The organism is Pseudomonas sp. R28(2017), assembly GCF_002112505.1.
GTDB lineage: Bacteria > Pseudomonadota > Gammaproteobacteria > Pseudomonadales > Pseudomonadaceae > Aquipseudomonas.
Genome location: NZ_NEHW01000015.1, coordinates 1 through 55,961, shown reverse-complemented (window position 1 = coordinate 55,961; position 55,961 = coordinate 1). Strand labels below are relative to the sequence as shown.

54 protein-coding genes and 2 pseudogenes (1 of these 56 running past the window's edge) are annotated in these 55,961 nt (G+C 63.9%); 23 read left to right on the top strand and 33 right to left on the bottom strand.

All coding sequences use genetic code 11. The annotated features are described in order from the left end of the window. Positions 1-643, bottom strand: partial view of an ABC transporter permease gene (locus CAF78_RS23065; RefSeq protein ID WP_085677396.1) — the 5' portion only. The gene continues 458 nt to the left of window position 1, outside the view; only the first 643 of its 1,101 coding nucleotides appear in the window; its start codon is at positions 641-643; its stop codon lies beyond the left edge, outside the window. Positions 644-655: 12 nt separating this feature from the next. Further along, entirely contained in the window at positions 656-2,197 is a 1,542-nt protein-coding gene (locus CAF78_RS23060) for an ABC transporter ATP-binding protein (RefSeq protein ID WP_085677425.1), read from the bottom strand. A 251-nt stretch (positions 2,198-2,448) separates the two neighbouring features. On the opposite strand from CAF78_RS23060, the gene CAF78_RS23055 reads away from it, so the two are divergent. Beyond that, positions 2,449-2,709 carry a hypothetical protein gene (locus CAF78_RS23055; protein ID WP_085677395.1) on the top strand — a complete coding sequence of 87 codons (261 nt, stop codon included), beginning with the start codon at positions 2,449-2,451 and terminating at the stop codon, positions 2,707-2,709. Between the two features lie 44 nt (positions 2,710-2,753). Here CAF78_RS23055 and CAF78_RS23050 read toward each other — a convergent pair whose 3' ends face one another. Further along, complete coding sequence (locus CAF78_RS23050; protein ID WP_085677394.1) at positions 2,754-3,038, bottom strand: hypothetical protein; 285 nt, start codon at positions 3,036-3,038, stop codon at positions 2,754-2,756. A 267-nt stretch (positions 3,039-3,305) separates the two neighbouring features. Here CAF78_RS23050 and CAF78_RS23045 point away from each other — a divergent pair, with 267 nt between their 5' ends. After that, positions 3,306-3,719 carry an OsmC family protein gene (locus tag CAF78_RS23045; RefSeq protein ID WP_085677393.1) on the top strand — a complete coding sequence of 138 codons (414 nt, stop codon included), beginning with the start codon at positions 3,306-3,308 and terminating at the stop codon, positions 3,717-3,719. On the opposite strand, the gene CAF78_RS23040 is transcribed toward CAF78_RS23045, so the two are convergent. The 6 genes from CAF78_RS23040 to CAF78_RS23015 are packed head-to-tail and all read right to left on the bottom strand — an operon-like array spanning position 3,716 to position 10,583. Continuing rightward, positions 3,716-4,087 (bottom strand): RidA family protein, encoded by a 372-nt coding sequence (locus tag CAF78_RS23040; protein ID WP_085677392.1) that lies wholly within the window; start codon positions 4,085-4,087, stop codon positions 3,716-3,718. The genes CAF78_RS23045 and CAF78_RS23040 overlap by 4 nt on opposite strands. Before the next feature lie 28 nt (positions 4,088-4,115). Continuing rightward, positions 4,116-4,811 (bottom strand): DUF3726 domain-containing protein, encoded by a 696-nt coding sequence (locus CAF78_RS23035; RefSeq protein ID WP_085677391.1) that lies wholly within the window; start codon positions 4,809-4,811, stop codon positions 4,116-4,118. 2 nt (positions 4,812-4,813) lie between these two features. Continuing rightward, the gene (locus CAF78_RS23030) at positions 4,814-6,508 is read right to left on the bottom strand and encodes a hypothetical protein (protein WP_085677390.1); all 1,695 of its coding nucleotides are present in this window, start codon (positions 6,506-6,508) and stop codon (positions 4,814-4,816) included. Positions 6,509-6,534: 26 nt separating this feature from the next. Next, complete coding sequence (locus CAF78_RS23025; RefSeq protein WP_085677389.1) at positions 6,535-8,085, bottom strand: BCCT family transporter; 1,551 nt, start codon at positions 8,083-8,085, stop codon at positions 6,535-6,537. Between the two features lie 55 nt (positions 8,086-8,140). Then, positions 8,141-9,127, bottom strand: coding sequence for a dipeptidase (locus CAF78_RS23020; RefSeq protein ID WP_085677388.1), 987 nt, complete (start codon positions 9,125-9,127; stop codon positions 8,141-8,143). Between the two features lie 13 nt (positions 9,128-9,140). Continuing rightward, a complete protein-coding gene (locus CAF78_RS23015) occupies positions 9,141-10,583 on the bottom strand; it encodes an aldehyde dehydrogenase family protein (RefSeq protein ID WP_085677387.1) in 1,443 nt (480 codons plus the stop codon). Between the two features lie 95 nt (positions 10,584-10,678). Here CAF78_RS23015 and CAF78_RS23010 point away from each other — a divergent pair, with 95 nt between their 5' ends. The 6 genes from CAF78_RS23010 to xth all read left to right on the top strand — a co-directional run bounded on the left by CAF78_RS23010 (position 10,679) and on the right by xth (position 16,289). Next, positions 10,679-11,566 carry a LysR family transcriptional regulator gene (locus CAF78_RS23010; protein WP_085677386.1) on the top strand — a complete coding sequence of 296 codons (888 nt, stop codon included), beginning with the start codon at positions 10,679-10,681 and terminating at the stop codon, positions 11,564-11,566. A 156-nt stretch (positions 11,567-11,722) separates the two neighbouring features. Then, positions 11,723-12,652, top strand: a complete 930-nt coding sequence (locus tag CAF78_RS23005) for a LysR family transcriptional regulator (protein ID WP_085677385.1) — start codon at positions 11,723-11,725, stop codon at positions 12,650-12,652. Positions 12,653-12,760: 108 nt separating this feature from the next. Further along, positions 12,761-13,831 carry a C45 family peptidase gene (locus tag CAF78_RS23000; RefSeq protein WP_085677384.1) on the top strand — a complete coding sequence of 357 codons (1,071 nt, stop codon included), beginning with the start codon at positions 12,761-12,763 and terminating at the stop codon, positions 13,829-13,831. A 55-nt stretch (positions 13,832-13,886) separates the two neighbouring features. Continuing rightward, a complete protein-coding gene (locus CAF78_RS22995) occupies positions 13,887-15,290 on the top strand; it encodes an MFS transporter (RefSeq protein WP_085677383.1) in 1,404 nt (467 codons plus the stop codon). Next, a complete protein-coding gene (locus tag CAF78_RS22990) occupies positions 15,259-15,501 on the top strand; it encodes a hypothetical protein (protein ID WP_085677382.1) in 243 nt (80 codons plus the stop codon). Before CAF78_RS22995 ends, CAF78_RS22990 begins: the two co-directional genes overlap by 32 nt. After that, positions 15,498-16,289, top strand: coding sequence for an exodeoxyribonuclease III (gene xth / locus CAF78_RS22985; protein ID WP_085677381.1), 792 nt, complete (start codon positions 15,498-15,500; stop codon positions 16,287-16,289). Before CAF78_RS22990 ends, xth begins: the two co-directional genes overlap by 4 nt. Position 16,290: 1 nt before the next feature. Here xth and CAF78_RS22980 read toward each other — a convergent pair whose 3' ends face one another. From CAF78_RS22980 to CAF78_RS22965, 4 genes are read right to left on the bottom strand one after another with little or no spacing between them, the layout of a single operon-like run. Continuing rightward, on the bottom strand, positions 16,291-18,492 hold the full coding sequence (locus CAF78_RS22980; RefSeq protein ID WP_085677380.1) for a xanthine dehydrogenase family protein molybdopterin-binding subunit: 2,202 nt from the start codon (positions 18,490-18,492) through the stop codon (positions 16,291-16,293). Continuing rightward, the gene (locus CAF78_RS22975) at positions 18,489-19,490 is read right to left on the bottom strand and encodes a xanthine dehydrogenase family protein subunit M (RefSeq protein ID WP_085677379.1); all 1,002 of its coding nucleotides are present in this window, start codon (positions 19,488-19,490) and stop codon (positions 18,489-18,491) included. Before CAF78_RS22975 ends, CAF78_RS22980 begins: the two co-directional genes overlap by 4 nt. Beyond that, positions 19,487-19,993: a (2Fe-2S)-binding protein gene (locus CAF78_RS22970; RefSeq protein WP_085677424.1), complete on the bottom strand. Its 507-nt coding sequence runs from the start codon at positions 19,991-19,993 to the stop codon at positions 19,487-19,489. The genes CAF78_RS22975 and CAF78_RS22970 overlap by 4 nt, the downstream gene beginning before the upstream one ends. A gap of 20 nt (positions 19,994-20,013) precedes the next feature. After that, complete coding sequence (locus CAF78_RS22965) at positions 20,014-21,801, bottom strand: thiamine pyrophosphate-requiring protein (RefSeq protein WP_085677378.1); 1,788 nt, start codon at positions 21,799-21,801, stop codon at positions 20,014-20,016. 148 nt (positions 21,802-21,949) lie between these two features. On the opposite strand from CAF78_RS22965, the gene CAF78_RS22960 reads away from it, so the two are divergent. From CAF78_RS22960 to CAF78_RS22895, 14 genes are all read left to right on the top strand, one after another. After that, entirely contained in the window at positions 21,950-22,483 is a 534-nt protein-coding gene (locus CAF78_RS22960) for a cupin domain-containing protein (RefSeq protein ID WP_085677377.1), read from the top strand. Between the two features lie 116 nt (positions 22,484-22,599). Continuing rightward, positions 22,600-23,493, top strand: coding sequence for a dihydrodipicolinate synthase family protein (locus tag CAF78_RS22955; RefSeq protein WP_085677376.1), 894 nt, complete (start codon positions 22,600-22,602; stop codon positions 23,491-23,493). A gap of 17 nt (positions 23,494-23,510) precedes the next feature. Further along, positions 23,511-24,836 (top strand): FAD-binding oxidoreductase, encoded by a 1,326-nt coding sequence (locus tag CAF78_RS22950; protein ID WP_218189747.1) that lies wholly within the window; start codon positions 23,511-23,513, stop codon positions 24,834-24,836. Between the two features lie 230 nt (positions 24,837-25,066). Beyond that, the gene (locus CAF78_RS22945; protein WP_256573933.1) at positions 25,067-26,065 is read left to right on the top strand and encodes a GlxA family transcriptional regulator; all 999 of its coding nucleotides are present in this window, start codon (positions 25,067-25,069) and stop codon (positions 26,063-26,065) included. 154 nt (positions 26,066-26,219) lie between these two features. Next, a complete protein-coding gene (locus tag CAF78_RS22940) occupies positions 26,220-27,362 on the top strand; it encodes an SRPBCC family protein (protein WP_085677373.1) in 1,143 nt (380 codons plus the stop codon). Next, complete coding sequence (locus CAF78_RS22935; RefSeq protein WP_085677372.1) at positions 27,359-28,114, top strand: SDR family NAD(P)-dependent oxidoreductase; 756 nt, start codon at positions 27,359-27,361, stop codon at positions 28,112-28,114. Before CAF78_RS22940 ends, CAF78_RS22935 begins: the two co-directional genes overlap by 4 nt. An 8-nt stretch (positions 28,115-28,122) precedes the next feature. Further along, positions 28,123-29,052, top strand: a complete 930-nt coding sequence (locus CAF78_RS22930; RefSeq protein WP_085677423.1) for a 3-keto-5-aminohexanoate cleavage protein — start codon at positions 28,123-28,125, stop codon at positions 29,050-29,052. A 19-nt stretch (positions 29,053-29,071) separates the two neighbouring features. Beyond that, the gene (locus CAF78_RS22925; protein WP_085677371.1) at positions 29,072-30,493 is read left to right on the top strand and encodes an aminobutyraldehyde dehydrogenase; all 1,422 of its coding nucleotides are present in this window, start codon (positions 29,072-29,074) and stop codon (positions 30,491-30,493) included. A 5-nt stretch (positions 30,494-30,498) separates the two neighbouring features. Beyond that, complete coding sequence (locus CAF78_RS22920) at positions 30,499-31,248, top strand: SDR family NAD(P)-dependent oxidoreductase (protein WP_085677370.1); 750 nt, start codon at positions 30,499-30,501, stop codon at positions 31,246-31,248. Beyond that, positions 31,248-32,180 carry a 3-hydroxyacyl-CoA dehydrogenase NAD-binding domain-containing protein gene (locus tag CAF78_RS22915; RefSeq protein ID WP_085677369.1) on the top strand — a complete coding sequence of 311 codons (933 nt, stop codon included), beginning with the start codon at positions 31,248-31,250 and terminating at the stop codon, positions 32,178-32,180. The genes CAF78_RS22920 and CAF78_RS22915 overlap by 1 nt, the downstream gene beginning before the upstream one ends. Positions 32,181-32,237: 57 nt before the next feature. After that, complete coding sequence (locus tag CAF78_RS22910) at positions 32,238-33,188, top strand: PDR/VanB family oxidoreductase (protein ID WP_085677368.1); 951 nt, start codon at positions 32,238-32,240, stop codon at positions 33,186-33,188. A gap of 32 nt (positions 33,189-33,220) precedes the next feature. Then, positions 33,221-33,694, top strand: coding sequence for a thioesterase family protein (locus tag CAF78_RS22905; protein ID WP_085677367.1), 474 nt, complete (start codon positions 33,221-33,223; stop codon positions 33,692-33,694). A gap of 98 nt (positions 33,695-33,792) precedes the next feature. Continuing rightward, positions 33,793-34,740 (top strand): choline ABC transporter substrate-binding protein, encoded by a 948-nt coding sequence (gene choX / locus CAF78_RS22900; protein WP_085677366.1) that lies wholly within the window; start codon positions 33,793-33,795, stop codon positions 34,738-34,740. After that, complete coding sequence (locus CAF78_RS22895; protein WP_085677365.1) at positions 34,737-36,101, top strand: cytosine permease; 1,365 nt, start codon at positions 34,737-34,739, stop codon at positions 36,099-36,101. The genes choX and CAF78_RS22895 overlap by 4 nt, the downstream gene beginning before the upstream one ends. A 41-nt stretch (positions 36,102-36,142) precedes the next feature. Here CAF78_RS22895 and CAF78_RS22890 read toward each other — a convergent pair whose 3' ends face one another. The 9 genes from CAF78_RS22890 to CAF78_RS28500 form a co-directional block, all read right to left on the bottom strand. Continuing rightward, complete coding sequence (locus tag CAF78_RS22890) at positions 36,143-37,156, bottom strand: methionine ABC transporter ATP-binding protein (RefSeq protein ID WP_085677364.1); 1,014 nt, start codon at positions 37,154-37,156, stop codon at positions 36,143-36,145. A 3-nt stretch (positions 37,157-37,159) separates the two neighbouring features. After that, a complete protein-coding gene (locus CAF78_RS22885) occupies positions 37,160-37,930 on the bottom strand; it encodes a MetQ/NlpA family ABC transporter substrate-binding protein (RefSeq protein WP_085677363.1) in 771 nt (256 codons plus the stop codon). Between the two features lie 21 nt (positions 37,931-37,951). Further along, positions 37,952-38,617 (bottom strand): methionine ABC transporter permease, encoded by a 666-nt coding sequence (locus tag CAF78_RS22880; RefSeq protein WP_085677362.1) that lies wholly within the window; start codon positions 38,615-38,617, stop codon positions 37,952-37,954. After that, positions 38,614-39,984: an LLM class flavin-dependent oxidoreductase gene (locus CAF78_RS22875; RefSeq protein WP_085677361.1), complete on the bottom strand. Its 1,371-nt coding sequence runs from the start codon at positions 39,982-39,984 to the stop codon at positions 38,614-38,616. Before CAF78_RS22875 ends, CAF78_RS22880 begins: the two co-directional genes overlap by 4 nt. A 12-nt stretch (positions 39,985-39,996) precedes the next feature. Further along, positions 39,997-41,220: an SfnB family sulfur acquisition oxidoreductase gene (locus CAF78_RS22870; protein ID WP_085677360.1), complete on the bottom strand. Its 1,224-nt coding sequence runs from the start codon at positions 41,218-41,220 to the stop codon at positions 39,997-39,999. A 169-nt stretch (positions 41,221-41,389) separates the two neighbouring features. Beyond that, positions 41,390-41,764 carry a termination factor Rho gene (locus CAF78_RS22865; RefSeq protein WP_085677359.1) on the bottom strand — a complete coding sequence of 125 codons (375 nt, stop codon included), beginning with the start codon at positions 41,762-41,764 and terminating at the stop codon, positions 41,390-41,392. A gap of 82 nt (positions 41,765-41,846) precedes the next feature. Continuing rightward, a complete protein-coding gene (locus CAF78_RS22860; RefSeq protein WP_085677358.1) occupies positions 41,847-43,301 on the bottom strand; it encodes an MFS transporter in 1,455 nt (484 codons plus the stop codon). A 135-nt stretch (positions 43,302-43,436) separates the two neighbouring features. Then, entirely contained in the window at positions 43,437-43,784 is a 348-nt protein-coding gene (locus tag CAF78_RS22855) for a hypothetical protein (RefSeq protein WP_085677357.1), read from the bottom strand. A gap of 90 nt (positions 43,785-43,874) precedes the next feature. After that, entirely contained in the window at positions 43,875-44,024 is a 150-nt protein-coding gene (locus CAF78_RS28500) for a hypothetical protein (protein WP_158090053.1), read from the bottom strand. A gap of 170 nt (positions 44,025-44,194) precedes the next feature. On the opposite strand from CAF78_RS28500, the gene CAF78_RS22850 reads away from it, so the two are divergent. After that, a complete protein-coding gene (locus CAF78_RS22850) occupies positions 44,195-44,416 on the top strand; it encodes a hypothetical protein (RefSeq protein ID WP_085677356.1) in 222 nt (73 codons plus the stop codon). 31 nt (positions 44,417-44,447) lie between these two features. Here the strand turns inward: CAF78_RS22850 and CAF78_RS28305 are convergent, their stop codons facing one another. The 11 genes and pseudogenes from CAF78_RS28305 to tssI all read right to left on the bottom strand — a co-directional run. Next, positions 44,448-44,894 carry a YrhA family protein gene (locus CAF78_RS28305; RefSeq protein ID WP_143515093.1) on the bottom strand — a complete coding sequence of 149 codons (447 nt, stop codon included), beginning with the start codon at positions 44,892-44,894 and terminating at the stop codon, positions 44,448-44,450. Positions 44,895-45,241: 347 nt separating this feature from the next. Beyond that, positions 45,242-45,661 carry a hypothetical protein gene (locus CAF78_RS22845; RefSeq protein ID WP_085677355.1) on the bottom strand — a complete coding sequence of 140 codons (420 nt, stop codon included), beginning with the start codon at positions 45,659-45,661 and terminating at the stop codon, positions 45,242-45,244. Between the two features lie 21 nt (positions 45,662-45,682). Then, on the bottom strand, positions 45,683-46,150 hold the full coding sequence (locus tag CAF78_RS28300) for a YrhA family protein (RefSeq protein WP_143515092.1): 468 nt from the start codon (positions 46,148-46,150) through the stop codon (positions 45,683-45,685). A 135-nt stretch (positions 46,151-46,285) separates the two neighbouring features. Further along, positions 46,286-46,492: pseudogene (locus tag CAF78_RS29115) on the bottom strand (sugar-binding protein); the annotation flags it as partial. Between the two features lie 16 nt (positions 46,493-46,508). Further along, positions 46,509-46,826, bottom strand: a complete 318-nt coding sequence (locus CAF78_RS22840; protein ID WP_085677354.1) for a hypothetical protein — start codon at positions 46,824-46,826, stop codon at positions 46,509-46,511. An 11-nt stretch (positions 46,827-46,837) separates the two neighbouring features. Beyond that, positions 46,838-48,575: pseudogene (locus CAF78_RS22835) on the bottom strand (RHS repeat-associated core domain-containing protein); the annotation flags it as partial. 43 nt (positions 48,576-48,618) lie between these two features. Next, positions 48,619-49,419 carry a hypothetical protein gene (locus tag CAF78_RS22830; RefSeq protein WP_085677353.1) on the bottom strand — a complete coding sequence of 267 codons (801 nt, stop codon included), beginning with the start codon at positions 49,417-49,419 and terminating at the stop codon, positions 48,619-48,621. 10 nt (positions 49,420-49,429) lie between these two features. Next, positions 49,430-53,668, bottom strand: coding sequence for an RHS repeat-associated core domain-containing protein (locus tag CAF78_RS22825; RefSeq protein ID WP_085677352.1), 4,239 nt, complete (start codon positions 53,666-53,668; stop codon positions 49,430-49,432). A gap of 5 nt (positions 53,669-53,673) precedes the next feature. Then, positions 53,674-54,141, bottom strand: coding sequence for a DcrB-related protein (locus CAF78_RS22820; protein WP_085677351.1), 468 nt, complete (start codon positions 54,139-54,141; stop codon positions 53,674-53,676). 27 nt (positions 54,142-54,168) lie between these two features. Then, positions 54,169-54,756, bottom strand: a complete 588-nt coding sequence (locus tag CAF78_RS22815) for a hypothetical protein (protein WP_085677350.1) — start codon at positions 54,754-54,756, stop codon at positions 54,169-54,171. Next, positions 54,749-55,961: type VI secretion system tip protein TssI/VgrG (tssI, locus tag CAF78_RS22810; protein WP_143515091.1), on the bottom strand; the 1,213-nt coding region annotated here is incomplete at its 5' end. The genes tssI and CAF78_RS22815, both read right to left, overlap by 8 nt.

The following is a 55,961-nucleotide window of genomic DNA, read 5'->3' as shown; positions in this document are numbered from 1 at the left end:
GCACCCACACCGCCACCAGTGCCAGCAGCACGAAGTACAGGCCGACATGCAGGCGGCCATCCTCGAACAGGGCCGGCAGGCGGCTGGCATCGCCGAACATCGCCGATTGCGGGAAGCTGAAGCCCTCTGGGTCCTTGAGCGGGCCGTGCACGCAGTACAGCAGCAGGTTCAGGGCGATGTAGTTGAGCATGATGGTGGTGAGGATTTCGTTGGCATTGAAGTGCGTGCGCAGCCACGCCGCCAGCGCCCCCCACAAGGCGCCGGCAAGGCTGCCGGCCAGCAGCACCCAGAGCAGTGCCCAGCGGCTCTGCCAGTCGATGAGGTGGATGGCCAGGGCGCTGCCGGCCAGTGCACCGATCAGCAGCTGGCCTTCGGCGCCGATGTTCCAGATGCGCGCCTGGTAGGCCACTGCCAGGCCCAGGGCGCAAAGCAGGATCGGCAGCGCCTTGAGCAGCAGTTCGCTGACGCCGTAGAGGTCGCTGACCGGTTCGATCAGCAAGGTGTGCAAGGTCACAAACGGGTCATGCCCCAGGGCGCTGAACAGGATCGCGCCGCTGACCAGGGTCAGCAGGCCGGCAAGCAGTGGCGACAGCACCCGCATGGCGCGTGACTGCTGGGTACGGGGTTCGAGGGATAGCAACATGGCGGGCTCTCGTCAGATGGCGGCGTGCGCGGTGTCGAACTGGCCGGCCATCCAGCTGCCGACCTCCACGCTGTGGGTGTCGGCGGTGGCCTTGAGCGGTGACAGGCGCCCGCTGCACAGGGCGCCGATGCGGTCGCTGATCTGCAACAGCTCATCGAGGTCTTCGGAAATCACCAGGATCGCCGCGCCGGCATCGCGCAGGGCGATCAGTGCGCGGTGGATCGCCGCGCCAGCCCCGACATCGACGCCCCAGGTCGGGTGGGCGGCAATCAGCAGCTTGGGGTTCTGCAGGATTTCCCGGCCAAGGATGAACTTCTGCAGGTTGCCGCCCGACAGGCTGCGCGCCGTGGCCTGCGCGCCCGGGGCCTTGACCGCGAAGCGCTGGATGATCTGTTCGGCCAGCGCCAGCACCTTGCCCGAGCGGATCAGGCCGCGCTCGACCAGGCCTTGCTGGAAGGCGGTGAGCAGGGCGTTGTCGGCCAGGCTCAGGTCCGGCACGGCGCCATGGCCCAGGCGCTCTGCCGGGACGAACGCCAGGCCCAGGGCGCGACGGGCATCCGGATGCAGGTTGGCCATGGGCTGGTTGTCGAGGCTGATGCGCTCACGCTCGCTGGGGGGCAGGCGTGTCTCGCCACTGAGCAGCGCCAGCAACTCGTCCTGGCCGTTGCCGGCGACCCCGGCGATGCCGACGATTTCGCCGCTGCGCACTTCCAGGCGCAGGTGCTCGAAGGAGGTGCCGAACGGGTCCTGGTTGCGCCAGCTCAAGTCGTCCACGCGCAGCCGCGGCAAGCCGCCTGCGCGCTTCGGGTAGCGGGCCTCGAGCCCCTCGGCATCGCCAACCATCAGCCGCGCCAGCTGCAGGTCGCTGCATTCGGCCGGCACGCAGGCGCCGGCAACCCGGCCGGCGCGCAGCACGGTGGCGCTGTGGCAGAGGGCGCGCACCTCATTGAGCTTGTGGCTGATGAACAGGATGCTGCAGCCCTCATCCGCCAACGTGCGCAGGGTGACGAACAGTTGCTCGACTTCCTGGGGCGTCAGCACCGAGGTGGGTTCATCAAGGATCAGCAGTTTGATGTCCTGCATCAGGCAGCGCACGATCTCCACCCGCTGGCGCTCGCCAATTGACAGGCTGTGTACCAGGCGTTCCGGCTCCAGCGCCATGCCATAGCGCTGCGACACGTCGCGAATGCGCGGCGCCAGCTGCTGGGGTGAGCCCGCCTCGCGGCCCAGCGCCAGGGCGATGTTCTGCGCCACGGTCAGGGTCTCGAACAGGGAAAAGTGCTGGAACACCATGCCGATCCCCAAGCCGCGGGCCTGGGCCGGATCCGCCACCTGCACCGGGCGGCCTTGCCACAGCAGCTGGCCGGCATCCGGCCGGGTGACGCCGTAGATGATCTTCATCAGGGTGCTCTTGCCCGCGCCGTTCTCGCCAAGCAGCGCATGGATCTCACCGGGGGCGATGCGCAGGTCGACGCGGTCGTTGGCCAGTGTGCCCGGGTAGCGCTTGGTGATGGCGCGCAGCTCGAGGCGCAGGGGCGTAGGGGATTCGGACATGGGCTGCTCGAAGTGGATGATCGTGAGCAGCTTGCAAAGCAAAAACATGGCCAAGTGGTCAGATTCCCGTTCGGCGGCCGTTGCAGACGGGGTTGTGGCCGATCAGGGCAGCGCGTGTGGCGGGTGCAGGGCGAGGCGGGGTGGTTGGTTTTGGGGCGCAGGGGGCGCCAAAGTGGGGCGAAATTCAATCATGAGCCACCTTGATGCTTTTACATATTGCGACTAATACTAAATAGCTGCCAAGAAGAGGGATGGTCATGCAGACGCGCTTCGTTGTAGTTCCCGCTCTACCCCCGGAAAAAGACTACCTGCCCAGGCGCGCAGGCTTCCCCAATGCATTGGGCAAGGGCTACGACCTCTATGACACGCTCGACAAGCTCAGGGTGACCTTGAATTTCGCCACCCGCGCCGAGGCCGACTATGCCTGTGCCTGCCGCAATGGTTCGCTGGGCGCGGGTGACGAAGAAAATGCTTCGGGTGGGCATGCGGGGTGGTGTAACGCGCAGACGTGATGCACCAGAGCGGGCGTTGCCGCCCCGGTGCAAGCCGTCATTTATCAACGATCCTTGTCTTTCTGCTGGGTGCCGCCGTGGGAGGATTGCCCGCCCATGCGCCCGCTGTCTGCAGGGTTCTGCTTGCCGCCAGCCTGGCCGCCCTGGTGCCCGGTATCCCTGGACTTCTCCCAGTCCTTGTTCATCTTGTCTTCAGGTTTTTGCCCGGACTGCTGGCCGCCTTTCTGGGTATCGGCCATGCCGCCCTGGCTGCCTTTGCCGCCAGCATCACCCGGATTGGCCTGGTTGCTGCCGCCTTGATTTCTATCCTTGTCTTGATTGTTAGCCATGATCGCTTACCTCAAGTCAAACACAGGAAGTTCTGTGTTTACGTGTGACTGGCGAAGGTTGCGGCGCTCTGCAAAATCTTTCAGCTATTCGGACGAGTTGCTTTAACCAACCCCGGCCCAACCATTAGCGGGTGAAAACCTGGTGCAGGGTGAAGGAGGGCCCGCGTTCACCAGACAGAACGCCAAGGTGCAAATCCGTCATCTACTGCCAATTGCCCTGTGCTTCTATCATTGCGGCATCAGGACAATCACACATCAGGAGTTTCCATGGCAGAGCGAGCAATCCGCGCCTCCTTCGCAGGCGTGGCCTACCAGGTGAGCATCACCAATGGCCAGCACCAGTGGGCCAGCGACGTCGCTGAACAGGCAGGTGGCGGTGATGTCGGACCGTCGCCCCACGAGCTGCTGCTCTCGTCCCTTGGGGCATGTACCTCCATCACCGTCGCCATGTACGCCCAGCGCAAGGAGATGCCGCTGGACGCCATCGACGTGGACATCTCCATCGAGCAGGAGCAGCTGGGGCGTGAGCCGAGGCTGCAGATCGCACGCGAAATCCACCTGCGCGGGGCGCTGAGCGACGAGCAACGCACGCGTTTGCTGGAGGTCGCCAACGCCTGCCCCATTCACAAGGTGTTGAGCGGCGAGATCATCATTGCCAGCAAACTGGTCACGCCCACCTAAAGGCAGGCGTACACCACCAGTTCCACCAGCATTTCTTCCCGGGCCAACCCCGCCACCACGACCGCAGCGCGGTTAGGGTACGGTGCCTGGAAATACTCGGCATACACGCTGTTGACGACGGCCAGGTAGCTGCGGTCGGTGACGTAGATCAGCACCTGGGTCACGGTATCCAGCGAACTGCCGGCGGCCTCCAGGGTGTGGCGCAGGTTGTCCAGGGTCTGGCGGGTTTGCGCTTCGATGCCGCCGGCGACCACCTGGCCCTGGGCATCGATGGGGATCTGCGCGGTGTAAAGCGTGCCGTTGCCGACCACGGCCCACTCCAGCGGCGCCTTGGAGGCGTAAAGCTCGGTCTTGATTGCCTGTTTCATGGCGAGGGTTCCTGGTGGTAGGCGAGGGTCAGTCGGCATCGCTGCCGCCGCCTGCGCCATGGCGGCGGGAGGCTTCGGTGCTTTCGACGAGGATCTGCTCGGACAACTGCTTGAGCCGCTGCCAGGTGCCTGCGTCGACCGTGAAGCCCTGGTTCGCTGTGCGCGGCATGGCGCCCGCTGCCGGCAGGGCGTAGGCCGGCCGGGTGAACAGCACCGTGATGCCTTGCTCGAATGCCTCGACGGCGCCGGGCTGGGCCTCACTGCGCAGCACAGGGCAGCGCTCGCCTGCGGTGAAGTCGGCCAGGTGGCGCTGGCGGGCGTCCTCCCAGCGGGCCTGCACGTGCAGCCCGCGTTCAGCGGCCTTGCTCAGGTAGCCCAGCAGCAACAGGCGGTTGTGGCAGTGATGGATCCGCAACTGCGCCTGGCCACGGTGCAGTGCCTTGTCCAGGGCCAGTTCCACTGCCGTCGCGGCGCAGCGCAGCACGCTCTGGCCGTGGGCGTCGATCACCAGCGAGGTGCTGTCGTCGTCGGTCAGGGTGAATGGCTGAGTGGCTTCACCTTGCAGAAAGTCCAGCGCCTGGGCCAGCGCGCCGATGCCGTCCAGCCCTTGCAGGTGCAGCCAGCCCACCAGTTCGGCCGCGTCCTCGCAGTCGCCCGGGGCAAAGCCCATGCCTTCGAACGCCTTGCGGCACATCACCTGGATTTCATTGAGCGATACGCGCATGGTCACAGTGCCCCCTGCGGCATGACCGCGAAGTTCCAGTCGTCTTCGAATGGCTGGCCAATGTCGCTCACCAGGGGCGCGCCCTGGAACAAGGTGATGCGCACCCAGCGGCTCGACTTGGGGTCGAACTTGCCCGCGCCGAAGAACGCCAGTTTGCAGCGCAGCAGGTGGATCGGCAGCATGTCGCGGTCCAGCAGGTTGGCGCGGATTTCCCCATAGGTGCTGTGCGCCATGCCTTGCAGGCGGCGCACCGTGCCTTTGAGCGCAGGCGCGGCAATCAGCAGGTGCGCGGTCAGGGCCTGAGGGTGTGCCTGCAGGTGCTCGCGCACGGCACGGTGGCAGCGCTGGATGTTGCGGGCGATGCCCAGTTGCATTTCCTTTTCTGCGCCCGGCTCCTCGGCGCGCATGCCCAGGCGCGGCTCCTCTTTCTCGGCCGAGCGGTACCAGAAGAAGTGCTCGGCCTCGACGTTGCCGAAGTCGTAGGCCAAGGCCCAGCCATACTGCTGTTCGATGAGTTCGCGCAGCTGCCTGAGCGGCATCTGCGCGTTCAGCGGCCAGCCTTCGCTGGCCCCCATCTGCTCGGCCAGCGGCGTGGTGAGCTCGGGGTACAGCTCCAGCAGCAGGCTCACCAGCAGTTCCTGCAAGCCTGGCCCGGCGTGGGCTTCGCTCCAGGCCAGCAGCCGTGCCCAGAGGTCATCGGCAGCGGGCTGGCCAGCGAGCCAGTCGGCCAGCACAGCGAGTTCGGCCAGGGTTTGCCGGTTCTGTTGCTGTTGGCGCAGGTCTTCGGTCTGGGTCTGGCGCAGGTGCAGGCCGGCCCGCGCCAGCAGCGCGTGCAGGCGTAACAGCCGGGCGGGCTCGGCCGGTTGCGCCAGGGCCTGGCCCAGCGCGGTTTCGCGCATGTGGATCCAGCGTTCCACCAGCTGCGGGTGGTTGATCAGGAAGGGCGCCATGCCCAGCCCGGTCGCGTTGCCGACCCCCAGGTAACGTTGCAGCGCCGGGGCCAGCGGCACGGCCCGTTGTGGGGCGAGGGCGCGGGCCATGTGTTCGATCTGCTCGATGCTGAAGTGGCGCAGCAGGTAGACGGTGAACATCTGCGCGCTGAACGGCTGGTTGAAGTCCGGGTTGTCCTGCAGGCAGCCGAAGTCGGCGATGCCGAACTTGCCGTTGCCGTACACCGCCGTGGTGCGGTAGAGGTAACCGACCTCGGCCAGTTGGCGCGGGTCTGGCTGTTGCCCTTCGGCCAGCGCCGCCAGGAAGCGGTCGAAGTTGCGCAGGCTGCGGTTGGCCCGGGACAGCACCAGCACGCGGGCATCGAAGCGCCCAGCCTCCTGCAGCGGCACATTGCGCTGCAGGTCGGCCAGTTGCGTTGCGTCGACGTCGCCGGCGACCAGCACGAAAGTGACGTCCCACTGGTCGGCGATCACCCGGTCACTGCGTTTTTCCGGTGGCAGGTAGGCCGAGAACAGCACGCAGTGGTAATGCCCATGGGGCGTGTCGATGCGGTAGATGGCAGTGCCAAAGCCTTGCGCATCGAGGTCGAAGCGGCTGCGCTGGATCTGCCAGCGCTGGTTCATCATCCGCCGCATGCTGCTGCGCACGAAGCTCAGCGGGCTCTGGAAGTGGCTGCCCAGCCGGGCCAGGTCCATGACCTGGCTGGCAGGGCGCAGCGCCGGTGTTGCAGGTAGGCTGTTGGACATTGTTGTCATACCTGGATGGATCATGTTCAGACGCCTTGTTCGCGGGCCATGTGCCGGGCGATGCGCACCGCATCCCACAGCGCCGGCAGGATCACCAGCGACACCGGCACCGCAGTGATGACGATGAAGGACTGCAGGGCCGTCACGCCACCCGCGCCGATGGTGATCAGCACCACCGCCGCCAGGCCCATGCCGATGGCCCAGAAGCCACACAGCCATTTCTTCGGTTTATCGTTGCTGGACATCGCCAGCGCCACGGTGAAGGCCATGGCATCGCCATTGGTCGCCACCGAAATGAAGCTCAGGAACAGGAACAGCGCACTGATCAGGCCGCCCAGCGGCAGGTTCTGCGTCACCCCCAGCAGCAGGTCCTCGGGCTGGGCGCCATGGGCGGTGACGATGCCTGGCGTTTGCAGCTCCAGGCCGATGCCGGTGCCGCCGACCACGGTGAACCAGAACATGGTCACCAGCGGTGCGATGATCGACAGCGTCATGATGATCTCGCGAATGGTGCGGCCCCGCGAGATCCGCGCGACGTACAGCGCCACCATGGGGGCGTAGCCGATGAACCAGCCCCAGTAGAACACCGTCCACCAGTCCAGCCACTTGGGGTCGGCACGGAACATCGTCATCGGGATGAAATGCTCGATGTGCAGGGCGAAGGCAGCCGGGAAACCGCCGAGGATGAACAGCGTCGGGCCGAACACCACCATGAACAGCGCCAGGCCGATCATCAGCCAGACGTTGATCTCGCTGACGAAGCGGATGCCCTTGAGCCCCACCAGGCAGGACACGGTGTACATCGCCGTGACCAGCACGATGGTCAGCGACTGGGTGACGATGTCGTTGGGCAGGCCCCACACCGCATGCACGGCGCTGCTGATCTGCAGGCCGAGGAAACCGATCGGGCCGATGGTGCCGGCGACCACGGCGATGATCGACGTGGCGTCGGCCAGGGTGCCGATCGGGCCCTTCAGCGCACGCTCGCCAAACAGCGGGTAGAGCAGGGTGCGCGGCGCCAGCGGCAGGCCCTTGTCGTAGTGCAGGTGCATCAGCACGATGGCCAGCAGGCTGCCCAGCACGGCCCAGGCCAGAAAGCCCCAGTGCACGAAGGCTTGCGCCAGTGCCGCGGTGGCCGCTGCCTCGCTGTGCGGTTGCAGGCCGGCGAACAGCGGCGGCGGGCTGGCAAAGTGCATCAGCGGTTCGGCCGCGGCCCAGAAGGCGCCGCCACCGGCCAGCAAGGCGCACATGATCACCGCGATCCAGTTGAAGGTGCTGATGTCCGGGCGCTGGGTCACGCCGCCCAGGCGCACGCGCCCGCAGCGGGAAAAGCCGATGGCCAGGCTGACCGCGAAGGTCGCCAGCATCAGCACCTGCCAGTACAGGCCAAAGGCCTTGGTCGACCAGGCGAACAGGGTATTGACCAGCGCCGACACGGTGTCGATGTCGATCAGCGCGGCCAGCAGGAAGGCGCCGAGGAAGCCGCCGCTGATCAGGAACAGCGGCCAGTCGATGTCCCGCGTCAGCGGCAGGCCCACGGCCTGGCCTTCTGCCTGCAGGGTGGTTGGGTTTTTCATGAAGCCTCCGGAACCTGCGATTGTTGTTATTGTTGATGCTGTCCGTGCAAAGGGCTCAGGCCTGCGCCGTGGTGGCGGTCTCCAGCAGGCGCAACCAGTTCAGCCCCATGATCCTGGCCACATCGTCCTCGGCAAAGCCGCGGGCACGCAGGCCCTGGGCGATGTTGCAAAAGTCGCGGCTGTCGCGGAACCACTGCAACGGTGCCGGCCAGTTGGCGTTGTCCTTGGAGCCTTCGCCGTAGTCCTTGTCCTTGCTCCAGCGGCCATTGCGCATCCATTCGAGCACCGCCAGCGGTTGTGCCTGGCACAGGTCGGTGCCGATGCCGATATGCTCCACGCCCATCAGGTCGGCGGTGCGCGCGACCATGTCGCAGAAGCTTTCCAGGCTGCAGTCCGACGCGCCCTTGAGGTGGAACGGGTAGGTGCTGAAACCCAGCAGCCCACCGGTCTCGGCGATGCCGCGCAGCACGGCATCGGACTTGTTGCGTTTGGCGGCGTGGAAGCTCGCCGGGTTGGCGTGGGAGATGATCACCGGCCGGCTCGACAGCTCGATGGCTTCCAGCGTGCTGCGTTCGGCGCTGTGGGACATGTCGATGAGCATGCCGACCCGGTTCATTTCGGCGATCACCTGGCGGCCGAAGCGGCTGATGCCGTTGTCCTCGCGCTCGTAGCAGCCGCTGGCCAGTAGGCTCTGGTTGTTGTAGGTGAGCTGCATGACGAACACCCCGAGCTGGCGGAATACCTCCACCAGGGCAATGTCGTCCTCGATCGGCGAGCAGTTCTGGAAGCCGAAGAAGATCCCCACCCGGCCTTCGGCGTGGGCCAGGCGAATGTCGCCGGCCGTGCGCACCGGGCGGATCAGCTCGGGCCAGGTTTCGAAGCGGCGGTTCCACTCACCCAGGCGCGACAAGGTCTCGCGGGCGTTCTCGTGGTAGGCGATGGTGGCGTGCACCGCGCTCAGGCCACCGGCCTGCATCTGCTGGAATATTTCCGGGCTCCAGTTGGAATACTGCAGGCCGTCGATCATCAAGAGGTCGTGCATGGCGCGTATTCCTTCAGGGTCGCAGGTAGGTGGTCTTGACCACGGTGTAGAAGTCGCGGGCGTACTGGCCCTGTTCGCGGGGGCCGAAGCTCGAGGCTTTGCGGCCGCCGAACGGCACGTGGTAGTCGGTGCCGGCGGTGGGCAGGTTGACCATCACGCAGCCGGTCTGGGCGCCGCGCTTGAAGGCGCTGGCGTGGCGCAGCGACTGGGTGATGATGCCGGCGGTAAGGCCGTATTCGGTGTCGTTGAGGGTGGCCAGGGCCTCGTCGAAGTCACGCACGCGGATCACGCAGGCGATGGGGCCGAACACTTCCTCGCGGTTGATGCGCATGTCGTTGCGGCTGTCGATGAACAGCGCCGGGCGCATGTAGTAGCCGTCGCTGTCCAACTGCAGGCGTTCGCCGCCTTCGATCAGGGTGGCGCCTTCGTCCTGGGCCAGCTGCAGGTACTGCAGGTTCTGTTCAAGCTGGCGGGCGTCGGCCACCGGGCCGATCTGCACGCCGGCCTCCAGGGCATGGCCGACCTTGAGCTGGCGCATGCGCAGGCGCAGGGCCTCGACGAAGCGGTCGTGGATGCCCTCGCAGACGATCAGCCGTGAAGACGCCGTGCACTTCTGCCCGGTGCCGAAGAAGGCGCCGTTGAGGGCGCATTCCACCGCCAGGTCGAGGTCGGCGTCGTCCATCACCACCAGGGCGTTCTTGCTGCCCATCTCCAGCTGGCAGCGCACCAGGTTGCCGGCCGTGGCGACCGCGACGCGGCGGCCGGTCTGCAGGGAGCCGGTGAAGGTCAGGGCGTCGATCCCGGCCGATTGCACCAGGGTTTCGCCGACGCTGGCGCCGCTGCCCATGACCAGGTTGAAGGTACCGTCGGGCAGGCCCTGGCGGCTGATGATCTCGGTCAGCGCCCAGGCGCTGGCCGGTACCAGGTTGGCCGGCTTGAACACCACGGCGTTGCCGAAGGCCAGTGCCGGGGCGATCTTCCAGGCGGCGGTGGCCATGGGGAAGTTCCACGGGGTGATGATGCCGACCACGCCCACCGCTTCGCGATGCACTTCGATGTCGATGCCGGGGCGTACCGAGGCGGCGGTCTCGCCCATCTGGCGCAGCACTTCGGCGGCGTAGTAATGGAAGAACTGGCCGCTGCGTTGGACCTCGCCGATGCCTTCGGCCAGCGGTTTGCCTTCTTCACGCGAAAGCAGCTCGCCGAGCTCCGCCTTGCGTGCGATCAGTTCGTCGCCGATGGCCATCAGCACCTGCTGGCGGGCTTCCAGGCCGCTGGCGGCCCACTGCGGCTGGGCGCTGCGGGCGGCCTGGATGGCCTGAAGGGTCTGTTCGGCGCTGGCCTGGTGGTAGTGGCCGATCAGGTCGCGGGTGTCCGAGGGGCTGTGGTTGCCCAGGGTGGTGTGGCCTTCGCACCACTGGCCATCGATGTAGTTCTTGTAGGTCTTGAATGACATGGCTGAAAGCCTCCGTTTGCCTGGCCTCCATCTTGCGAGCAATATGCGGCAAATAAAAATTAATAAAAAAAATGCTTTGATAAGGAACGCTAACCATGTTGCCCGAGCTGAAAATCGCCCAGCTGCGTTACTTTTTGCTGGTCGCTGAACTCAAAAGCTTCCACGCTGCGGCCCGCCAGGCCTTTCGCACCCAGCCGGCGATCTCGCTGGCGGTGCGCGAGCTGGAGCAGAAGCTGGGCCAGGCGCTGATCGAGAAGGGCGGCGGCCGGGTCGAGCTGACCCCGTTCGGCGAGCATTGCCTGCCGTTGTTTCGCGGGCTGATCGAGCATCACGACCGCATCGCCCGTGAGGCCACCTTGCTGGCCCAGCACGAGATCGGCCAGGTCAGCATCGCCACCGTGCCGTCGGTGGCCAGCCGCATGTTGCCCGGGCCATTGGCGCGGTTCGTGGCCGAGCACCCGAATGTGCAGGTCAGCATCCAGGACGGCACGGCCGAGCGCGTCCAGCAGTTGCTGGCCCAGGGGCAGGTGGACTTTGGCATCAGCAGCCTGTGGGTGCAGGACGAACAGCTCGACTTCGCCCCGATCGTCAATGACCAGGTGGGCGTGGTGTGCCGCGCCGACCACCCGCTGGCGCAGGCGGGCGATGCCTTGCACTGGTCGCAGTTGCAGGGTGTGCCGATGGTCCGCAACGGCACCTCGCAACTGCTGGCCGGCACCGAGGCCGAATGCTTGCTGGGGCACAGCCGGCTGTTCGTTTCCAACATGATCTCGTTGATCGCGATGCTGGAGGAGGGGGTGGGCATCAGCACCTTGCCGTACCTGGCGTTCCCCCTGGAGAACGAGCGGCTGGCGTTCGTGCCGCTGGTCGAACCCAAGGTGGAACGGCATATCGGCATGCTGACGCGCAAGGGCCGCAGCCTGTCCCCTGCGGCAGCGGCGTTGATGGCGTTTCTGCAGGTGCAGCTGGCAACGCCGAGGTAGCGTTCTTCGCCCTGGGGCAATAATCCCGGGCCCATGATTGCCTGGCTGCAAGCCGCGGCCTGGGCAATGCCTATTCAAATTGGCGGCATTTCAAGGTTTGATGGCAGGGGCGCTACCCATACCGCCACTTTCGCTTGTGCCTGACAGGAATAGACCATGGACAAGATGATGGCCCTGACCATCTTCGTCGCCGCTGCCGAGCACGGCAGTTTCAGCCGTGCGGCCGAGCAACTGGGCAAGACGCCGTCGGCCATCACCAAGGCCGTCGCGCACCTGGAAAGCGAACTGGGCGTTCGCCTGTTCGAGCGCACCACCCGGCGCATGGCGCTGACCGAGGCCGGTAGCCTGTACCTGGAGGGCGCCCGTCAGGCGTTGATGCACCTGCAACGGGTGACCGAGGAGGTGGAGCAGCTGCAGCATGCGTTGCGCGGCACCCTGCGCATCACCGCGCCGCCGTCGTTCGGCCCGGCGTTTCTCAACCAGGTGTGCTGCCGTTTCCTGCGCGAGCACCCGCAGGTGCGCCTGGAGGTCAACCTCAACGATGCCAACGAAGACCTGATCGATGGCGGTTACGACCTGTCGCTGCGCGATGGCCCCACCGACCAGCCGGAGCTGATCGCCCAGCCGCTGATCGAGAACCGCGTGATGCTCTGCGCCAGCCCTGCCTACCTGGCCCGCCATGGCGAGGCGATCACCCTGGACAACTATGCCCAGCACGACTGGCTGCTGCTGCGCCACCCGCTGCTCAACCGCAGCTACTGGTGGATCGAGCACGAAGGCCAGACCCTGCGCGTGCGCCAGCCCACGCCGAAGCTGGTGAGTGACAGCTTCGATTTCCTCCTGGCCTGCCTGCTCGATGGGCAGGGCTTGCAGTTCGTGCCGACCTGGAGCGCCGCGCCCTACCTGGCCAGCGGGCAGCTGGTGGAGGTGATGCCCGACTACTGGCGGGCCCTGAGCGCGTTCGGGCCGTGGGTGCATGTGCTGTACCTGCCGCACCGGCGCAATACCCGCAAGGTCCAGGCGTTTATCGCCATGCTGCATGAGCACCTGCGCGGGCAAGGCGCGCAGGTGCTGGCGCGCGGCTGAGTTTTTCCGCCCGGGCACAAAAGTTGTGCGGGTTGTGGCAATGATCGGCGCCGGAACGCTGGTTAGGCTTGCAGGCGTCTGACCACCGCGTACCAGGAGTTTCCCGCCGTGAAGATCCACACCCACGTCACCGACATCCGCAACCCCCTCGAACGGGGCCGCCAGCTCGGCGAGCACTTTGCCGAGCAGATCCGCACCACCACCGCCCTGTACCTGGGCTTTTTCCCACGGGTAGGCGTGTCGCTGGCCGAGGCGCAGCGCATCGGCGAAAACAGCCTGGCCGCCCTGGAGGCCTGGAGCCCGGGCCTGGCCGCTGAGGTGATCGGCATGGCCGACGGCGCCGGCCTGCCACTGTGGCAGCTGGCGAGCCTCAACGCCCGTACCGAAGTGCTGGCCGCGCGCACCCGGCACAGTGAATGCTCGACCACCGTGCACGCCCCCCGTGGCCCGCGTGCGCCGCAGACCCTGCAGACCTGGGACTGGCACGACAGCCTGTGCCCTCACGGCTTGATGCTGGCGCTGGCTACCGAGCGTGGCATGCAGGTCAAGCTGTTCTGCGAGTTCGGCATGCTGGCCAAGCTGGGGGTGAACAGCGCAGGCCTCGGCCTGCACTTCAACATCCTGCACCACCGCAGCGACAACGACAGCGGCGGTGTGCCGGTGCACGCCATCGCCCGTCGCCTGCTGGAGGACGCCAGCAGCGTCGACGAGGCCATCGAACTGGCCCGTTCGGCACGGGTCAGCGCCTCGACCGTGCTGACCGTGTTCACCCGCCAGGACAGCAGCCCGCGTGCGGTGAGCATCGAGCTGAGCCCCGAGCGCACGGCGCTGGTGCTGCCGCGTGAAGACGGCTGGCTGCTGCACACCAACCACTTCCTCGACCCCCAGCTGAGCCGCGGTGAGCAGGTCGCCGACCGCGCCGATACCCAGTGCCGCCTGGGCCACCTGGAGCAGGTTGTCGGCCAGATGGGCAGCGCCGACCTGCGCAGCCGTGCCGAAGCCATGTGCGGTGCCGCAGGCGACAGCGCGCCGATCTGCTTCCACCCGGACATGGCCATGCCCGACACCGAGCGCTGGGAAACCCTGCTCAGCGTCGGCATCGACACCGAACGTTGCTTGCTGGAGTACGTGGCAGGCACCCCCGCGCAGCTGGCCCGGGCCGGCTTCCAAACCTTCTGAGCCATCCTGGCTGCAGCCTGCCCAGGCTGGCTGCGCCTGCTGAACGAGAACAACAATGCATTCGCCACAGACTCAGCCTGCGTCATCCCGCTCGGCGTTCCGTACCTTCTGTGTTTCCGGCATGGGCACGGCGCTGGAGTTCTACGACTTCATCATCTACGGCACCGCCGCCGCGCTGGTGTTTCCCCAGGTGTTCTTCCCGCAGATGGACCACCTGACCGCCACCCTGGTGGCGTTCAGCGCCTTTGGCGCGGGCTTTTTCGCCCGCCCGCTGGGCGGCCTGGTGTTCGGCCACTTTGGTGACCGTATCGGCCGGCAGAAGGTGTTGGTCACCACCTTGCTGCTGATGGGCCTGAGCACCTTCCTCATCGGCTGCCTGCCCGGGCATGCCAGCGTTGGCGTGGCCGCGCCGATCCTGCTGGTATTGCTGCGCCTGATCCAGGGCTTTGCGGCGGGCGGCGAGTGGGGCGGTGCCGCGCTGTTCGGCATCGAGTCGGCACCACCGGGGCTGCGCGGCCTGTGGGGCAGCTTCACCAGCATGGGCATCGGGGTCGGCGGCATTCTCGGGGCGGCGGTGTTCGCCATCGTCAGTGCGGCGTTCAACGACAACCTGGTCGATTTTGCCTGGCGCATCCCGTTCTGGCTGGGCGGCACCTTGGTCCTGGTCGGCCTGTATGCACGGCTGAAGGCGCCGGCTGCGGCCATCGCGCCGGCGGCCGAGCCTGCGCGTGCGCCGCTGGCCGAGGCCCTGCGCCAGCGCCCACGGCAGCTGCTGTTGTGCACCGGGATCGCCTTCGGCTACTGCACCATCGCCTACATCGGCAGCACTTTCTTCCTCACCTACGCCACCCAGGTCGGCTTTGGCAGTACCCAGGCGCTGATGTTCGACCTGGCGCTGTCGGTCGCCATCGTGTGCTCGGCGCCGCTGTTCGGCTACCTGTCGGACCGCCTCGGCCGGCGCGTGGTGATGGGCTTCGGCGCACTGGTCATGGCCATGGGGCTGTTCGTGTTCTTCTCCCTGGTGAGCCTGCACAGCTTCGCCATCGCCTTGTTCGCCTATTGCCTGACCGGCCTGCTGATGGGTGCGACCCAGGGCCCGATCCCGGCCTTTCTCGGCGAGCAGTTCCCACGCAGCATGCGCTATTCGGGGATTTCGGCCAGCTACCAGATTGGCGCGGCGCTGGGCGGCGGCACGGCGTCGAGCATCGCCACGGCGATCCTCATCCTCACCGACCACGACCCGCTGGGCGTGGCGCTGTACGGGGCCGCGGCACTGGCGCTGGTCGCGGTGTGTTCGCTGCTGCTGCGCGAAACCTCGCGCTTGAGCATGGCGCAGATCGACGAAGAGGGCAGCGGCGACGCTGCGGTTGAACGTTGCCAGGGGGCAGGGCTCATACATGCAAAGGGCACAGCGAGGAGTGTCACCCATGAGCATCGAACGCAGCATCCCCGAGCTTGAGGCCTGGTACGCCCAGTACGACGACATCAGCTACCGGCGCGAGTCGCCGGATGCCTACCACCATGAACTGGTGCGCACCGCCGAGGCCCTGCGCGACGACGGCGCCATCGACTGGGACGACTGGCTGGCGCTCAAGGCGCTGGCCGACCAGGCCCATGTGCGCGCGCTGGAGGATGCCGTGCAGGCCCACGTGAGCGACCCGGACGCATGAAGGCGCTGAAGATCGCCACCTTCAACATCAACGGCATCCGCAGCCGCCTGCCGGCGCTGCTGGCCTGGCTGGAACGGGAGCAGCCGGACATCGCCTGCCTTCAGGAACTCAAGGCGCCCGACGCGCAGTTCCCGCGCCAGGCGCTGGAGGCGGCAGGCTATGGCTGCCTCTACGTGGGGCAGCCGTCATGGAACGGCGTGGCGATCCTGGCACGTGGCAGCGAACCGCTGGAGGTGCGCCGGGGCTTGCCCGGCATGGAGGACGACAGCCAGCGCCGCTATCTGGAAGCCGCGGTGCACGGGGTGCTGGTGGCCTGCCTGTACCTGCCGAACGGCAACCCGCAGCCCGGGCCGAAGTTCGACTACAAGCTGCGCTGGTTCGAGTGCCTGGTCGAACATGCCAGGAGCCTGTACAGCAGCGGCCACCCGACGCTGCTGGCGGGCGATTTCAACGTGGTGCCCACCGACCTGGATATCTACAACCCCCGCTCGTGGCTCAAGGACGCGCTGCTGCAACCCGAGTCGCGCGCCTGCTACCAGCAGTTGCTGGAGCAGGGCTGGGTTGATGCCATTCGCCATCTGCACCCCGACGAGCGCGTATACACCTTCTGGGATTACTTTCGCAATCACTGGGCGCGCAACGCCGGGTTGCGCATCGACCACCTGCTGCTCAACCCGCAGCTTGCGCCTTACCTCAAACGGGCCGGCGTCGACGCCTGGGTGCGCAACGAAGCCAAGGCCAGTGACCATGCGCCGGCCTGGATCGAGCTGGGCACCCGCAAGCGCTGAGCTACAGCAGGGTGTCGAGGGTGATCGGAAACGCCCTGATCCGCTTGCCGGTGGCGTGGTAGATCGCATTGGCGACGGCCGCCGCCACGCCAACCACACCGATTTCGCCTACGCCTTTCGAACCCAGTTCATTGACGATGTCGTCCTGTTCCTCGACGAAGATCACCTCGATGTCGCCGACATCGGCATTTACCGGGATGTGGTACTCGGCCAGGTTGTGGTTGAGTATCCGGCCCAGTTCATGGTCGGTCTGCGCCTGTTCATGCAGTGCCATGCCCAAGCCCCACACGACACCGCCCAGGATCTGGCTGCGAGCGGTTTTCGGGTTGACCAGGCGCCCGGCGGCGACGGCGCTGACCACGCGGTTGACCTTGATCGTGCCCAGCGCTTCATCCACCAGAACTTCGACGAACACGGCGGAGTGCGTGGCGGTGGAAAACGGTTGACGTTTCGCGCTCGGCTCTGCATCGATCTGTACCTCGAAGAAGCCTTTTGGCGATGTGGCGGCAATGTCCGCAAGCGCGATGCGCTGTTTGCCGAATTGAAGGTGACCGTCGGCAAAGGAGATTGCCTCCAGCGGCAGGCTGGCCAGTGCGGGGTAGGCCACGCGCGCACGCTCCAATACCTTGCCGCGCAGCACCTGGCAGGCTTGCAGGACTGCCGCACCGACGGACGAGACCGTGAACGAGCCGCCCTGCAATGGCGCGGTGGGTAACGAGGAGTCGCCCAGCACGAAGGTCACGTCCGCTATCGGCAGGCCAATAGCGTCGGCGGCGATCTGCGCCATGACCGTGTAGGTGCCGGTGCCGATATCGGTCGTCGCGCTGCTGACGGTCAAGTGGCCTTGCGCATCCAGCCGCGCCTTGGCGCTGGCCTTCATCTGCATGGCTTCCCACACGCCACCCGCCATACCCCAACCGATCAGTTGCCGGCCTCTTCGCATACTACGTGGTATGACATTACGGCCGCTCCAGCCGAAGCGCCTGGCGCCTTGATCGTAGCAGGCCAGCAATTCCTTGCTGGAGTAGGGCTTGCCTTCGTTGCCGTTGCGGTCGGCAAAATTGACCCGGCGCAGCTCCAGCGGGTCGAGCTTTGCCGCGCAGGCCAGTTCGTCCATGGCGCATTCCAGGGCGAGCACCCCCGAGGCGGCACCCGGGGCGCGCATGTCGAGCGGGGTGAACACGTCTAGCGGGGTGAGGCGATAGCTCAGCGCAACGTTATCGCAGCGGTAAAGCATGCCGCTCCATTCCACCAGGTGCTCGGTGAAGTCTTCAAAGCGCGACGTCTGGCCGATCGCGTCATGGGCAACCGCCAGCAACCGGCCGTCGGCATCGGCACCCAGGCGCAGCCGCTGCCGGGTGCGCGGCCGGTAGCCGAAGGTGAACATCTGCTGGCGGGTGAGCGTGACCCGTACCGAGCGCTTCAGGTGCAGGGCCGCCATCACCGCCAGGGGCAACTGATACTGCGGGCGCAGCCCCGAGCCGAAGGCACCCCCGACGAACGCAGCCAGCACCCGGACCTGGTCTTTCGGCAGGCCGAAGACCTTGTGCAGGTAGTCCTGGCAGTTCTGCGTGCCTTGTGTCTTGTCGTGGATTTCCAGCGAACCGTCGGCCTTGTACAGCACCGTCGAGGCGTGGGGCTCCATGGGGTTGTGATGCTCGTTGGCCGTCTGGTAGGTCGCATCGACGGTGACGGCGGCCTTGGCGAACTGCCCGGCAAAGTCGCCACGGGCCGCTGGCGTCTCGGCCGGGGCTTCATGGCTCTGGTCGAGCGCGGCGAGCAGGTCGGTCTGGTGTGCTTCTTCGTGGTAGTCGATGTGCACCAGCGAGCCTGCATGGCGGGCCAGTTCCAGGCTGTCGGCAACCACCAGTGCCAGCGGTTGCCCGCTGTACAGCACGCGATCATTGAACAATGGGCGAAAAGGCGTGCCCTTGGCGGCATCGGCGTCACTGTAGTCGTCGTCATAGCTCGACACCGCAGGGCGGTGGGCGTGGTCCAGCACGGCAATCACGCCGGGCAGCTTCAACGCTTCGCTGCTGTCGATGCGCAGTACCCGGCCACGGGCGATGGTGCTGCAGACGACGCTGCCATGCAGCAGTCCCGTTGCTGGGTACTCACTGGCATAGCGCGCTTGGCCTGTGACCTTGGCCACGCCATCCACCCGGTCGAGGGGCTGGCCGATCACGGGGGGCATGCGGTTCATGGGCGTGCTCCTGCAGGTGTCTGGGCATCAGCGGCTTCATTCAACGCCCGGACGATTGCCCGATGGGCGAGGGGCACCTTGAAGCCGTTATGGCGCAGCGGCACGGCGCCCTGCAGCAGCAGGTCGGCGGCCTGGGCGAACAGGGCCGGGCTGGCTGCCTGGCCGGTCAGCAGGCGTTCGGCTGCTGGCTCGCGCCACGGTTTGTGTGCCACCCCGCCCAGCGCTAGCCGTGCGTCCTCGATCACGCCGCCCTCGATCTTCAGGGCCGCGGCCACCGAGACCAGGGCGAACGCGTAGGACGCCCGGTCGCGGATCTTCAGGTAATGGCAATGCGCAGCGAACTGCGGCGGTGGCAGTTCGACGGCGGTGACCAGTTCATCGTCGGCCAGCTGGTTGTCGCGCTGCGGCCGCTCGCCGGGCAGGCGGTGGAAATCGGCCAGCGGGATCTGGCGCATGCCGGCATGGCCTTGCACGTGGACCACCGCCTCCAGTGCCGCCAGCGCGACGCACATGTCGGAGGGGTGGGTGGCGACGCAGGCATCGCTGGCACCGAGGATGGCGTGGATGCGATTCAGGCCGGTGCGTGCCGGGCAGCCGCTGCCGGGCTGGCGCTTGTTGCACGGTGTGCCGGTGTCGTAGAAGTAATGGCAACGGGTGCGTTGCAGCAGGTTGCCGCCGGTGCTCGCCATGTTGCGCAGTTGCGGCGAGGCGCCAGCGAGGATGGCCTGGGCCAGCAGGGGGTAGCCTTGTTCGACCAATGGGTGCCAGGCCAGTTCGGCATTGCTCACCAGTGCACCGATGCGCAGGCCGCCGCTGGCCGTGGCTTCGACGCCCCTGAGCGGCAGGCCGGTTATGTCGATCAGGCGCTCGGGGCGCACCACGTTTTCCTTCATCAGGTCGACCAGGTTGGTGCCGCCGGCGATGAACCGGGACGTCAGGCCGGCAAGCTTGATGGCTTCGCTGACAGAGGCAGGCTTGTGGTAGCTGAACGGGGTCATTGGCTGGCCCCCCGCATCAGCGGCAGGGCTTCTTCCACCGCTGCGACGATGTTGCCATAGGCGCCACAGCGGCACAGGTTGCCGCTCATGCGCTCGCGAATCGCTTCGCGGCTGTCGACCCGCCCTTCGTGGGCCAGGCCGATGGCCGAGCAGATCTGCCCGGGGGTGCAGTAGCCGCACTGGAAGGCGTCATGGCGGATGAAGGCACGTTGCATGGGGTGCAGCTGGTCGCCGTCGGCGAGCCCTTCGATGGTCACCAGCTCGGCGCCATCGCACATCACCGCAAGGGTCAGGCAGGCATTCACCCGCCGGCCGTCGCGCAACACCGTGCAGGCACCGCATTGGCCGTGGTCACAGCCTTTCTTGGTGCCGATCAGGTCCAGCTGTTCGCGCAGCAGGTCCAGCAGCGTCGTCCACGGCAGCACCTGCAGCGAGCGGGCCTGGCCATTGAGCGTCAGGTGTATGGGGTGCGCCTTGGCGCCCTCGGGGGAGATCGCACGCATGAACGGTTCCTCACGGTTGGTCATTTCTTGCCGGGCAACACCGAGCTGAGCACCTGCCTGGCCGTCTGCACGATGACCCCGGCCTGGTCCGGGTCGCCCTGGAGCAGGGTGCCGGCGAACTTCTTCGCCTGCTCCAGGGTGATGTGCGGCGGCAGTGGCGGCACGTTGGGGTCGGTCTTGAATTCGATGAGCACCGGGCGGTCGGCGGCCAGCGCCCGTTCCCAGGCGCCGGCGATGTCTGCTTCGCGCTCGACGTAGATGCCTTGCAGGCCGATGGAGATGGCGAACAGGTGGTAGGGCACATCCGGGATCGACTGCGAGGCCTCGAACTTGGGGTCGCCTTCCATCACCCGTTGCTCCCAGGTGACCTGGTTGAGGTCCTCGTTGTTGAACACCGCGCAGATCCACTGCGGGTTGTCCCATTGCTGCCAGTACTTGGCCACGGTGATCAGTTCGGCCAGGTTGCTCATCTGCATCGCGCCATCACCGACCAGCGCGACCAGCGCGCGCTGCGGATGGGCGAACTTGGCGGCGATGGCATAGGGCACGGCCGCGCCCATGCTGGCCAGGCCGCCGGACAGCGAGCACTGCATGCCCTGGCGGATCTGCAGGTCGCGGGCGAACCAGTTGGCGCAGGAGCCGGAATCACTGGTGATGATGGCGTTGTCGGGCAGGCGCGGGGAGAGTTCGTGCACCACGCGCTGCGGGTTGATCGGCTCGGCCTTGACCCGCGCGCGCTTGTCCAGGGTCTTGTCCCAGTGCGCCCGCCAGCCTTCGACCTTGTCGCGCCAGCGCCGCTCGGTCTTGTGTTCGAGCAGTGGCAGCAGCGCGTGCAACGTCTGCGCGGCATCGCCGACCAGGTTGACCTCCATCGGGTAGCGCAGGCTGAGCATGTCGGGCTGCAGGTCGATCTGCACGCCACGGGCCTGGCCTTCCTTGGGCAGGAACTCGGAATAGGGGAAGCCGGAGCCGATCATCAGCAAGGTGTCGCATTCGTTCATCAACTGGTAGCTGGGTTCGGTGCCAAGCAGGCCGATGGCACCGGTAACCCAGGGCAGGTCGTCAGGCAACACGGCCTTGCCCAGCAGCGCCTTGGCCACGCCAGCACCGAGTGCCTCGGCCACCGCGATGACCTGCTCGGTGGCCTGCAGCGCGCCGGCCCCGACCAGGATCGCCACCTTGCGCCCGGCATTGAGCACATCGGCGGCGCGTTGCAGGTCTGCGTCGAAGGGCACGACCTTGGGCTTGCTGTAGCCGATGCCGGAATGCACCGTGCCGTGGGCCCTGGGTGGCGCGTGGTAGGGCAGGTCCTGCAGGTCGTTGGGCAGGATGAGGGCGGTGACCCGGCGCTCGCCGACGGCGGTGCGCACGGCGCGGTCGAGCAGGTGGCGAACCTGCTCCGGCGTGGCGGCCTGCTGGACGAACGCACCGGCCACGTCCTTGAACATCGACAGCAGGTCGAGCTCTTGCTGGTAGTGCCCACCGAGTGCGGCCCGCGCCTGCTGGCCGACGATGGCCAGTACCGGCTGGTGGTCCATGCGCGCATCGTACAGGCCGGTGAGCAGGTGCGAGGCACCGGGGCCGGAGGTGGCGATGCACACGCCCAGTTCGCCGGTGAACTTGGCGTGGGCGCTGGCCATGAACGCAGCCATTTCTTCGTGGCGGGCCTGGATGAACTGGATCTTGCCGTTGGCGCGGCTCAGCGCGCCGAACACGCCGTTGATGCCATCACCGGGGTAGCCGAAGATGCGCCGCACGCCCCATTGATACAAGCGCTCCACCAGAAAGTCGCCTACCGTGCCAGTCATTGCCTTCTCCCGGTTTGTCGTCGATAGGGGTCTGGACTTGGCACGCCTCGGGAAAGTTTCACTGGTGTTCGCGTCGGTCGGCTGACCGGAACCGGGCAAACGGCAAGGCGTTCACACGCAGACCGACCCCGGATCAGGACGCACACCCATGATCGACATCGACACTGCGAACGCCCCTGTACAGACCTTGTGTTTCGACGATGACGGCGCCACGCCCAACAGCCGCTTGCCGGTGTTGCTCTACCGGTTGCAGCCCGACCCTTCAGTTGACCTGGCTGCCGGCTTCGAGGCGCTATTCGCGGCCCACCAGTGGACCCCGCTCTGGCGTGACGGCATTTTCGACTACCACCACTTTCATCCCAACGCCCACGAAGCCTTGGCTGTCGCCAGCGGCCATGCCCGTGTGACCCTCGGCGGCGCGGCGGGGCAGACGTTGAGCGTGAAGGTGGGCGACGTGCTGGTGTTGCCGGCGGGCACGGGCCACCGCTGCATCCAGCGCAGCGACGACTTCCTGGTGGTCGGCGCCTATCCGCGCGGGCAGGAGGACTACGACATCCAACGCCCCGACCGCGCCGCTCATCAGCAGGCGCTGGCACGCATTGCCGCCGTTCCGGAGCCTGCGCAAAACCCGGTCACAGGCGCGCCGATGCGCCTCTGGCATAACCGAAAATCAGGCAATTGACTGCGCAAATGTCGCTGTAACCCCTGCAGGCGAGGCCTTAGGCTTTTCCCATGGAGCAAGACACCGCTCGATGCCGTGGCTGGGCAACCCAGCCGAAAACAATAAGGAGTTACCGCATGTCTGCATTTCAATTTTCCGGTGTGAACCTGGCCATCACCACCCCGTTCGATGCACAGGGCAAGATCGACTATGCGCGGTTCGAAAGCCTGATCGAGCGCTACATCGCCGCCGGTGTACATGGCCTGGTGCTCAGCTCCGGAACCGGGATGCATGTGTACCTGAGCAAGGACGAGTCCAAGGAACTGGTGGCCTTTGGCGCCAAGGTCATCAACGGCCGTGCCAAGGTGATCGCCCAGACCTCCGCGCTGCTGGTCGAAGAGGTGCTCGAGCGCACCCGGCACGCCAAGGACTGCGGCGCCGATGGCGTGATGGTGCTGCCGCCGTTCTTCGAAGGCCCGACCGATGACCAGGGCATCCTCGATTTCTACTCGAGCGTGGCCCAGGCTGGCCTGCCGATCATCGGCTACAACGTGCCGCAGGCCGTTGGTGTGGAGGTGACGCCTGCGCTGTTCCGGCAACTGTGCGAGATTCCCAATTTTGTTTCGGTCAAGGACAGCAGCGGTGACCTGGCGGCCCAGGCCTCGCTGTCGCGCACTGGGCTGGCGACCATGAACGGTGCCGACCCGCTGGTGCCCTATGCCTTGTTCGCCGGTGCTGCGGGGCTGATCTGGGGCGGTGCGAACATGGCGCCGAAGACCTGCGTGGCCCTGGCCAATGCCGCCAGCGCGGGCAAGTGGGCTGAAGTCCAGCAGATCTGGAAGGCCCTGGCACCGGTGATGTCGCTGATCTGGCAGGGCGACTATGTGCAGTCGGTGTATGCCGGTGCGCAGATCATGGGCTTTGACGCGGGCAACCCACGCCGCCCGCTGGCGCGGCTGGCCGAGGGCAAGCTGGGAGCGCTGCGCGAAGCCCTGGCGCCGCTGATCGACCGCGAAGCTTCGGCTTCGTGACCGGGCGGGCTGCGAACATGTACGTCGCATCGAAACTGCCCAGCCACCCTGGCAGCTGCGGCTGGGTCGAGCTGTTGCCGCCGCGTTTGGCCAATGCCGCACTGGACGGTGCCGTCAGCGCCGATGTGGCGATCATCGGCGGTGGCTTTGCCGGCCTGTCGGCAGCCCGCCAGCTGATGCGCCGGGACCCGACACTCAAGGTGGTGCTGCTCGAAGCCGGCCTTGTCGGCGAGGGCGCCTCGGGGCGCAATTCGGGCTTCATCATCGACCTGCCCCACGAAGTGTCGGCCGAAGGCCTGGGCGGCGGCTCGCTCGAGCGCGCCAGGCGCGACATCAGGATGTACCGCACGGCCATCGACATGGGCCGCGAACTGGCCGAGGCGCACGGTTGGGGCAAGGACGTGTTCGACCCCTGCGGCCGCTTCAGTGTCGCCCGCGGCGCGCAAGGGGACGCGCACATCCTGGCCTACGCCCGGCAGCTGGATGCGCTGGGCGAACCTTGCGAGCACCTCGACACCCGGCAGATCGGCGCGGTGACCGGCAGCCCGGCCTACACCTCGGGCCTGTTCATGCCCGGCACGGTGATGATCCAGCCGGCGGCGTATGTGCGGCGTTTTGCCGATGCCTTGGCAGGCGCAGTGCAGGTGTATGAGCGCACGCCGGCCTTGTCGTTCAGGCAGGCGGGTGACGCCTGGGTGATCAAGACGCCGAAAGGCGTGGTCACGGCGGGCAAGGTCATCCTCGCCAACAACGGTCACGCCCAGAGCTTCGGTTTCTTCAAGGGCCAGCTGCTGCACGTGTTCACCTATGCCTCGCTGACCGAACGCTTTGCCCCCGAACGCCTGCCGGGCCAGCGTACCTGGGCGGCGACCCCGGCCTTGCCGATGGGCACCACGGTGCGCCGCATCCGCGATGGCGACAGCGACCGCATCCTGGTGCGCTGGCGCTACAGCTACAACCCGAGCCTGACCATCGGCGACAGCCAGGTGAACAGTGCCGGGCGGGTGCACGACGGCAAGTTCCTCACGCGCTTCCCGGCGCTCAAGGGGTTGCGCATGGAGTACCGCTGGGGTGGGCCGATGGCGCTGACCTGGAACAGCGTGCCGGCCTTTGGCGAAGTCGACCGTGGCGTGTTCTCGGCCTGTGGCTGCAACGGGTTGGGCGCATCCAAGTCCAGCGCCGCCGGTATCGCGGCGGCCGACCAGGCCTTGGGTGTGTCCAGCGAACTGGTGGAGATCTTCACCGGCTTCGACAAACCCAAGCCGTTGCCGCCGCAGCCGTTCCTGACGATCGGTGCGAAAGCCAACATGAAGTTCAAAGAGTTGCGGGCAGGGGATGAGTGAGGCGTTCTTCAGAACACCGGGGCTGCTGCGCACTCCATCGCCGGCAAGCCAGCTCCTACAGGTATTGCGCTAGCCTTTAGGTCTGCGCAAACCTGTGGGAGCTGGCTTGCCGGCGATGGGGTGCGTAGCTGCCCCCATTCGCTCAACTGACAGGCGAGCGCTGGAAAAGCAGCGGACCACCCCAGCAGAGTCTCGTATGATCAGGCCAACCCCTGCGCAGCGAGATCCACGTGTTCAACTTCCTGATCATCGTGTTCCCCTACTTCAACGCCGCCGCCACCACTGCGTTCGTCGACCCGTTTCGGGCGGCCAACTACCTGAGTGGTGAAAGCCGCTTCCATTGGCAGTTCGCGTCGGTGGATGGCGGCGGCATCCGCGCGTCCAATGGCATGGACCTGTTCACCCAGTCGCTGGCGAGCCTGCGCGATCAGCCTTGGGACCTGGTGGTGGTCTCGTGCAGCTGGGCCCCGGAGGAGCACCACAGTGCCTATCTGCACGGGGCGTTGCGCGCCTGGGCCAGCAAGGGTTGCATGCTGGCAGGCCTGGACACCGGCACCTTCCTGCTGGCCGAGGCCGGCCTGCTGGCCGGGCGCCGGGCTACTGCGCACTACGAACACATCGACGCCTTGCTCGAGCTGTACCCGGACGTGACCATCGTCGAGGACCTGTATGTCTTCGACCAGAACCGCATCACCTGCTGCGGCGGCGCAGCCTCGACGGACGCGGCGCTGCAACTGATCCGCAACCTGCAAGGCGAAACCGTGGCCAACGAAGCGGCACGCTACGTGTTCCACCAGCAGTTCCGCCCAGGCAGCAGCCAGCAGAACCCGGAAGCCCGGCAACCCCTCGGCCACACCATCCCGCTGGTGGTGCGGCAGGCGATCAAGTTGATGGAGCGGCACCTGGAAGAAGTCATCAGCATCCCCGACCTGTGCGAGCAGGTGGGTATTTCCCAACGCCAGCTCGACCGCCTGTTCCGCCAGGTGGTGCACAAGAGCCCGGCCTTGTACTACCGCGATATCCGCCTGGACCGGGCGCGCGGCCTGGTGACCCAGACCGACCTGGCGCTGACCAAGGTGGGCGTTGCTTCGGGCTTTCCCAATCAATCGCATTTCTGCCGCATCTACCGGGAACGCTTCGGCCTGACCCCGCGTCAGGACCGCCAGGAAGGGCGGGTGCCGTTCGATTACCGGGCCTGGCCGATGCACCAGCAGGGCAAGCCCAGGTAGTCGCTCGCCGCGGTGACGTATCTAAAAACGACAATGGCCAAAACTGCATAAAACACGGCGGAATTTGCACATTTAATAGCTCGGCTGCAGCTCACTATCAACGCCACAGAGCAGGCAAAACCCCATTGCCTGCGACAAAAAAAGGGCCGTTGATATGACTGATCTGATCCATCCCCGCCAATTCGAAGCGATCAAGCAGGGTTATGACCCAGACCCGTTGCGCTCCCAGTCCCTGCGTGCCGACGCTTATGTCGACCCTGAGTGGTTCCGCCTCGATCAGCAGGCCATCATCGCCAAGAACTGGCAGTGGGTGTGCCACGTGGAAAAGGTCCGTGAGCCCGGCGCCTATACCACGGTGGACATCGCCGGCCACCCGATTGCCGTCGTGCGCGACCAGGAGGGCGTGCTGCGCGCCTTCTACAACGTCTGCAAGCATCGCGCTCACCCGGTGTTGCAAGGTGAAGGCAAGACCCGGCGCATCGTCTGCCCGTACCACTCCTGGTGCTATGGCCTCAACGGCGGGCTGGTCGCCGCGCCGCATGTCGGCGGGCTCAAGGACTTCGACAAGGAAGAGATCCACCTGACCCCGGTGCAGGTCGAGGTGTTCTGTGGCTTCGTCTACGTCAACCTCGACCCGCAGGCTGCGCCGCTGCGCGAGCAGTCTGGCGACCTGGGCAAGGAGATCCTGCAGTGGGCGCCGGACATCGAGAAACTCACCTTTGGTCATCGCCTGACCTACGAGATCAAGTCCAACTGGAAGAACGTGGTCGACAACTTCCTCGAGTGCTACCACTGCCCGACCGCGCACAAGGACTTCTGCACCCTGGTCGACATGGACACCTACAAGGTGCAGACCCACGGTATCTACTCCAGCCACATGGCCGAAGCCGGCAAGGGCCAGAACTCGGCCTACGACGTGTCCAAGGCCAGCGTGCGCACCCATGCGGTGTGGTGGCTGTGGCCCAACACCTGCCTGATGCGCTACCCAGGCCGCAGCTCGATGATCGTGCTGAACATCGTGCCCATGGGGCCTGACCGCACGTTCGAAACCTACGACTTCTTCCTCGAGACGCCCGAACCGGACGACATGGAAAAGGAGGCCATCCGTTACCTCGATGAAGTGCTGCAGGTCGAAGACATCTCCCTGGTGGAGAACGTGCAGCGCGGCATGCAGACCCCGGCCTTCGACCAGGGCCGGATCGTCACCGACCCGAACGGTTCGGGGAAATCCGAGCATGCCTTGCACCACTTCCACGGCCTGGTACTGGACGCCTATGCGCGCTGCGTGAAGCCATGAGCGGCGGCCTGAACGGCAAGGTGGCCCTGGTCACTGGGGCAACCGGTGGCATCGGCAGGGCGGTGTGCGAACGCTTGCTCAAGGAAGGTGCGGTGGTCTATGCCGCCGACCTTTCCCAGCAGCACCCGGTGCCGGGGGCGAAGGCGGTGCAGATGAATGTCGCCGACGAGGCGCAGGTACAGGCGGCGATGCAGCAGGTGGCGCAGGCGCAGGGGCGGCTTGATGTGCTGGTGAACGCCGCCGGCATCGAGGTCGAGCACACCATCGAGCACACCAGCCTGGAGGCGTGGAACCGGGTGTTTGCGGTCAACGTCACCGGCACCTTCCTGGTCAGCAAGCACGCCTTGCCGTTGCTGCGCGAAAGCAGCGGGGCGAGCGTGATCAATTTCGGCTCCTACGACGGCTTCATTGCCGACCCGGGGCTCGCGGCGTACTGCGCCAGCAAAGGCGCGGTGCATGCGCTGACCCGTGCCATGGCCTGTGACCACGGCCCCGAAGGTATCCGGGTCAATGCCGTATGCCCTGGCTACATCGACACGCCGATGCTGCGCAGTTTCTTCCAGGACCACGGCGATATCGCCAGCCTGGAGAGCGCGGTGCGCGACGTGCATCCGACCCGACGCTATGGCACCCCGGCCGATGTCGCCAACCTCGTGTACTGGCTGGCCAGTGACGAGGCCCGCTATGCCAGCGGCCAGTTGTGGATCCTCGATGGTGGCCTTACCGCCCAAGTCCAACAAATGAAACTGTGAGCCTCGCCATGCCAAAGTCCGTCATCATCACCTGTGCCACCACCGGTGGCGTACACACTCCGACCATGTCGGAATACCTGCCGATCACGCCGCAGGAAATTGCCGATGCCTCCATCGAGGCTGCCGAGGCCGGGGCTTCGATCATCCACCTGCATGCGCGCAACCCCGAGACCGGCAAGCCGGACCCGCGCCCCGAACTGTTCCAGGACTTCATGGGGCAGATCCACCGCCAGAGCGATGCGGTATTGAACGTCTCCACCGGCGGCGGCCTGGGCATGACCCGCGAGGAGCGCCTGCGTGCGGCGCTGGCGGTCAGCCCGGAAATGGCCTCGCTGAACGTCGGCTCGATGAACTTCGGCATCTTCCCGATGAAGGCCAAGTATTCGAACTGGAAGCATGACTGGGAACCTGCGTTCCTCGACAGCACCCGTGACTTCATCTTCCGCAACACCTTTGCCGACATCGAATACATCGTCAAGGAACTGGGCGATGGCCACGGTACCCGCTTCGAATTCGAGTGCTACGACCTGGGCCACCTGTACAACCTGGCGTGGGTCATCGACCAGGGCTGGGTCAAGCCACCGTTTCTGATCCAGATCGTGTTCGGTGTGCTGGGGGGCGTGGGCGCCGACCTGGACAACCTGATGCACATGCACACGGTGGCGCAGAAGCTGTTCGGCAAGGATTACGAATGGTCGGTGCTGGCGGCCGGCAAGCACCAGATGACCTTTGCCACCCAGGCGGCAATGCTCGGCGGCAACGTGCGGGTCGGGCTGGAAGACAGCCTGTTCATCGGTGCTGGCGAGAAGGCCAGAAGCAATGCCGAGCAGGTGCTGAAGATCCGCTCGATCATCGAAAACCTCGGGCTCAAGGTGGCCACACCGGAAGAAGCCCGGGCGCGCCTGGGCCTGAAAGGGCGCGACAAGATCACCTTGTGACTCGCGATGGGGATACACCATGCATAGCAAAATGTTGATCAACGGCGAGCTCGTTGAAGGCGTCGCTGCGCCTATCGCTGTCATCGACCCGGCTACGGGTGAAGCGATCACCCGTGTTCACCAGGCTGATGATGCTCAGCTGGACTGTGCTGTGCGCAGTGCAGAAGAGGCCTTCGCGTCGTACTCGAAAGCTACCCCGGGGCAGCGTGCCGCACTGCTGCAGGACATTGCCGAGGTCATTGAAAAACACGCTGAAGAACTGGCCGCGCTGGAAAGCCACAACGTCGGCAAACCGTGGCCATCGGCATTGAATGACGAGATGCCGCTGACCCTCGACACCTTCCGCTTCTTTGCCGGTGCGGCACGCACCTTGGCGGGTGTCGCGGCAGGTGAGTATGTGGCCGGGCACACCAGCCTGATCCGGCGCGACCCGATTGGCCCGGTGGCGGCCATCGCACCGTGGAACTACCCGCTGATGATGGCGGCCTGGAAACTGGCGGCGCCGCTGGCGGCCGGTTGCACCGTGGTGCTCAAGCCCTCCGAGGTGACCCCGCTGTCGACCTTGCGCCTGGGGCAGCTGCTGGCGGATGTGGTACCCAAGGGCGTCATCAATATCGTCCATGGGGTTGGCAGTTCGACCGGGGCGCGGTTGATCAATGCCGATGGTATCGAAGCCGTGAGCATCACCGGTTCGCCTGCGACCGGTAGCGCGGCCATGCGCGCCGCTGCGCAACAGATGCGCCAGGTGCATGTCGAGCTGGGCGGCAAGGCACCGGTCATCGTCTATGACGATGCCGACATTGAAAAACTGGTCGCCACCTTGCGCGCCACGGCGTTCTTCAATGCCGGGCAGGATTGCGCGCAGCCTTGCCGGGTGCTGGTGGCCAGCACGATCTATGACCGCGTCGTCAGTGCCCTGGCGGAAGCTGCGGCGACGATCAAGGTCGGTGCACCCAGGGCGACTGGAACCGAGATGGGGCCGCTGGTGACCGAAGTGCACCGGCAACGGGTCGCCGATTTCGTCGACCGCGCCCGGGGGTATGCCGAGGTCGTGACGGGCGGCACGGTCGAGCCTGGCGGCGGTTTTTTCTACAGCCCGACAGTGATTGCCGATGTCGACCATCACGCGGAAATCGCCACCCAGGAACTGTTCGGCCCGGTGATCTCGGTATCGAGGTTCACCCCGGACCAGGACCCGGTGGCGATTGCCAACGCCACCCGGTATGGCCTGGCTTCGTCGCTGTGGACCCGTGACAGCGGCCGGGCGATGGAGGCCAGCAGCCGGCTGCGTTACGGCTTCACCTGGGTCAACACCCACGGCGTGGCCACGCCGGAAATGCCCTGGGCTGCCATGAAAGGCTCAGGCCACGGTTGCGACATGTCGGTGTTTGCGCTCGACGCCTACACCAGTGTTCGCCACGTCATGCTCGCACACGGGTGACCGCCATGGACAAACCAGCAGTGATCGTCACCGGTGGCAGCCGAGGAATCGGCCTGGCCATCGTCGAAAAGTTCGTCGCCCAAGGGCGCCAGGTGGTTACCTGTGGGCGCGGCGCCAGGCCGCGGCATCTGGACAGTTCAGTGGAATGGGTGCAGGCAGACGTCTCCCGCAGCGAAGATGCCCGTTACATCGTCGAGCGTGCCGAACAGCGCTTTGGCCGTGTGGGCATCCTGGTCAACAACGCCGGTGTGCAGGTCGAGAAAACCGTGCTGCAAAGCACGGATGCCGACTGGGACGAGGTGATGGGCATCAACGCCCGCGGCACGTTCAACCTGTGCCGTGCGGTGCTGCCGGGCATGGTCCAGTGCGGCGGCACGATCATCAACCTGGGCTCGATATCCGGGCAGACCGCCGACCCGTCCATGGCCATCTACAACGCGTCCAAGGCCTTCGTGCATGGGCTGACTCGCTCCATCGCGGTGGACCATGGCCCGCGGGTGCGCTGCAACGCGGTCTGCCCCGGCTGGATCATGACGGCAATGGCCGAGGACGCGTTCGCCATGGCAGACGACCCGGCCAAAGCCAAGGCCGACGCCTTGGCTCGCCACCCCGCTGGTCGCTTCGGCCAGCCTGACGATATCGCCGAGATCGTGGCCTGGCTGGCCTCCGACGCGGCGCGTTTCATTACCGGGCAGTGCTTTGTCGTCGACGGCGGCCTGACCAGTGCATCCCCCCTGCAACCGAGGTTCTTCTGATGAGTGATTTCCAACATGTCGCGGTGATTGGCGCAGGTGTGATCGGTGCCAGCTGGGCCGCGTTGTTCCTGGCGTCTGGGCGCAACGTCGCGGTCTACGATCCGTCGCCGACGATGGAAGCTGATGTTCGTGGCTACATCGACAATGCCTGGCCGACGCTGCGCGAGCTGGGCCTGGTGAACGCCGAGCCGGGCCAGTTGAGCTTCCATGATGACGTTGCCAGCGCTGTAGCGGGCGCTGACTTCATCCAGGAAAGCGTGCCGGAGCGCATTGCCATCAAGCATGAGCTGTTCGCCAGGCTGGAGGCGGCCCTCAAGCCCGGTGCCATCGTCGCTTCGTCCGCGTCCGGGTTGCGCCTGGGTGAGATGCAGGCGGGCTGGAACAACCCCTCGCACTTCATCCTTGGCCATCCGTTCAATCCGCCCCACCTGATCCCGCTGGTCGAGGTCATGGGCAATGACAAGACGGCGGCCGGTGTGGTGGAGCAGGCCGAGCGCTTCTATGCGCTGGTCGGCAAGGTGACCATCCGGGTCAATCGCGAAGTGAAGGGGCATGTAGCAAACCGCTTGCAGGCTGCGTTGTGGCGGGAGGCCATTCACTTGGTCGCCAGTGGTGTGGCCAGTGTGGAAGACGTCGACAAGGCCGTGTGGGCGGGGCCGGGCCTGCGCTGGGCGGCAATGGGGCCGACCTTGCTGTTCCACCTTGGCGGCGGGGCGGAAGGCTTGAGTTCGTTCTGCCAGAAATACACCGAGAGCTTCCACGGGTGGTGGGATGACCTGGGCGACCCGCGCCTCGATGCGCAGACGGCCTCGATGCTGGTGCAGGGCGTGCAGGATGAAGCGGGGGAGCACAGTTGGGCGACCCTTGCCACGCAGCGCGATGCACTGATTACCCGCCTGTTGAAGGCGACCACGCCGCTACGGCGCGGTTGAGAGTCGGCCCGAGGCTCACCAGGCCTCGGGCCAGTTTGCCGCTGTGTGAGGTCTGCCATGCCTGATCAATTGACGCTACAGATAACCGACCTGATTGCCGAAGCCAAAGGTGTCGTGGTCATCGAGCTGCGTTCGCCTGTGGGGGCAGCCTTGCCGCCGTTCAAGCCGGGCGCCCATATCGAACTGCATCTGCCGGGTGGGCGGGTACGCCAGTACTCCCTGTGCAACGACGCCCGCGAGACCGATCGCTACTGCGTGGGCGTTGGCCTGTCGCCGACCAGCCGCGGCGGCTCCAGGCATGTGCACCAGTCGCTGCGGGTGGGCGATACGCTGACAGTCAGCGCGCCGCGCAACCATTTCCCGTTGCAGGAAGACGCCCCGGGCCTGGTGTTTTTCGCGGGCGGTATCGGCATCACGCCCGTCTGGTCGATGATCCAGTGGTGCGAGGCCAACCAGCGCCCGTGGCATCTCTACTACCTGGTGCGCAGCCGCCAACGTGCTGCGTTTCTGGAGGCGCTGCAGCCCTTTAGCGACCGGGTCACGCTGCATGCCGACGACGAGGCCGGTGGGCTGTTCGATATTGCGGCGGCCATCCATCAGCAGCCATCCAACGTGCACTTCTACACCTGTGGCCCGACCCCGTTGATGCTGGCGGTCGAGGCCGCCGCGGGCGGCTTCCCGCAAGAGCAGGTGCATTTCGAGTGGTTTACCCCCAGGACGCCGAAAAGCGCGACAACCGACACGGCGTTCAGCGTTCAGTTGGCGCGCAGCGGCAGGGCCTTCGAGGTGCCTGCGGACCAGAGCATTCTGCAGGTGCTGGAGGCTAATGGCCTGCGCGTGGAAAGTTCGTGCCGGGAGGGCACCTGCGCCGCCTGCGAAACCTGCGTGCTGGACGGCACGCCGGACCATCGCGACAGCGTGCTGACGGCGGCCGAACGCAAGCACAACGACGTGATGATGATCTGCGTTTCCCGCGCGCTGTCGCAAACCCTGGTGCTCGACCTCTGAGCCGAAGCCATGACTTCTGGAAGGAACTGTTCGTGAACAACCTGCTGCTGATTCACCAGGCCGCCATCGGCGAAGACTGGATCGACTACAACGGGCACCTGCGCGATGCCTTCTACTTCCTGCTGTTCAGCCATGCCACCGATGCGCTGATGGATCACCTCGGGCTCGACGCAGACGGCCGAGCCCTCTACGGCCATACGCTGTACACGCTGGAGGCCCATATCAACTACCTGTGCGAAACCCGGCTGGGGGAGCAGGTGCAAGTGTTCACCCAGGTGATCGACCATGACAGCAAGCGGTTGCACATCGTCCATCACCTGTACCGCCCCAAGGATGGAGAACTGCTGGCTGCCAGTGAGCAGATGCTCATGAACATCGCGAGCGAAGCCGGGCGTGCGGCGAAATTCGCCACCGCCGTCGAAGCGAAGATCAGCGCGATCTTCCAGGCGCACCGAACGCTGCCACGCCCCGGCTATTGTGGCCGCGTCATCGGCATACGTCGCTAGCAAGCATCACCCGCTGGGCCAGATAACGACAAGACTGCGTTGCCTCTGAATAACAACAACTGCCGCTTCCCATAGCTGCCACAGAGAGGATTTGCGTCATGAAACATGCACTGCGCGTTATGTGCTGTTCCGCCTTGGCCATGAGTGCACACACCTATGCCGCCGAGCCGCCCCAATGCCGGCTGGTGCGGATGTCCGACCCTGGCTGGACCGACATCCAGACCACCACCGCCATTGCCACCACCTTGCTGAAAAGCCTCGGCTACCAGACCAAGTCGACCCTCGTGGGGGTGCCGCTGACCTTCAAGGCCCTGGCCGATGGCAAGAACATGGATGTGTTCCTGGGCACCTGGCTGCCGACCATGGAGCCCGACCTCAAACCCCACCGCGACGCGGGCGCCATCGACATCGTCCGGGTCAACCTGCAGCACGCCAAGTACACCCTGGCGGTGCCGCAGACCTTGTGGGATCAAGGGCTGAAGGACTTCGCCGATATCCCTCGCTTCAAAAACGAACTGGGCGGCAAGATCTATGGCCTGGAGCCTGGCGACGGCGGCAACAACGCGGTCATCAAAGCCATCGGCGACAACGCCTTCGGCCTGAAGGACGCCGGGTTCTCGGTGGTCGCGTCTAGCGAGTCGGGCATGCTGGCGCAGGTCGAGCGTGCGCAGCGGCGCAACCAGGCGATCCTTTACCTGGGCTGGGAGCCGCACCCGATGAACACGCGGTTCAAGATGAAGTTCCTCACCGGTGGCGACGACTACTTCGGCCCGGATTTCGGTGATGCCACGGTCTACACCAGCACCCGCAAAGGCTACGCCGACGAATGCCCGAACGTTGGGCAACTGCTGAAGAACCTGAGCTTTACCCTGGACATGGAGAACCACATCATGGGCTCCATTCTCTATGACAAGATGGAGCCGGAAGCCGCTGCCAGGGCCTGGTTGAAGCAGAACCCGCAGGTGCTCGACGGCTGGCTGGCCGGCGTGACCACCTGGGATGGCCAGCCCGGCCTGGCACAAGTCAAAGCGCAGGTGGCGCCATGATCGAGAAGCGCAGTATCGAGTTCGTGCCCCACAGCGAGCGTTACGGCAGGCCGCGTCGGCTGTTCTCTGTATGGTTCAGTTCCAACCTGCAGGTGACCGCGCTGATGGTCGGCACCTTGGGTGTGGCCTCCGGGCTGAGCCTGCTGTGGACCCTGGCCGGGCTGGTCATCGGCTGCATGCTGGGCACGGTGTTCATGGCCGCCCACTCTGCGCAAGGCCCGCACCTGGGCGTGCCGCAGATGATCCAGAGCCGTGCGCAGTTCGGCGTGTTCGGTGCCGCCATCCCGCTGCTGGTAATGGTGACCGCTGCGGTACTGTTCATGGCGGCCAGCGGGGTGCTGATGCGCGACCCACTGAAGGCGCTGCTGCCGGTCACGGACAACCAGGCGATCGTCATCGTCGCGTTCGCGACCTTCCTGATAGGCGTCGTCGGCTACGAACTCATTCACCGCATAGGCGCCTGGATGAGCCTGCTGTCGTCGCTGGTGTTCGGCGCCGCCCTGGTCCTGATCCTGATGCAGGTGAACGTCTCGGGGCTGTTGCCCCGTGATGCGGGGGGCTTTTCGATGCCGGTGTTCAACCTGGTGATCGCCCAAGCCGCTTCCTGGACCCTTGGCTATGGCCCCTACGTGGCGGACTACTCCCGCTACCTGCCCGCCGATGTCGACACCCGACACACGTTCTGGACTACCTACTTCGGTTGCGCGCTGGGCTCACTGGGCATGATGGCGCTAGGGGCCACGCTGGCAGCGCTGGTGCCCTCGGCCCTTGACCTCGACCCGGGCAACGCGATCGCCAGCCTGTTCGGCATCTGGGCACCAGCCGCGCTGGTGGTGATTGCCCTTGGCGTGATCCAGTACAACGTGCTGTGCCTGTACAGTGCCTTTATGTCGACCACCACGATTTTCAGCGGCTTCGCCAGGTTGCAGCAGGTACGCCAGGGCACCAAGACCCTGCTGATGGCGCTGCTTTCGGTGCTGGCCTGTGCCATCGCCACCCAGAGCCAGTACCACTTCGACACCTTTTTTGCCGACATCTTGATCGGGCAGCTCTACCTATTGATTCCCTGGAGTGCGATCAACCTGGTGGATTACTACGTGGTCCGGCGGGGCAGCTACAGCATTGACGATCTTTACGATGCGCAAGGCCGCTACGGGCGCTGGAACCGGAAAACCATGATGGTGTATGGCGTGTCGATCATCGGCACCGTTCCGTTCATGAAGCTGTCGTTCTACGAGGGGTATTTCGCCAGGTTGATCGGCGCGGACGTCAGCTGGATTGCCGGGTTGGTGTTGGCGGGGCTGCTGTATTTCATCTTCAACGGGCGCCGGGTTTTGGTGGCTTCAGCGCTTGTGCGTTGATTGCCAGGATCACCGCAGGCTGGCCTGGGGTGACCCGCTGCTCATACCCACTCGGCCCGGTCGGCCAGCCCCCTTGCGCGTTGCATCAGCACCTCGGCCGGGGCCGAACTGCTGATCGCCAGGCGCAGGCGCCCGAGGTAGCGGCCTTGAATGGGCTCGAGCGTACCGGAATACAGGCTCACGCCTTCGCCCAGTGCCGCGCCGATAGCCTGCAGGTCGGGCTGCAGTTGCCGGTTGCCGGTGTAGTGCAGGTCGAGGTAGCGCTGCTCGGGGTGAGTGGGTGTGCGCGGCAGCGCAGCGTCGCTCAGCAGAATGCGGCTGACCGGGTGGCGAGGGTCGCCGAACACTTGCCATACCGCCCCGGTCTCGACGATACGGCCTTGCTCCAGTACCGCCACGCGGTCACACAGGTCGCGGATCACCTGCATTTCGTGGGTGATCAGGACGATGGTCAGGCCCAGCCGCTGGTTGATGTCGCGCAACAGTTCGAGCACCGACTGGGTGCTCTCTGGGTCGAGCGCCGAGGTGGCCTCGTCGCACAGCAGGATCTGCGGCTGCAGCACCAGTGCCCGGGCGATGCCCACGCGCTGCTTCTGGCCGCCCGAGAGCTGCGCCGGGTAGTCCCCGGCGCGGCCTGCCAGGCCGACCAGCTGCAGCAGCGCCTGCACCCGGGCAGCGCGCTGGGCGCGTGGCACCCCGGCCATGCGCATGGGCAGTTCGACGTTCTCCCCGACCGTGCGGTTGGCCAACAGGTTGAAGTGTTGGAAGATCATCGCCACGTTGCGCCGCAAGGCCTGCAGGGGCTTGCCCTGCAGCCCGGCAATGTCCTGGCCGTCGATCAACACCTGGCCAGCACTGGGCGCCTCCAGGCGGTTGAGCAGACGCAGCAGCGAGGACTTGCCCGCGCCGCTGCGGCCGATGATGCCGAATACCTCGCCACGGCGTACCTCGAGGTCGATGGCAGCGAGCGCACTGACCCCGCCGTAGTGCTTGTGCACGCCCTGCAATTGCAAGTGGGCCTGGGCTGACTGTAGCTGCTGCTGGTAGCGGCTCATGGCTCAGAACCCCGGGGCGATCTGGCCCTTGTAGCGGGTCAGGATGAAGTTGCGCACTGCGGGCGAATTGAGTGCCTTGGCCAGTTTCTGGATGCCTGGGTCCTGCAGGTTGTCGGGGCGGGCCACCAGGTACTCGACGTACAGGTCCTTGCCTTTTTCGACGATCAGCGCGCTGTTGGTATCGATACCGGCCTCCAGGGCGTAGTTGGCGAAGACGAAGGCCAGGTCCACCTGCTTGACCGAGCGCGCCAGCATGGCGCCTTCCAGCTCGCGGATCTTCAGGTGGCGCGGGTTGTCGGTGATGTCACGCTGGGTGGACTGCGGGTTGCTCGGGTCCTTGAGTTTGAGCAGCCCGGCCTCGGCCAGCAGAACCAGGGCACGGCCGGTATTCACCGGGTCGTTGGGGATGGCCACGCTGGCGCCCTCTGGCAGTTCGGCCAGGGTCTTGTACTTGGCCGAATAGGCACCGAACGGCTCGATATGCACACCCACCACCGGCACCAGGTCGGTATGCCGGGTCTGGTTGAAGTCGTCGAGGAACGGCCGGTACTGGTAGTAGTTGGCATCCAGGTGTTTCTGCGCCAGCTGCAGGTTGGGCTGGATGAAGTCGTTGAATACCTTGATGTCCAGGTCCACGCCTTCCTTGGCCAGGGCCGGTTTGACGAATTCGAGGATCTCGGCGTGGGGCACCGGCGTGGCACCGACGACCAGGTGTTCCGCAGCCTGTGCACTGAAGGCGATGAAGGCGGCGAGGGCAGTGAGGGTCTTTTTCATGTCAGGGATACCTTGCAAGGGTCAGCGGCGGGTGAAATGTCTTACCAGGCGGTCACCGCTCATCTGCAGCACCTGCACCAGCAGGATCAGCAGCAGCACGGTGACCACCATCACATCGGTCTGGAAGCGCTGGTAGCCAAAGCGGATCGCCAGGTCACCAAGCCCGCCACCCCCGATCACGCCAGCCATGGCGGTGTAGTCGACCAGCACGATGGCGGTGACCGTGACGGCCGCGATCAGCCCGGTGCGGGCTTCGGGCAGCAGGGTGTAGCGGATGATCTGGGCAATGCTGCCGCCCATGGCCTGGCTGGCCTCGACCAGGCCGCGGTCGACCTCGCGCAGCGCGGTTTCCACCAGGCGCGCGAAGAACGGCGTGCAACCGACCACCAGCGGCGGGATGGTGCCCTTGACCCCGAGGGAGGTGCCGGTCAGCAGCGTGGTCAACGGGATCAGCACGATCAGCAGGATGATGAACGGCAGCGAACGCAGCACGTTGACCACCAGCGACAGGCCACGGTAGAGCGGCCCATTGGCCAGCAGCTGGCGCTGCCCGGTGAGGTACAGCAACACCCCCAGGGGCAGGCCGAACAGCACGGTGAAGCCCAGTGCCGCGCCCAGCATGCTCAAGGTGTCGAGGCAGGCCTGGGCGATTTCGGCCCAGTCGAGGTTGGCCAGCAGTTCGTTCATCGGCGGGCCTCCCGGCGCAGGGCGGCGACCGGGTGCGATCCCCCCAGGCGGTCACCGCGGCCGAACAGCTTGTTGCGCAACGTGCCGGGCTCGTAGGCCCGCTTGAACAGCCCGCGGGCCTGCAGCTCTGGCACCAGCAGGTCGACCACCGCCTCGAAGGTTTCCGGCGCAACCACGCTGGCCAGGTTGAAACCGTCGACACCCGTTTCCTCCACCCATTCCTGCAATTGATTGGCCACGGTCTGTGCCGAGCCCACCAGCACCGGGCCGTCACCGCCAATGGCGCAGTAGTCGGCAATTTCGGCGGTGGTCCAGGTGCGTGCCGGGTCGGCGCGGGTGAAGGCTTCCACGGCGGACCGGATGGCTTCGCTGGGCACCTCGCGCAGCACCTGGTCGGGCGCGTACTCGGCGAAATCGATGCCGGTCCAGCCCGACATCAGCGTCAGCGCGCCGCTGGCGCTGGCGTACTGGCGATACTCGTCGAGCAGGGCCAGGGCCTGTTGGTCGCTGGGCGCGACGATGACCGTCAGTTGCTCGAGGATCTGCACATCCTCCGGCGCGCGGCCGGCGGCAGCCACCGCAGCGCGCAGTTCGGCCACCTGCTTGCGCAGCACCGCCTTGCTCGGCGCAGCGACGAACACGCACTCAGCGTTGGCCGCGGCGAAGGCGCGCCCGCGGCTGGAAGCGCCGGCCTGGTAGATCACCGGCGAGCGTTGTGGCGAAGGTTCGCTCAAGTGGAAGCCTGGCACCTTGAACCAGGTGCCCTGGTGGTCGATGCCATGCACCTTGCGCGGGTCGGCATACACCCCGGTTACCCGGTCGGCCTGCACCGCATCGTCGTCCCAGCTGGTTTCCCAGAGCTTGTAGCAGACCTGCAGGTATTCGTCGGCCAGTGCATAGCGCTGGTCGTGGCTGAGGGGCGGCTGCCCCAGGTTGCGCGCGCCGCTGGCCAGGTACGAGGTGACGATGTTCCAGCCGGCGCGCCCCTGGGTCAGGTGATCCAGGGTGCTCATGCGCCGGGCGAACGGGTAGGGGTGTTCGAACGACACCGACGCGGTCACGCCGAACCCCAGGTGGCGGGTGGCGGCAGCCATGGCCGGCACCAGTTGCAGCGGGTCGTTGACCGGCACCTGGGCGGCGTTGCGCAGGGCCGCGTCGGCATTGGCGCCATACACGTCATACACGCCCAGCACGTCGGCGATGAACAGGCCGTCGATGCAGCCACGCTCCAGGGTCCTGGCCAGTTCCACCCAGTAGTGGATGTCGGTGTAGCGGGTGGCCTGGTCCCGCGGGTGGCGCCACAGGCCGGGCGACAGGTGGCCGACGGTGTTCATGGCAAAGGCATTGAGGCGGATCTGCTTGGTCATGGTCGGGCCGCCTCAGTTCCAGTCATGGCGGGCAGGCTTGATGCCGTTCAAGGCCCAGTTGCCGACCAGGTGGTATTTCCAGCGCACCGGGTCGTGCAAGGTGTGCACGCGGGCGTTGCGCCAGTGGCGGTCGAAGTTGTGCTGGGTCAGTGACGAGCGCGTGCCGCCCAGTTCGAACAGGCGGTTGCTGGCCTCGATGGCCACCTCGGTGGTGAGCACCTTGGCCTTGGCCACGGCCACCGAGGCCAAGGCCACGTTGTCTTCGTCCGGTGCCGGCTTGGCCGCATCCAGCGCCAGGCCCGCGCGCTCGAGCAGCGCCTCGGCCGCTTCCTGGCGGATTTCCAGTGAGCCGACCTGGATGATGGTCAGTGGGTCTTCGCTGGCCTTTTCCACCTTGGCATCGATCCAGGGGCGGGCATGCTGGCGCACGAAGGCAATGGTGTCGTCCAGCGCCGCACGGCCGATGCCGGCATCGATGGCGGCGGTGGTCAGCTGGGCGAAGGGGCCTGCCAGGGTCGGGCGCTCGTAGGAGCGGTAGCTGGGGAAGAGGTTGAACGCCGGTACCCGCAGGCCATCGAGCAGCACCGTGCCGCTGGAGGTGGTGCGCTGGCCCATGCTGCTCCAGTCGTCGACGATCACCAGGCCCGGCGCGCCGCGCTCGACGAAGGCCAGCTGCGCACGGTCCTGATCATCCAGCGCCAGCACCCCGATCCAGTGGGCGTACAGGGAGCCGGTGCAGTAGCCCTTGCGCCCATCGATGCGATAGCCGTCGCCCTCGGCCACCAGGCGGGTGCGGATGTCCTGGACGGTCTTGCCGCCGGTTTCCGACAGGGCATTGGCAAAGCGATGGCCCTGCAGCACCAGGGCGAAGAAGTGGCGCTGCTGCTCGGGCGTGCCTTGCAGGCGGATGTCTTCGAGCAGGCAGTAATGGTTTTGCGGGATCTGCCCAAGCGAGGGGTCGGCGGCGGAGACGATGGCGATCACCCGGGCCAGGGTGGCGAACGAGACCTCCGCACCGCCATGCGCCCGTGGCACGGTGATGCCCCACAGGCCACTGTTGGAGAAGGCGTCGACAATGTCTGCCGGCACTTCCCGGCGTCGATCGCGCTCGGCGGCGCCCTCACGCAGCAGGGCGGCGACCTGGTGGGCGACGCTGATCGCTTCGGCATCGTCGCGGATGATATGGGCTGCAGGACGGCGGATTTCGTAGGCAGCAGAGAGGATTTCGCTAGGCATGGACAACTCGATGTGTAGTCGGACGACTTCACATTGCAGCTGTTGTGCCAGCCTGTGTGGCCCAGTAAATCAAGGGGTTACAGCCGAGCAGCGCGGATGTTGCCTGTCTGGATGCACGGTCAACTGTTGCCGGGGTGTTTGCCCGGCAACAGTGTCAGGGCGGTCAGGCTCACTTGCGCAGTGCTTGCACCAGTTCTGCCTTGGTCATGCTCGAGCGGCCCTTGATGTCCTTGCTGCGGGCTTCCTTGAGCAGGCTTTGTTTGGTCTGGCTTTCCAGCGACGTGCTCGATGCCCGTGCATGCCCTTCGCGTGACTTTGCTGCACGCCTGGCTGAGTCCGAACGGGCGGTCTTTTTCTCGCCAGCCGAGGTCTTGCTGCCCGAACCGCCCGACTTCTCGCCACCGCCGGACTGCTTGTTGACGGTCGCCCAGGCGCGCGCTTCGGCTTCATCCTTGGACACGCCTTTGTCCTCGTAGCTCTCCTCGATGTGCTCGGCTTTGCGCTTCTGCTTGTCGGTGTATTTGTCCTTGTCGCCGCGTGGCATGGCATTCACTCCTGCGTGGTGTGCATGAACGGTTGAAGGCCCAAGGCCGCCAGGAGTGCCATTGAGGGGACGAGCGGTTGACTCACGGCTCGCCGACCTGCGACAGCGGCCTGGCCACGTGTTCCAGCGACTGCCGCTCGGCCGCCACGCCCCAGCGCGCCTGGGCCAGGGCGGCGATGATCATCAGCGCCGCGCCGAGCAGGTAGCCGTACAGCACGTTGCTGCGCTCGCCGGTTTCGATCAGCGCACCGAACAGGGTCGGCCCGACCAGGCCACCCAGGCCGGTGCCGAAGGCATAGAACACGGCAATGGCCAGCGCACGGATCTCCAGCGGGAAGGTTTCCGCCACGGTGAGGTATGCGGAGCTGGCGGCCGCCGAGGCGAAGAAGAAAATCACCATCCAGGCCAGGGTCTGCTGGGTCACGTCGATCAGCCCCTGCTGGAACAGGTAGCCGCTGATGGCCAGCAGCACGCCCGAGATCAGGTAGGTGGCGCTGATCATGATGCGCCGGCCCACCACGTCGAACAGCCTGCCCAGCAGCAGCGGGCCGCAGAAGTTGCCCAGCGCGAAGGGCAGGATGTACCAGCCCACCTTGGCCGCCGGCACCCCGTAGAAATCGGTCAGCACCAGCGCATAGGTGAAGAAGATCGCGTTGTAGAAGAATGCCTGGGCGGTGAGCAAGGTCAGGCCTACCAGTGCACGGCGCCGGTGCTCGACGAACAGGCTGTGGAACACCTCGCGCAATGGCGTGTGGTCGCGTGCGCGCAGGCGCAGGGGAGGGGCCTGCAACGGCGCAAGCGCGATCCCGCGCTGGCGGTAATGGCGTTCGATGTCGGCGACGATACGCTCGGCATGTTCCGGCTGGTTGTGGATCATCAGCCAGCGCGGGCTTTCGGGGATCCACAGGCGCATCAGCAGGATCAGCAGGCCCAGCACCGCACCGATGCCGAAACACAGGCGCCAGCCCAGATCGCCCCCGGCAACGGCCGGGTCGAGCAGGACCACGGCGCCGGCCGCACCGAGTGCTGCGCCGATCCAGAAGGTACCGTTGATGGTCAGGTCGACCCAGCCACGGTAACGCGCCGGGGTGAACTCCTGGATGGTCGAGTTGATCGCCGTGTACTCGCCGCCGATGCCGGCGCCGGTGAGAAAGCGCAGCAGCAGGAAGCTCCCCAGGCTCCAGGAGAATGCCGTTGCCGCCGTGGCGCCGATGTACAGGAACAAGGTGATGAAGAACAGCCTGCGCCGCCCCAGGCGGTCGGTCAGCCAGCCGAAGAACAGCGCGCCGAGCACCGCACCGGCGATGTAGCTGGCGCCTGCCAGGCCGATGTCGGTGTTGCTCATGCGCAGGGCAGGGCTGTCCTTGAGCGCGCCCGCCACCGAGCCTGCCAGGGTGACCTCCAGGCCGTCGAGCAGCCAGGTGATGCCCAGGGCCAGCACCAGCAAGGTGTGAAAACGCGTCCACGGCAGGCGGTCGAGACGGGCGGGGATGTCGGTGCTGTAGACGCGCGCCTGGTTTGAGCCGCCACCCGGCATTTGCAAGGCTTGGGTCGTCACTGCGATGCCTTCACTGAGAGACTTGCGCGGGTTGCTGTAGGACGGAGACCGGCGCGGGCTGTTGCAGGAGCGGCCTTGCGTCGCGAAAGGCCGCTCCTGCAAAGGCATCGTAAATCAACTCCCTGAGCCACTGCCTGAACCTGTACCACCGGCGCCACTACCCGTGCTGCCACCACTCGATCCACCCGAGCCGGAACCCGAGCCCGAGCCCGAGCCATTGGTAGTGCCATCGCCACCGGTATTGTCGGTGTCATTGTCATCCGTACCGCCATTGCCTGTGCCCATGCCATCGGCGGGTGTGCCGGAGCCCGTCGCACCGCCCTGGCCGTTCATGTGCCCATTGTCATGAGGTTGCGTGCCGGGTGCACGCTGGTCATTGAGGTCGGTGGCAGCGATCGCCAGCGGGGCACTGATGCCCAGGCACAGGGCCAGCAGCAGTGATTGAGGTTTCAAAGTCTTCATGATGAATGTCCTTTTCCAGTGGATTACCCACTGTTCGGCCTGCTGCACCCACGACCGTGCCATGGGATCGACGGACGGAGCTTCAGGTAATCAGCCGTCCGACTGTTCTTCCGGCGGGACCTGCCCCTCAGGCCAGTCCGGTGCTTCCTGTTCCGGTTCGGGTTGAGGCTTGGGGATGGGCTCGCCCGGGTTATGCGGCACGTCGTCGACATACGGGTCGGGGTGGTTGGGGTCGATCATGGCTTGTCTCCTGATCAGAGTGATTACCCCTGTTTAGGGCGTGGTGCTGCGCAGGCTGTTCAATCCGATTCGCCGACGGCTGCCGGGTGGTTGCGCTGGAGCGAACGGATCAAACTTTTGCGGGCTGCCGGGCTCTTCTGAAGAGACAACACTGGTATGAGGCAAAACCCATGAAGCACAGCGACGGCAAGACCGGCGACAAAGTCCCCCGAGCGATTTCCTCCGAAGAGGCGCAGCAAGGCGAGAGGGCGCCAGACCCGGTGCTTAAGCGACCGGACCCCGATACCGAGGCGGTGGACAAGGTGATTACGCCGACATCGATCAAGGAGCAGGAGGAGATGACACGCGAGACCAGGGAGCGCTTGGCTGAGGTTGATGACAAGAAACGTTAGTGAATGCCGATGCAGAAGACCGGGCGTTCAATCAATCTTGCAGCATCAATTCCAGGGCGTAGCGCAACATTCCATCAAATGATAAGTACTCCTCATAAATATTGTCGAAGACTTGGCGGTCTCTGATCTGGTACTTGTTTGATGAGATTTCAAATACAAACACGTCCATCTCGCTGTCCCCGAGCACTAGGTAATCCGACATCCATTCCAAGTCGCGCCAGTTGAGGTTTACCTCAATAAAGTCATTTGTTAGGCCAGCGCAGTCCGCAAATTGAGCGGGACGAGTCGAGTATAGAAAAACACCATTTTCTGCGCCTCCATCGCAAAGGCCTAAAAATTCTATGTGCTCAGAGGGTGGGGTGACGCCAAGCGCTTGCCGACAACGCTCAATAAATGCTAGCAGCTCTTCCTCTGTCGCACCTGAGATTAATGCCGACATAGCAGATAATTTATCAATCATTGGTTTAAAGTCAGGCATGGTCTACATTCCCATTGGAGGATGTAAATCTACATCAATCATAGGTCACTCAAGTGCTTTGATATCGCCGGGTTTCATGTTTCGAGTCGTAGTGACTTGAGCGTTGGTTAAGGCTGTGTGATAAGTGGCATTTTTATAAGGGTAAGATTGTTGAGTGCATTAGTATCGCTGTCATCTAGCGGCATTATGTGGTGAATCTGCCATTGTCTACTCGGAAGCTTTCCACTCAAGATATTGGAGAGTTTATGGACAGAAAAGCCATACTGCCTTAATGTCGAAATTTTTTTCAGTTCGTTAACCAGTTTTCTCTTGTAATCATAAACGCCTCAACAAAAGCCAATGCACCTCTAGCCAAACTCCCAAATTTCCGCATTCTCTAAGTCAAACCTCTTGAGAAGTCTATTAGCCTCCTCCGAAATAACCAGGCGATGATCATGGGATAAACCGAAATCAGACACGCCCGCTACACCGTACACTTTCAACCAAGCAAATTCCGGAAGCATCACATCTGGATTTAACTCCTCAAAAATTTCTGACTTTTTAATATCGACAGGACCGAATCTACACCCCGAAAGACCAGCCTCTTTTATTGCGGATGCGATGATCTCGGTTACAATAAAGCACGGAAAAGACTCAAGAAGCTGATCGCCAAGCCAGTCAACAAATTCATACTCTAAAGAGTAAACAATAGGTGGATGTACGGCGGCATCCAGAACTGTCCCGCTCCCCAGGCCTCCAGCCACCTCTGGCTCAATGTAATAGTACACAGCGCTAACGTTATCAGTCTCTCAAGTGCGCTGCATGATTAGATTCACCATAAAGCCTAAAATATCGTCGAAACATTCGAACTCCTCAAAAATATTATCAAAAGCTTGCTTATCCCTCACTTGGTATCTTCCACTCAGCAAGTCCAGCACATACTCGTCTTGATCGCTTTCCCCAAACACTAAAAAATTCCTCATAAACTCTACCTCCCTTGCAATTTGGTTTAATTCTAAAAAGTCATGACTAAAGCCATTACTGTCAGGGTATTTATGCGGCCGACTTGAACATATAAATACCCCTCCTGATGCCACGCCATCAAATCTGGACAAAAAATCCATATACTGCTCCGGGAGAATTGCAGAAAATTCTCGCCTTACAGATAGCTCAAGCAGTTCAATATCATGCTTGCTGGCAGCCCTCCCCACAAACATCTCCGCGGGACAGAGTGAGCTGGTCAATTTTAGTATTATCTTTTCAGCCTCAATATTCAATTTTATTCTCCGGGGCCTGGATAGAGTTTCGAGTCTATGACTGGCCACTCCATCCAGCGCTTATCGCCAGCCAGCATTCCTTTTGTCAAAGCCTTCTGATGATTCGTTAGCACGTTATGGAATGTTTCACAGTTGAATCAGTGAGCCAGGGTCGCGACTGCGTAATTGGCCGTTGGCTTCGTATTCGTAGCGGATCTCGCAGCGCAACTTGCCGAGGGTGTGCATTAGCTCTCCAACCGGGTCTTACTAGTAACAGCGGTGAATAGGGTTATAGGCACGCTCCACCAGCAGCGAGGTATTGATGCCGTTGTTGTGCACCTGCGAGAGCTTGTCGGCTGGCAATTACTCCCAGAAGCGGTCAGTAGATTTTAGTCAAGGCAATTTCAAGCCTGCTGACATTCTCTACTTCTCCGCCCTTGTCAACAAAATTGTGCCAAGCCGGGATCGCTTTCTTAAACAGTTCTAAGCATGCACTGGTTGCATCGGATTTCTTAATAATCAAATCCAGCTTCAATCCACCGCTCTCATCAAATGGGTCGAGCCTTATAAGTTCTCGAGACCATAAAAAACCCATTAGCACTGTATATCGCTCAATGATTTGTCTCTGGTAATCCGCGCTTTTGTTTCGACTCAAAAGCATTGGGATGCTACATAAAGTAAAATTCAGGTCGCTCACCTTCAACCTCTCTATCTCACTCGAACCACGGTTGAAATATCGTTAATTTCAATCAGTCTCTTTGCCACGGGGTCGCGCACAAACACTCCCCCAGCCTCACGAATTCGCATTTCTTTTTCTAGCTGTGCAATTTTTGGTGCCGTTAGACTCGTGATTTCTTTCGCGACTCCACTTCCCTCAGTATTCTTGATGACGAAGTCTATCCGGCGACCCTCACCCGTCAGTGGGTCTTTTACAATCTTACCTTCAGCATTTCGCAGATAACGTTCACTCAGAACATTTCTTTTCCCATACCTTTTCTCGAATAGTAGTTTTGCCCTAGCTTCTCGAGAGGTCCCAGCTACTTTGTTTGGGATGCAGGCCCAGCCCCAGGGATCCAACCAACCAACTGGGTTCGGAGCATATTGATATAAATTGTCCCCCCCTAGCAACCCTATCGGATCCTGAGTAACAAAGCGTCCGATCTCAGAATCATAGTATCGGAAGATGTTGTAATGCAGCCCTGTTTCGTGATCAGCGTACTGGCCTTGGAAGCGCAGATTCTGCTCGACCTGCTCGACAGCTAGTTGCTCTATCGAACCCCACGACCGATACGTCGCCTGCCAAACAATCGTGCCATCGGTGTCCGTCAGCTCCAGCGGCGTACCAATCTGATCCGTATGGAAGTAGTAAAGCTTCTGCGCTTCACCTTCCAGTTGATCGACCCGCGCCAACGGCGCATAGCTACCTGGCTCATACAGGTACAGGATGTTCTGCCCAGGCATCTCCTCAAGCAGCATCCTCAGCCCTTGCCAGAGAAAGCGCTTCTCTTCGACCTGCCTACCGATCTCGACCTGTTTCGCCACCCGCCGTCCCAGGCTGTCATAGCGGTAATGCCCAATACTCTTCAGCGTGCCGTCGACATAGGTCTCGGCGTGCACCAACCGGTTCTCGTCGTCATAGCTGAACCGCTGCTGCTTGACGTAATGCCTGGACCATTTCTCGATCAGGTTGCCCCAAGGATCGTAGCGGTACTGCTGATCTCGCCACTGCTTGATCCGGTTGTCCTCGACCTTGGCAAACTGCCGCGCATTGAGGTCCAAAGGGTTGGCCGCCGCGTCGTAGCGGAATGTTTCACAGTTGATGAGCGAGCCGGGGTCGCGGCTGCGCAACTGGCCGTTGGCTTCGTATTCGTAGCGGATCTCGCCCCGCAACTTGTCGAGGGTGCGCACCAGTTCTCCAGCCGGGTCGTACTGGTAACGGCGGTGAATTGGGTTGTAAGCATGCTCCACCAGCAGCGAGGTATTGATGCCGTTGTTGTGCACCTGCGAGAGCTTGTCGGCCGGCAAGGTCGAGGCAAACTGCCAGGCCTTGCGCCCCATGGCGTCGTAGCCAAAGCAACTGGTGACCTTGCCCTGGGTGCGGTAGACCTCACGGTGCAGATCGTCGCGTTCCATGTCGCTGATCACCTGGCCGTCGAGGTTCAACTGGTGCAGGTGGCCGCTGCCGTAGTACAGGTGGTTGAGCTTGCGACCATCCGGCAGGGTCAGCGTGGTCAGGTTGCTGAGCCGGTCGTACTCATAGTCCAGTGCGCCGCTCGGGCCCAGTTCCTGGGTCAGTCGCCCCAGCAGGTCGTAGCTATAGCCCAGCGTCATTGCGGTTGACCTTGGCCAGCAAGCGGCCAATGGTGTCGCGCTCGAACAGCGTATGGAACTCTGGGGCGTTCGCCGTTTCGCTGGATCCAATTTTGTCCTATTGAGTCAGATGGCCACGGTGCCCTTCCTAACCGAGAAAATATTAAATTTCAACAAGCTTAAGGCAACAATTTAGATTTTCTTGAGGGGTGTGAGGACTTCCAGGAAATTAACATGCCCTCACTTCCAAGATCGTTGTTAACTTGCTCCAGGTTTTTGCTTTCAATTTCCCACGCCCATGTTTTGTTTGAGATTTCCTTTAGGGTGCCATGCCTTATATTGCTTAATATCCAGTCTCGTAAACTGCGGCCTTTGATCTGTAGGCTTAGGTGTTCCTTGTTGATAATGTTTATAGGGTATACCATTCTTAGCGTTTTGTTTTTATATCTCTCTGCTCCCTTAAATCTGCCTCCGGTCTCTTTGCTGAATAGGCCTGGGCTCTCGTAGTTGTAAATGCTGACTAGGTTTTCATCTTCGGCATAATAAAGCCCTTCAGAAACATCATCTGCTGAATAGAATATTGCGTAGCTCAAAGGGTTTGGATTGCAAAATTTGTTAATAAAGTCTAAAAAATCCCCCCTCTCAAAGTGCGCAGGGTCTGCTTGTGCATCAATATGATAAAATCCACCAAAGTCGGTGGTTGAGTACCCAAAAGATGCATCCCACAGAGCGCCGCTTTCACTTTCACAGTAAAGCCTGAATGACGTTGCGTTGTTGGCTTTGATCTCGCGCTTCAAATCAGTTAAAGACGCTTCAATGAATTCGATGTCTTCTTCTGATATATTTTTTCCGGCTTTATAGTATCCGGAGGATGTGATGGCCAATCCTATGATCTGAAAGAAAAGCATCCCCAGTTCATATGCGGTCTCAGGAGTGATTTGTTCTATGCCGTAAATTGCCATCGCATTAGTGGTGTGCATATGACATTACCTATATGCTATCAATTAAATTGTCTAAGATGCTTTTCATCTTAGACGCGTTGTAAGGATGTTTCAACACAATAATGCTGCCTTGGCCGCTTGTCGGCAAATTATTCATTGCAGCCTGATTTCGCACGGTTAATGACGGCAGCTTCTTTCCCATATCGCTTTTAGAGGCCAACTCGATGGCGTGAATCCTTCCGAATTTGTCAATGGCCATGATGTCAGGACGTCGTCCCGATACTCCATTACCATTTGCGAAACTGTAGGATCTATTTAAATAGATCTCTTTAAACTTTCCGCTCATTGCCATTTTGTTAGCGATAGCCTCAGACAACTGATCATGCCCTGGCGTCCCATCTCTTTGCCCTTTGCCGAATATTCGTGTCCCGTTTACTTCGCGCATAGGGCATGCGGCGAGCCCGAGAGGATCTACCCAGGTGATTGGGCTCGGTACATATGCGTAGAAGTTAGCGCCACCTTCTAGCCCAATAGGATCCTGCGTGACATAGCGTCCAAGCTCAGGTCCGTAATAGCGGAATGTGTTGTAATGCAGCCCTGTTTCGACATCAAAATATTGCCCTTGGAAGCGTAGATTCTGCTCGACCTGATGGACAGCCAGCTGTTCAATCGAGCCCCATGAGCGATACGTCGCCTGCCAAACGATCTTGCCATCGCTGTCCGTCAGCTCCAGCGGCGTGCCGATCTGATCGGTATGGAAGTAGTAAAGCTTGGGCTCTTCACCTTCTACCTGATCTACCCGCGCCAGCGGCGCATAGCTACCTGGTTCATACAAGTACAGGATGCTGTGCCCAGGCATCTCCTCGCGCAGCATCCTCAGCCCTTGCCAGAGAAAGCGCTTCTCTTCGACCTGTCTACCGATCTCGACCTGTTTCGCCACCCGCCGCCCCAGGCTGTCATAGCGGTAGTGCCCAATGCTCTTCAGCGTGCCGTCGACATAGGTCTCGGCGTGCACCAACCGGTTCTCGTCGTCATAGCTGAACCGCTGCTGCTTGACGTAATGCCTGGACCATTTCTCGATCAGGTTGCCCCAAGGATCGTAGCGGTACTGCTGATCTCGCCACTGCTTGATCCGGTTGTCCTCGACCTTGGCAAACTGCCGCGCATTGAGGTCCAAAGGGTTGGCCGCCGCGTCGTAGCGGAATGTTTCACAGTTGATGAGCGAGCCGGGGTCGCGGCTGCGTAACTGGCCGTTGGCTTCGTATTCGTAACGGATCTCGCCCCGCAACTTGTCGAGGGTGCGCACCAGTTCTCCAGCCGGATCGTACTGGTAGCGCCGATGAATCGGGTTGTAAGCATGCTCCACCAGCAGCGAGGTATTGATGCCGTTGTTGTGCACCTGCGAGAGCTTGTCGGCCGGCAAGGTCGAGGCAAACTGCCAGGCCTTGCGCCCCATGGCGTCGTAACCGAAGCAGCTGGTGAGCTTGCCCTGTGTCCGGTAGACCTCGCGGTGCAGATCGTCGCGTTCCATGTCGCTGATCACCTGGCCGTCGAGGTTCAACTGGTGCAGGTGGCCGCTGCCGTAGTACAGGTGGTTGAGCTTGCGACCATCCGGCAGGGTCAGCGTGGTCAGGTTGCTGAGCCGGTCGTACTCATAGTTCAGTGCGCCGCTCGGGCCCAGTTCCTGGGTCAGTCGCCCCAGCAGGTCGTAGCTATAGCCCAGCGTCTCAGCGGTGATGCCCAGCTTTTTGCCGACACTGGTCGGCTGCCGCTGGATGCTCAGCAACCGGTCTAGCTCGTCATACGTAAAGTCTTGCCGGGCATCGCGGTTGACCTTGGCCAGCAAGCGGCCAATGGCGTCGCGCTCGAACAGCGTATGGCGTTCCGGGCGTTCGCCGTTTTCGCCGTAGCCGATTTCGTCCAGGCGTATCAGATGGCCGCCGGCGTCGTAGCTGAAGCGTCGGGTCAGGTTGTCGACTCGCACCTCTTCACTCAGGCGGTCCGATGCGTCATAGGCAAAGCGGTAGGCCGCGTTGTTCTCGTTGACCAGCGCGGTCAGGCGCAGGGCCTTGTCGTATTCGTAGTGGATCCACGCGCCCTTGGCGTCCTGCCGGTTGCTCGGCAAGCCGCGCAAGGTGCGCTGCAGACGCGTGGTCTGGCCTTTGCCGTCGGTGTGGGTCAGCACCTGGCCCAGGGCGTTGTAGGTGAAGGTTTCCGAACTGCCATCCGGATGGTGGATGCGCAGCACTTCGCCGTCCGGTTTGCGTTCCAGCGTGGTGGTCTGGTTCAGCGCATCGGTGACCGCGATCAGGTGCTGGCGATCGTCGTAGCGGTACCAGGTGCTCTTGCCGGAGCAGTCCTGGAAATGTTCGACCTGGGCGTACGCGTTCCACCACAGGTACCGGGACTTGAAGTTGTCATCGATGATCGTGTGCGGCAGGCCGTCATCGCTGATCAGGTATTGGGTCTTGTGGCCCAGCGGGTCGATCTCGGTGATCAGGTTGCCTTTATGGTCGTAGCGGGCCTGCCAGAGGCTGCCGTCGGGGAAGCGGGTTTCGGTGACCAGGGGCGTGGCGAGGTGGTGCTTGTAATGGATTGAGCGGCCCAGCGGGTCGGTTTCCTCGGTCAGCCGGGAGAGCTCGTCGTACGTGAAGGCCAGGTGATTGCCGTCAGGCAGGTCGATGCCGGCCAGGTTGCCGAAGTCGTCCAGGTCGATGCCGTAGCGCTCGCCGCCAAAGTCGCGGCTGGCGATGACGCGGTGGTCGGCGTTGTACTGGATCTCCAGTTCGCGGCCCAGCACATCGGTGGCCCAGCTGGTACGGCCGGCCACGTCATAGCGGAAGTGGAAGTGCTCGCCGTCACTGGTCGTGTGTTCGACCACACGAGGCTGGCCCTCGAGGGTTTGCCAGCGGTATTCGCAGATCAGGCCCAAGGCGTTGCCGTGGCGGCTCATCAGGCTATCGGCGTAACCGAACTCGCGCACCGTGTCGCCGTTGCGGTTGATCACTTCGGCCAACTGGCCGGCATCGTCGTACCGGTACTGCACCAGGGTTTCCATGCAGGCCTGGGCGACGATGCGCCGGACCTCGGTCAGGCGCCCGAGCGGGTGGTCGTAATGCAGGTGGACCCTGATGCCGCCTGGGGCGCTGATGTCCGTCAGCAGCCCGGCCGCATCGCGGCTGAAATGCAGATAATGCCCTTGGGCATTTTCAAGGCGCTGCAGCGGCACTTCGCGGTTGTCGTTGGGCACCTCGCCGAAATAGAAGAAGAGGTTGTCCAGGGTCTGCAGCAGGTAGTGGCCACCCTGGCTGCGCACCAGGTAGACCTGCTCGTTGGGGTTGAACAGGCGCTGGCCGGGCTCCACATCGACGAAGGGCACGCTGCGCCCCTGGTTGTCCTTGAGGTAGATGAACCGGCCATTGCGGCGCAGGCTCTGTTCCCAGGGCAAGACCCAGCCTCGGCCCAGCACGCTGCCGACGTCGAGGTCGCTGGCATAGAAGCGGGTCCAGTTCAGCGGCATCAGCCCTGGCAAGCTGAAGTCGGTCTCGTCGGGCAGCACCTTGCGGCCGCAGGTCAGGTCGACCGGGTTGCCGACCAGGCCGCCCAGCGCGCGCTCCACCGCCGGGCCAATGAGGTAGCGGCCCGCCAGGTAACTGGCCGCGATCGACGCACCGACCCGCAAGGCGCAGGGGCTCGCCGCCTTGAGGCCAGCCTGCAGCCCCAGGGTGGCCACGCTGAACACCGAACGGCCCATGGATGCGACCACCATCAGGATGTCGACGGTGACGCGCAACGCGTCGGGCACCTCTTCATTCACCGGCAAGTAACGCTTGGTGCCACCGCCGATGAAGACATTGCGCGAACCGCCGGCGATCCTCGCGCCGCAGGTCAGCTTGTCGCCCGAGCGTGCGGCGGGCACGCCGTTGATGAACACATTGGTGGAGCCTTCGGCCACCAGCACCGGCGCCGGGTGCTTGTCGCACTGGGCGGTGCTCAAGGTGGCGTGGGCGGCGTTGCGGCCGTTGATGAACACGTTGTCGGAACAGCCTGGCCGTTCGATGTGCCCGGCCGGCGAACTGAACATTGCGCCGAATGATTCCCCCAGCGATGGCAGGAAGCTGGCGCCGATGCCAATGACCAGCGGCAACAGGATGCCGCCAAGGCCTGCCGTGCAAATCATGAAGGACGCTGCCGCGACGATGGCCAGGCCCACCACCGCACCGGCCAGAAAACCGGCCAGGGCACCGGTGTGTTCGATTTCGTCGCCCAGGCGCGCTGCTTCGAACATGGCGCCTACTCCTGTGGCAATCGAGCGTGGGCGGTACTTGCAGCGTCGCGTGGCCGGAAACCATCGAGCAGCTGTTGCCAGCCTGCGTTCTGCCGGTCATCGAAATCGCTCTGGCTTGTAGCGGAGAACACCAGGATGCGGCCGGGGACCACTTCGAATGCTGCCTGGCGCTGGTACACCGGCCGGCCTTCGTGCAGGTAGTAGGCATCGACCTGCAGGCCCGCCAACGGTGTCGAGGCCGACAGACTGGCCGGTCGCCTGGCCAGTAGGGTGTAGTTGCGCAGCTTGGTGCCGATCAGCGCAACTTGCCGGTCGACATAGGCGCTCAAGCTTTCGTCCGCCAGCAGGTCATCGCGTGAGAGGTTGATGTTCAGTTGCGCCGGGCCGCTGTTGGGCTGGACGAAGATGTTGACGGTGCGGTCCTGCAGACCCTCGGGCAGATGGAGGGTGCCTTCGGCAAGTGGATAGTCCATTGGCTGTTGTATTCCTTGGTGATCGAATCAGGCGCAGGTGATGGCTGCGAGCATGGCGTCGAAGTCGATCAGCCAGTCGGCCAGCGGCCTCAGGTCGGGATCGATGACGGTCGAGAGGGAAAATGACCGCGCTTCTTGGCCGTCACTGGGCGGGATCAGCGTGAGCACGGTGCGGCAATGCCGGCGCGCCTCGTGCTGGTCGAACAGATAGTCCAGCAACAACGCCGGGTGCCCGGCGAGAAGGCAGGTCTGCTGGCGCACCGGGGTAACCTCGGCATGCTGCCGACGGGCCTCTGCCAGGTAGTCCTCCAGTGCCCGGTCAAGCGTCAGCGTCTGTGCAACGCTGCGGCTGCGGGCGTTGACAATGACACTGTGCCCGCCAACCTCAAGCGTGGCCCACACATCGCACAGCCTTGCACCTTGTGGCATCAGCAGCTGCAGCCCGGCGATCGTCATGGCGTTGCGCTCGGGTAGCACTGGCAAGGCGGGTGGAGGCTGCAGCGCAAGCGCAGCCTCCTGTTCGGCCTGCTCTCTGGCCCGGGCCTCGGCGGCTTCGCGTTTCTGCCAGAGGCGGTCGTAGATATTGGGTTTTGTCCTGCCGAACTGGTTACTCATTGATGTCCACCCGGTCGCCCTTGACGAAGGTGTGCTTGCCGCGCACCTCGATGTTGTCTGCCTGGATCAGGATCGTGTTCGGCTTCAAGGTGAGGCTGCTGGTACCGACCTGAAGGGTGATGTGCCGCTGGGCTGTAACCTGGATGAACTGGTTGTCGACCTGCAGGGTGTACGAGCCGTCCTGAATGTTGATCAGCGTGTCGTTGCCGATGATTTCGCGGTGGGTGCCGGTGACGGTGACCTTGCGGTCGTTGCCCACGAAGTGGGTCTCGTCGCGTTCGACTTCCGTGTCCAGGTTGCGCTCGGCGTGCAGGATCACCTGCTCGGCACCGGCCTTGTCTTCGAAGCGAAAGAAGTTCGCGGTGCCGCCATCGCCCTTGATCGAGCGCGTCAGCAACCCGCTCTGGGTCTTGTTCGCCGGCAAGTCCCATGGCGGGGTATTGCGGCTGTTGTAGAGGCTGCCGATGATCAGCGGGCGGTCCGGGTTGCCGTCGAGAAACAGGACCACCACCTCGTCACCCACCCGTGGAATCTGGATGCTGCCGAAGCCACCGCTGGCCCCGGCCTGCGCCACACGCACCCAGCAGGAGCTCTGCTCGTTGAACTCGCCGTGGCGGTCCCAGTGGAACTGCACCTTCACCCGGCCCAGTTCGTCGGTGAAAATCTCTTCGCCCGGCGGGCCGACGACGATGGCGGTCTGCGGGCCGCTGATGGTCGGCCTTGGCGTGCTCTGCGGCGGGCGGTACGGGATCTTCTTGCGCACGCAGGTGAAGGTGTTGACGTAGCCGGCCTGCTGGCCGGTGAGGTAGTTGTTGTGGCCTTCGCAGTTCACCTCCATCAGCAGGAAGTCGCGCTCCCCCAGGGGGCCACGTTCATGGCCGGGGTGCTGCAGCAACTCGAAGCTGTAGCCGGGGCGCATCGCCCGGCAGTTGCTGGCGCCCTCGAACCGTTTGCCGGTCAGCTCCAACGCTTCGATGCGCAGGCGCATCCACGCTTCGCCCTCGTCAGACGTACTGTGGGTGTACTGACCGGGGGCGTAGACCTCGAAGCGCTGCACCTCACCCTGTTGGTTGATACTGCGCATTGCCACTGGCAGGCGGTTGCGCGGCTGGCGGTAGTCGAAGGTCTGCGCCGCCATGCTGCCGGCCTGCAACTGGCGGTGGCCGCACCATTGGGTGATCGAGTCGGCGGTTTCGGTGACCGAG

Excerpts from the sequence above, each read along its gene's own strand:
- CAF78_RS23060 (WP_085677425.1), bottom strand. The coding sequence starts at position 2,197 with ATGTCCGAATCCCCTACGCCCCTGCGCCTCGAGCTGCGCGCCATCACC.
- CAF78_RS23055 (WP_085677395.1), top strand. The coding sequence starts at position 2,449 with ATGGTCATGCAGACGCGCTTCGTTGTAGTTCCCGCTCTACCCCCGGAA.
- CAF78_RS23050 (WP_085677394.1), bottom strand. The coding sequence starts at position 3,038 with ATGGCTAACAATCAAGACAAGGATAGAAATCAAGGCGGCAGCAACCAG.
- CAF78_RS23045 (WP_085677393.1), top strand. The coding sequence starts at position 3,306 with ATGGCAGAGCGAGCAATCCGCGCCTCCTTCGCAGGCGTGGCCTACCAG.
- CAF78_RS23040 (WP_085677392.1), bottom strand. The coding sequence starts at position 4,087 with ATGAAACAGGCAATCAAGACCGAGCTTTACGCCTCCAAGGCGCCGCTG.
- CAF78_RS23035 (WP_085677391.1), bottom strand. The coding sequence starts at position 4,811 with ATGCGCGTATCGCTCAATGAAATCCAGGTGATGTGCCGCAAGGCGTTC.
- CAF78_RS23030 (WP_085677390.1), bottom strand. The coding sequence starts at position 6,508 with ATGTCCAACAGCCTACCTGCAACACCGGCGCTGCGCCCTGCCAGCCAG.
- CAF78_RS23025 (WP_085677389.1), bottom strand. The coding sequence starts at position 8,085 with ATGAAAAACCCAACCACCCTGCAGGCAGAAGGCCAGGCCGTGGGCCTG.
- CAF78_RS23020 (WP_085677388.1), bottom strand. The coding sequence starts at position 9,127 with ATGCACGACCTCTTGATGATCGACGGCCTGCAGTATTCCAACTGGAGC.
- CAF78_RS23015 (WP_085677387.1), bottom strand. The coding sequence starts at position 10,583 with ATGTCATTCAAGACCTACAAGAACTACATCGATGGCCAGTGGTGCGAA.
- CAF78_RS23010 (WP_085677386.1), top strand. The coding sequence starts at position 10,679 with ATGTTGCCCGAGCTGAAAATCGCCCAGCTGCGTTACTTTTTGCTGGTC.
- CAF78_RS23005 (WP_085677385.1), top strand. The coding sequence starts at position 11,723 with ATGGACAAGATGATGGCCCTGACCATCTTCGTCGCCGCTGCCGAGCAC.
- CAF78_RS22995 (WP_085677383.1), top strand. The coding sequence starts at position 13,887 with ATGCATTCGCCACAGACTCAGCCTGCGTCATCCCGCTCGGCGTTCCGT.
- CAF78_RS22990 (WP_085677382.1), top strand. The coding sequence starts at position 15,259 with ATGAGCATCGAACGCAGCATCCCCGAGCTTGAGGCCTGGTACGCCCAG.
- xth (WP_085677381.1), top strand. The coding sequence starts at position 15,498 with ATGAAGGCGCTGAAGATCGCCACCTTCAACATCAACGGCATCCGCAGC.
- CAF78_RS22980 (WP_085677380.1), bottom strand. The coding sequence starts at position 18,492 with ATGAACCGCATGCCCCCCGTGATCGGCCAGCCCCTCGACCGGGTGGAT.
- CAF78_RS22975 (WP_085677379.1), bottom strand. The coding sequence starts at position 19,490 with ATGACCCCGTTCAGCTACCACAAGCCTGCCTCTGTCAGCGAAGCCATC.
- CAF78_RS22970 (WP_085677424.1), bottom strand. The coding sequence starts at position 19,993 with ATGCGTGCGATCTCCCCCGAGGGCGCCAAGGCGCACCCCATACACCTG.
- CAF78_RS22965 (WP_085677378.1), bottom strand. The coding sequence starts at position 21,801 with ATGACTGGCACGGTAGGCGACTTTCTGGTGGAGCGCTTGTATCAATGG.
- CAF78_RS22960 (WP_085677377.1), top strand. The coding sequence starts at position 21,950 with ATGATCGACATCGACACTGCGAACGCCCCTGTACAGACCTTGTGTTTC.
- CAF78_RS22955 (WP_085677376.1), top strand. The coding sequence starts at position 22,600 with ATGTCTGCATTTCAATTTTCCGGTGTGAACCTGGCCATCACCACCCCG.
- CAF78_RS22950 (WP_218189747.1), top strand. The coding sequence starts at position 23,511 with ATGTACGTCGCATCGAAACTGCCCAGCCACCCTGGCAGCTGCGGCTGG.
- CAF78_RS22940 (WP_085677373.1), top strand. The coding sequence starts at position 26,220 with ATGACTGATCTGATCCATCCCCGCCAATTCGAAGCGATCAAGCAGGGT.
- CAF78_RS22935 (WP_085677372.1), top strand. The coding sequence starts at position 27,359 with ATGAGCGGCGGCCTGAACGGCAAGGTGGCCCTGGTCACTGGGGCAACC.
- CAF78_RS22930 (WP_085677423.1), top strand. The coding sequence starts at position 28,123 with ATGCCAAAGTCCGTCATCATCACCTGTGCCACCACCGGTGGCGTACAC.
- CAF78_RS22925 (WP_085677371.1), top strand. The coding sequence starts at position 29,072 with ATGCATAGCAAAATGTTGATCAACGGCGAGCTCGTTGAAGGCGTCGCT.
- CAF78_RS22920 (WP_085677370.1), top strand. The coding sequence starts at position 30,499 with ATGGACAAACCAGCAGTGATCGTCACCGGTGGCAGCCGAGGAATCGGC.
- CAF78_RS22915 (WP_085677369.1), top strand. The coding sequence starts at position 31,248 with ATGAGTGATTTCCAACATGTCGCGGTGATTGGCGCAGGTGTGATCGGT.
- CAF78_RS22910 (WP_085677368.1), top strand. The coding sequence starts at position 32,238 with ATGCCTGATCAATTGACGCTACAGATAACCGACCTGATTGCCGAAGCC.
- choX (WP_085677366.1), top strand. The coding sequence starts at position 33,793 with ATGAAACATGCACTGCGCGTTATGTGCTGTTCCGCCTTGGCCATGAGT.
- CAF78_RS22895 (WP_085677365.1), top strand. The coding sequence starts at position 34,737 with ATGATCGAGAAGCGCAGTATCGAGTTCGTGCCCCACAGCGAGCGTTAC.
- CAF78_RS22890 (WP_085677364.1), bottom strand. The coding sequence starts at position 37,156 with ATGAGCCGCTACCAGCAGCAGCTACAGTCAGCCCAGGCCCACTTGCAA.
- CAF78_RS22885 (WP_085677363.1), bottom strand. The coding sequence starts at position 37,930 with ATGAAAAAGACCCTCACTGCCCTCGCCGCCTTCATCGCCTTCAGTGCA.
- CAF78_RS22880 (WP_085677362.1), bottom strand. The coding sequence starts at position 38,617 with ATGAACGAACTGCTGGCCAACCTCGACTGGGCCGAAATCGCCCAGGCC.
- CAF78_RS22875 (WP_085677361.1), bottom strand. The coding sequence starts at position 39,984 with ATGACCAAGCAGATCCGCCTCAATGCCTTTGCCATGAACACCGTCGGC.
- CAF78_RS22870 (WP_085677360.1), bottom strand. The coding sequence starts at position 41,220 with ATGCCTAGCGAAATCCTCTCTGCTGCCTACGAAATCCGCCGTCCTGCA.
- CAF78_RS22865 (WP_085677359.1), bottom strand. The coding sequence starts at position 41,764 with ATGCCACGCGGCGACAAGGACAAATACACCGACAAGCAGAAGCGCAAA.
- CAF78_RS22860 (WP_085677358.1), bottom strand. The coding sequence starts at position 43,301 with ATGCCGGGTGGCGGCTCAAACCAGGCGCGCGTCTACAGCACCGACATC.
- CAF78_RS22855 (WP_085677357.1), bottom strand. The coding sequence starts at position 43,784 with ATGAAGACTTTGAAACCTCAATCACTGCTGCTGGCCCTGTGCCTGGGC.
- CAF78_RS28500 (WP_158090053.1), bottom strand. The coding sequence starts at position 44,024 with ATGATCGACCCCAACCACCCCGACCCGTATGTCGACGACGTGCCGCAT.
- CAF78_RS22850 (WP_085677356.1), top strand. The coding sequence starts at position 44,195 with ATGAAGCACAGCGACGGCAAGACCGGCGACAAAGTCCCCCGAGCGATT.
- CAF78_RS28305 (WP_143515093.1), bottom strand. The coding sequence starts at position 44,894 with ATGCCTGACTTTAAACCAATGATTGATAAATTATCTGCTATGTCGGCA.
- CAF78_RS22830 (WP_085677353.1), bottom strand. The coding sequence starts at position 49,419 with ATGCACACCACTAATGCGATGGCAATTTACGGCATAGAACAAATCACT.
- CAF78_RS22825 (WP_085677352.1), bottom strand. The coding sequence starts at position 53,668 with ATGTTCGAAGCAGCGCGCCTGGGCGACGAAATCGAACACACCGGTGCC.
- CAF78_RS22820 (WP_085677351.1), bottom strand. The coding sequence starts at position 54,141 with ATGGACTATCCACTTGCCGAAGGCACCCTCCATCTGCCCGAGGGTCTG.
- CAF78_RS22815 (WP_085677350.1), bottom strand. The coding sequence starts at position 54,756 with ATGAGTAACCAGTTCGGCAGGACAAAACCCAATATCTACGACCGCCTC.